Source organism: Mesorhizobium sp. M0998 (assembly GCF_040318885.1).
GTDB lineage: Bacteria > Pseudomonadota > Alphaproteobacteria > Rhizobiales > Rhizobiaceae > Mesorhizobium.
In genome coordinates this window covers 1-49,230 of sequence record NZ_JAMYND010000038.1, presented here as the reverse complement: position 1 = coordinate 49,230, position 49,230 = coordinate 1, and the positions used below count along the sequence as shown (strand labels likewise).

The following is a 49,230-nucleotide window of genomic DNA, read 5'->3' as shown; positions in this document are numbered from 1 at the left end:
GGCCGAACATTCGAATCCTGCTCCGCGGCGATAGCCATTATTGCAACCCGCAGGTCATCGACTGGTGCCGCGCCAACGACGTCGATTTCATCTTTGGCCTCGCGCCCACCACGACCCTGCGCAAGCATGTCGCGGATCTGGAGGCCAGCACGACGGCGCGCTTCGAAGCGTCGGCCAAGACAGGCAAGGTCCGCAGGTTCAAGGAGTTCGTTGACGGCGCCGCTAGTTGGAGCCGCGTCGAGCGCATCATCGCGCGGGTCGAGGTCGGCGCCCAAGGTGGCGATATCGCTTCGTCGTCACCAATCTTGCCGGTGGGAAGGCCAAGGCGCTCTACGAGGATGTCTACTGCCGGCGCGGCGCGGCCGAGAACCACATCAAGTCGTGGAAGACGCATCTTGCCGCCGACCGCACATCCTGCACCAGAGCGACGGCCAACCAGTTCCGGCTATTCCTGCATGCCGGTGCTTACTGGTTGATGTGGGGCTTGCGGGCCGCGATGCCGAGGCGCTCGAGCTTTGCCGTCGCCCAATTCGACACGCTGCGATTGCGCCTCATCAAAATCGCTGCGCGGGTGGTCGAGATGAAATCGCAAATCCGCCTGCACCTGCCGACATCGTGCCCCGACCAGCGCATCCTGCGCATCGTCCTCGATCGCATCCCCCAACTCGCGACATACGATGGGGGCAGACGCCCCGAAACGAACCCGTCGACCGCAACCTGCAAACCCCCGCCTGCCATCACGACGGAGCAATCCCGGCGCCTGACGAGGCGCGTGGAAAAGCACCGCAACGGCGACCACAACGTCGCTTCAGGCCGTCAAAAGCTTATCGCCGTGCATCAAGGCGGCTAGAAGCGCGCCGGCAGCCTGGCGGGGGGCTTGGGGTTAGACTGCCGGCGCACGCCACTCATGAAGAGCGGCCCCTTTTTGCGGTTCCGACACCCATAGTCAACCCGGCAGCGTCTGGATGCCCGCTGTGCTCTTTTCAGAGCGGCTCGCGATGCCGGCCATGTCGGCCGATCCTGCCTAGGATGGGGGGCCACTCTCGTCGGCCGAGTTGATGCTCCAGCCAGTATCGCCTTGCCAACCAGCATGGGTTCGCCGTTAGCAATCCATCCTCGCGAGCCAATGCTATCGTGCACGTGTCGCAGCACTCCGGGCGGCTATATCGCCTAAGACAGCATGACGAAGCGTTCCAACTTCCTGTTCGGCGAGCCCGTGTGCAGTTCCTGACTCGGACAGTGGACGAGAATTCTCTTGGCGGTACTGCGCCAGAAGGCATTCGCGTCCAACGGAATCAAGCGACGACTATCAGCCGCAAACGTCACATCACAAGAGCGGTCTTCCACCCATTGCAGATTATCCGACTGATCAGGCGGCGTCCGATATGTCCGACTCTGCCTCAAGAATTCCCACAGGTATGGACAGCGATCTCGCTATCCGATTCCGATAGCCCTTATTGTACTTTAGACCCCGCTCGATGTTTTGGATTTCCTGAGCGGCAAGCCCGCACGCGACCGCGAGGTCCTCGATTGAATACCCAAGGTGCTCACGATAAGCGCGGATGATGTGGGTCCCCTGCGACATAGCCGTCAAGACTGGCTCGGGAATGCGCGAATCCTTCATAAACATCTCCAAGAAGATGGGAGCGCCTGACAAATCGGGAGATTTCCTCCCCGACCCTGGCGCACACCCAGCAAATCAAAAAAATGGACGTCCATTCGGCCGGACCGGCCTCATCCATGGAATGGGCCACTTGAAATTGGCAGCCGGGTCGGAATATGGCGGCTCACCTGCTTCTGATCAAGTTCTAAGAACCTGCCCGCCATGAGATGGCCTGATCGGCTGTAGCGCATTCGACCTGCGATCTTACACGACTCATTCTCCCCGATGGCTTTCTTGAACAGCAACTCGAACTCTCACTGACGCCTCCAGTGGCTATTCGCGGCACCGTCCACCCAGCCTCGCGGACGCTGATACCTTCGACCAATTTCCACCGCCGATGCAGCGAAGATGGACAAGCATCGCCACCTATAAAGGTTCACAATCATTCGACCGTGACCGATTTTGCGAGATTGCGCGGCTGGTCTACATCTGTGCCCATGAAGAGCGCCGTGTGGTAGGCAAGAAGCTGTATCGGCAGCGAGAAGATCATCGGCGCGATAATCTCGTCGACAGCCGGCAGCACGAGCGTGTGCATGGTGTCGAGTTTCGATGCGGCTGCCCCTTTTTCATCGGTGATGAGGATAATCCGCCCTCCACGGGCAGCCACTTCCTGCATGTTGGAGACGGTCTTGTCGAAAAAGCGATCATGGGGCGCGATGACGATCACTGGCATGTTGTCGTCTATCAATGCGATCGGACCGTGCTTCAATTCACCCGCCGCATAGCCCTCGGCATGGATGTAGGAAATCTCCTTGAGCTTCAGCGCACCTTCCATCGCTAGCGGGAAACTGGTGCCACGGCCGAGATACAGGACGTCACGACACTTTGACAGTTCGCGCGACAGGAACTCGATCTCCGGCTGGATGCTGTTGAGTACCTGGCCCATGACGCGCGGCACTTCGGCGAGGCTCCTGACGAGCGCCTGCAGCTCGTCTTCGGTTACGGTCCCGCGGGCTCTGGCGGCGCCGATGGCGAGTGCGGCTAGAACGGCAAGCTGGCAGGTAAACGCCTTGGTGGAGGCGACGCCGATCTCCGGTCCGGCAAGGATCGGGAAGACCGCATCGGCCTCCCGAGCGATGGTCGATTCGCAGGCATTGACGATAGCGCCAATTTTCAGCCCACGCTCCTTGCAGTACCTCAACGATGCGAGCGTATCAGCGGTTTCGCCGGACTGCGAAATGAAAAGAGCCGCCGACTGCGGCGACAACGGGATCTCGCGGTAACGGAATTCGGACGCAACGTCGATTTCAACTGTCAGGCGCGCATAGCGCTCGAACCAGTATTTTCCGATCAGTCCGGCGAGATAGGCGGTCCCGCAGGCCGAGATCGCCAAGCTCGGGATCCTGGCGAAATCGATGCCAGAAACCGTGTCGGCGCGATTCTCTATGATGTTGCTATAGTGACGGAGAGCATGGGCGATGACTTCGGGCTGCTCGTAGATTTCCTTCTCCATGAAGTGGCGATGAGTGCCCTTGTTGGCCAGATCGGCCGCGGCCGTGGAGGTATGGCGCGGACGCTCGACGGGATGGCCGTCGAAATCGAAGATATGGGCGCCCGAATTGCCGACAACGGCCCAGTCGCCCTCGATGAGATAGGTAATTTCATTGGTGAAGGGAGCGAGCGCGATCGCGTCGGAGCCCAGGAACATCTCGCCGTCGCCGTGACCGATCGCCAGCGGTGGTCCGTTGCGCGCCGCCATGATGGTCGACGGATCATCTTCGAAGAGGACGGCAAGCGCATAGGCGCCCCTGAGGCGTTTCAGCATGGCACGCATCGCCTCTTGCCGCCTCATGCCCTCCCGGCGGTGTCTTGCCAAGAGATGCGCGACGACCTCGGTGTCGGTATCGGTCTGGAACTCGGCGCCAGCCGCCGCCAATTCGTCCTTCAGCTCGGTGAAATTCTCGATGATCCCGTTATGGACGACGGCGACACCGTCGGTAAAGTGCGGGTGCGCATTGCGTTCCGTCGAGGCCCCATGGGTTGCCCAACGCGTGTGGCCGATGCCGATGTTGCCGCTCAGCGGCTCTTCCTTCAGTCTCCTCTCGAGATTGACGAGCTTGCCCTCGGCGCGCCGGCGGTGCAAGGCACCTTCGGTGATCGTCGCAACGCCGGCGGAATCATAGCCGCGATATTCCAAACGCTTCAATGCGTCGACCAACCGATCCGACACCGGCTGTTGCCCAACGATGCCAACAATCCCGCACATGTTCGTCTTCCATTCTTGCCGGCAGCTTCAGCCCACGCGAGACGGATACCCATCCGGTCGCTTTCATTGGGAGATCTTCTAGTAGTATTGGGTAATATTGGTATAATTGATTGTAGGGATAGCTATCATCCACCCCATGGATAAGACGCGTTTGGGGCCCTGATCTAACTTCCTCGTTGCGCCTGACGTCCTCATGACCGAACGCAAGCCCACACCCGCGGCACGAAGGAACAATCGGCCATGCGCGATCATCCCGGCCACGCACCTGACCACGAACCGCCGCCGCTCGTGGTCACGCGGTGATCGGCATGATCACACAGCACTGTAGTTAGGCAGCATCAGCGACGCATGGTCGGCATCATCATCATCGGCAACGTCGGCGCCGTCGGCATGATTCACGTTCGTCACGTTGATCATAATCATCGTCGCCGCCGATCTAGTTTCTGATTGCCTGCCGCTTTGACGCGGCTTTCGCCGGTAGAGCTTAGCCCGCGATGGCCTATCAATACGCTGTTAGTCGGCATGGCCGAAACCGAGAGTCAGGCGGCGCAGGCCACAGAGCACGTTCAGCGACCGTTTCAGTCAGCGCCGGCTTTGTCGGGGTTCGTAACGGTCATCAGGATTCTCGGGGCATGAATGCACTATCACGAAAGCGTTGGTTCTTAGTGCTTCGTCCGTATTACTCAAACCCGATTCCCGCAGCGGAAGAACTAGGCGCGTGTCACGTTTTGTACAAGGCACAATAGCAGTGAGAAATGGAGATTGATGCCTGCCCGTTTTCGGATAAACAATCACCGAGCTGTCACCCGAATTACATCAGGAACTGTCTATAGCCACCGCCCATCAGGTAGCGGCCACGTTGGATGGCGCGACGCACCTGATCGCGAAGATGGCTACCTGGATGAGACCAATCTTCTTCGACACGGCGTCTCCCGAACAGGGCAATGGCGATCTCCTGATGAGATGCTCCCGCAAGCGAGCCATCCAAAGCCTGGAGCACGATACGCAGACGCGCTCCGCGGGGTTCCGGCGGAAAGCAAGCAGCCGCCAGGCGGCCGCAACCATTGATGTCGTTCAGGAACTGAAGGGCAGCGACATGGAACTTCAGGTGCTGCGGCTGCACGATCGCGTCGACATATAGCCGCAACGGGCGGAGAACGGATGCACCGGAAAGGGCGATCTGCAGACTCCGGCAGTCCTCCCTCAGCAGCACGTGCTGCACGCCGGCAGGTGTCAGCAGGATGTCCTTGCAGCATGAGAGCGAAGGGAGATCAAGCGGTTCAAAATCGTGGTCGAGCCCAACCGGCTCCGCGGCCGCTCGTAGAATACGGGCGCAGTCGCGCGGATCCCAAAAGACCCTTGCCGACGTAGCGTCCGACTGTGGCGCGTCCGCGAAAAAGGAGGCTCCATTGTCTTAGGAAAGATGATCCTGTCGTCAACTCGATTATCTTCATGTCGGCCTGGGCTCCGACAATGTAGGCGGACGGTGCCATTTTGGCGTGGTCGCGCTGGAATTGTGGATTGCGCCGAAGAAACTCCCAGGCCCAGGCAGTGCGTGGCAATCGTCTGGCGTAGTGGTAAGCTTCGTGACGACGCCAGTCCGGCCAGCATACAAGACCGACCGTCGCTTCCTTGGGCAGACCAGCATCCTTCACGGCTCAGGTGTCCACAATGCCGCACGGGCCTAGAACCGGTTGCCACAGTACCGGTCCGCTCAGACGTCCCCTGCTGCGGATGCGCAAAAGGCTCGCGCGGGAAATCTCGAGAAACCCGGCCACCGCCTCCGTTTTGCCGACGGACTTGGGTTGTCCGATGCGCGACAATGGCCACGTCGCGAGGCGAAGGATCCGTTCCATGCGCGTGTCCGTAACCGTTACTATCCGGGTCAGATCCTTGGCCAAGCCGAACTCGATCATGCCCGCGAAGAGCTCGTAGGTTGCCTGGGCCAGTCCGCCCGCTGCCTTGGGCGCCGACGGAGGAAGATCGAGCGCGAAACGACTGCTCTCCCATATGTCGGAGGTCGAGGGCACGACGTCAGCACCCAGCAGCACCGGGAACGTGTCGCGCAACATTGTGGGTCCGGTGCTGGGCAAAAGACGCACGCAACCGCGAATTCGCCAGTCGGATCCCTTGAGGAGCAGATAGACAGGCTTCAGACCATCAAACGGGTCTGTTTCCATCTGGTCTTCGGTATCAACTTCCCAATCGAGCCTTTCCTTGAACACCCGAAACCTGAGCCCGTGCATCTCTTTGAGCTCGCTTGCGAACTCGTCGTAAAGGTCTGGTGTTATCAGCTGCATCATGGTCGCCTCCGTGCGGGATGTGTTCCCGCCATCGAAGGGCAAAGCCGGCAGCGATGCAGCCTGTAGAGGTTTACAGCTATCGTGGCCGACGAATCAGGATCTCGCCTGGCCGGAGGCAGCCAGTCGTGCAACGGCCTGGTTGATCGTTCGAACGCCAAGCTTTGCCTTGGCGTTTTCCAGATGAAAGGTCACGGTGCGCTTTGAGACGCCGAGAAGCTGGCTGATAACCCAAGCCGACTTGCCGCGCGCCGCCCATTTCAGGCACTCGAACTCCCGCGGGGTGAGCGTTACACCATCCACCACGCGATCGTCGGCGAGCCTGCGCCGGACATGGATATGAAAGTTGATGGCCACCAGCTGCAATGCTTTTTCGTAACGTGTCAGTGACCGCAACAGAGGCGGGCGGGACTCGTCGGAAGCAAAGGTCAGGGCAGCAAACCGGCCGCAATGATCATGTATGGATATCGTCAGGCCGCCGCGGATGCCAAACTCAGCCGCACTCTCCAGAATTTGTTGCTGCGAATTCGGCAGACAGTGCCGAGCGCGATCCACACCCCAATCAAAGGTATCCCAGCCTTGCAGCCCGCGCAGGATGACCGGATCAAGACTGTGGTACCGCTGTTGCAGATAACGTGATGTCCAGGATGAAGGATAGTTTGAGATCAATTGCGGGGCGTCGCCGGGGGCCGACGGGTAAGTGAAATAGGCGAATAGCGGAAAATCGAAGCCGGCTGCAGCGGATGCCATTGCCTCACGGAGATCGGCAGCATCAACACTTGCAGACAGTTGCTCGACGAAGTTCTCAAACACGCGATGCATTTGCGCTTTGCGTAACCTCCGTGATCGCTCGATGCCAGGCAGAGACCTTGTTTTAAACGATCCCGGACGGATACAGCGCGTGCCGAGAACCCCGTTAATCTGTTGAAACCCGTGATATTCTGACGTTGTCTATGAGCCGTGTGCCGCCGAGCCAGGCCGCGACAAGCAAGCGTGCAGGTCGGTCAAGGCTTGTCATGGGTCGCAAATCTGCCTCGTCGCGAAGTTCCAGGTATTCGACCTCGCGATAGCCCGCAGCCAGAATTGCTGCGCGCGCTTCGGCAAGCGTTGGCAGGACGGGCGAGCCGCGGGCAAGCCGCTCAGCCGTCTCGAGCAAGACCGATGGTAGCTTGGGGGCAACAACACGCTCTACTGGCGAGAGCCGGACATTGCGCGATGATAGTGCAAGACCGTCGGCTTCGCGGACTGTCGGACAAGGAACAATGGTGATTGGAATATCCAGGTCCCGGGCCATACGCCTGACTAGCTGAAGCTGCTGAAAGTCCTTTTCGCCAAAGAAGCCGAAGTCAGCGCTGGTCTGCAGGAAGAGCTTGGCGACGACGGTCGCCACGCCATCGAAATGTCCCGGCCGGAAGGCACCGCACAGGCCCTCGCTGACACCGGACACCGAAACGGTCGTGGCGAAGGCCGCCGGATACATTTCCTCTGCATCCGGCGCATAAAGCAGGTGCGCGCCAAGCGGTGCCAGCTTGGCGGCATCCTCGTCCTCGGTGCTCGGATACGCGGCGAGATCGGCTTGGCTATCGAATTGCTTCGGGTTGACGAAGAGCGTCACGATCACCCGGTCGGCCTTCTCGAGTGCCGCGCGCACCAGGCTGAGATGGCCCTCATGCAGGACGCCCATCGTTGGCACCACGGCAATCCTCACGCCCTCGCGGCGCCATGCGGCGATGATTTGGCGAAGCTGGGGAACGCTCCTCACAATCGGCACGCTCACGCTGCTTCTCCGCTCTTGGTGGCGTCCGCGTCGGCGGGCTTGCGCGCATCGGCAAACACGTGCTCGGCGGCCGGAAACTGGCGCTCCTTCACTTCCCGCGCATAGGCCGCGATCGCAGCCGCAGCGGCCTCCCCCATTTCAGCATAGCGCTTGACGAATTTGGGCCGGAAGTCGCCGAAGAGGCCCAGCATGTCGTCGACGACGAGAATCTGGCCGTCACAGGCTGCCGAGGCACCGATGCCAATGGTCGGGGTCGCCACCTCCCCGGTGATCCGGCGGGCGAGCGCCTCGGGAACCTTCTCCAGCACGACCGCAAAGGCGCCCGCTTCGCTCACCGCAAGCGCGTCGCGCCTGATGCGCTCGGCATCCCCGCCTCTGCCCTGCACACGGTAGCCACCGATGGTGTTGATCGCCTGCGGCGTCAAGCCGACATGGGCCATGACCGGCACGCCGCGCGCGGCGAGGAAGCCGATCGTCTCTGCCATCGTTTCGCCGCCTTCGAGCTTGACGGCCGCGCAGCCGGTCTCGGCCATGACGCGCGCGGCATTGCGGAAAGCCTGCTCGGGGCTTTCCTCGAAGGAACCGAACGGCAGGTCGACGACCATCAGCGCCTGCTCGAGGCCACGGCGCACGGCCTGGCCGTGCGTGATCATCATCTCCAGCGTCACACCGAGCGTCGAGGGCAGGCCGTGGAGAACCATGCCGACGCTGTCGCCGACCAGCACCACATCGCAATGGGGATCGACAAGCCGGGCGACTGGCGTCGTGTAGGCGGTAAGGCAGACGAGCGGCGTCCCACCTTTGCGCGAACGAATATCCGGCGGTGTGATCGCCTTGGTGTCACCAAACGCACTCAATGGACCCTCCTTCCCCAACGTTACCAACCGCGGGTGTCGCGTTTGCCACATTTTTGTGCAAGTGCGAAGAGCTAAAAATGGCCGTGCAGCTGTGCGGTGTTGACGTGCGGACAGGCGCGCTTACACTTAAATCGATTCAGGCGCCCCCGAGCTGGCCAACCACTTTCGCGACATGGACGATCAGGCAAAAGGACCCAGGAAAGACAGAGCCGCCGTCAAGGCCGACGAAGTCAAAGTGGACCTGATCGCCTTTGTCGTCGCCGTAAACGACAGTGAACCCTGTGTCCTCACCATCGGCCAGGCGGACACCCTGCCCTCCGGACCATTTGCGCTTGAGCACCGATCGCTGCAATCCGGTTTGAGGGGGTGGGTCGAGCAGCAGACCGGCCATCCGCTGGGGTATATTGAGCAACTCTACACCTTCGCGGATCGGGATCGCATCGGCGCCGAGCGCCAGCAGCGCGTCATCTCCATCAGCTATCTCGCATTGACCCGCAAGGAACAGGCAGCTGGCTCGCCCAAGTGCGGCTGGCAGAGCTGGTATGAATATTTTCCATGGGAGGACCACCGCTCCGGCACGCCTCCGGTCGTGCTGGACGTTCTGCGACCGCGCCTGATTGAATGGGCAGACGGCGTCAGCGACGCGGCCACGCGACGTGAACGCTGGCAGCGGGCGACGATAGCCTTCGGCTTCGACGACCGCCTTTGGAACGAGGAACTCACGCTTCAACGCTATGAGTTAGTCTACGAAGCAGGCCTGGTCCAAGAGGCCGGAAGCGGACGGGACGCGACGCTGCCTCCGCTGGTGCCCAGCAAGTCTATGGTCGCCGATCATCGCCGCATCGTGGCGACCGGCATTGCGCGGCTGCGCTCCAAGATCAAATACCGGCCGGTCGTCTTTGAGCTGATGCCGCCGGTCTTCACGCTTTTGCAGCTGCAGCGAACCGTGGAGGCGCTTGCCGGCAGGCTCGTGCGTAAGCCGAACTTTCGCCGGCTGATCGAGCAGCAGGAGCTGGTCGAAGAGACCGGAGAGGCAACCGCGGAGACCGGCGGCCGGCCAGCGAAGCTTTACCGGTTCCGCCACGCCGTTCTCGACGAGAGGGTCATCGCCGGGACAAAATTGCCGCTGGCGCGGGGTTGACATCGCTTATACTCACAGCAAGTATATGCTGGTTATTTTCAACTAGAGTATAAGCTGGAGGGGTCGATGAGCGCCATGCTGCCTGCGACCGCGTTTCTCTACGAGCGCGTCCGACGAGTGATCCCGCCGATCGAATGGCCGGCTTTCGTCGAGGATATCGAGGCGATCCTTGCACTGAAGCGCGAGCGCAACGCCATCATCCTGGCGCACAACTATCAGACCCCCGAGATCTTCCATTGCGTGGCCGACATCGTCGGCGACAGCTTGGCACTGGCCCGCACGGCTGCGACGATCGAGGCGCAAGTCATCGTGCTGGCCGGCGTACATTTCATGGCCGAAACGGCCAAGCTGCTCAATCCGCAAAAGACGGTGCTCATTCCCGACCTGCGGGCAGGCTGTTCGTTGGCGGAATCGATCACGGCAGAAGACGTGCGCTTGATGCGCCAGCGTTATCCCGGCGTGCCGATCATCACTTATGTCAACACGTCGGCCGAAGTGAAAGCCGAGTCGGATATCTGCTGTACATCCGGCAACGCCAAGGCGGTCGTCCAATCCCTTGGCGTTCCCCAGGTGATCATGTTGCCGGACGAATATCTGGCCCAGAATATCGCCGCCCAGACCGATGTGCAGATCATCGCCTGGAAAGGGCATTGCGAGGTGCATGAGCGCTTTACACCGGCCGACATCCGCGAGTTGCGCGAAAGCCATCCCGGCGTGATCGTGCTCGCGCATCCCGAATGCCCTCCCGACGTCGTGGCTGAAGCAGATTTTTCCGGCTCGACCGCTGCCATGTCCGACTATGTCGAGAGGCAAAGGCCGGCACGTGTCGTGCTGATGACGGAATGTTCGATGAGCGACAACGTCGCGTTAGCGCACCCAGAGGTCGAGTTCATCCGGCCCTGCAATTTGTGCCCTCACATGAAGCGGATCACGCTTGCCAACATCCGCATGGCGCTCGAGCAGAACCACCATGTCGTAACCATCGAACCCGGGATCGCCGGGCGCGCGCGGCTTGCGGTCGAACGGATGCTGGCAATTTGAGCGCCGATGTCCGCAGCTTCTTCGGGCGGCCCATCATCATCGGCGGCGGCATCGCCGGATTGATGACCGCGCTTCAACTGGCGCCGGAGCCGGTGCTGCTTCTGTCCAGGACGCTGCTGGGAGCTGACAATTCGAGCACCTGGGCACAGGGTGGTCTGGCTGCAAATTTCGGCGAAGACGACGATCCGGCACTGCACCTGGCCGATACGCTTGCCGCCGGGGATGGTCTCTGCGACACAGACGTGGCGAGCCGCATCCTCCAAGCCGCGCCCAAGGCGATAGAGGGGCTTGCGGGCTTTGGGGTTCCCTTCGACCGTACGCCGAAAGGATCACTGTGCCTCGGATTGGAGGCCGCACACAGCCGACGTCGCATCGTTCATGCGCATGGTGACGGCACCGGGCGTGAGATCATGCGTGCCCTGATCGCGGCTGTGCGTTCCACTCCGTCGATTGTTGTCGTGGAGGGGGTGGAAGCGCGCCGGCTGGCGGTGCGAGAGAATGCGATCCGAGGCGTCTGGGCGAGCGGTTCGATAGGACCTGTCTTCTTCGGCTCACGGCGGGTCGTCCTCGCCACCGGTGGGATCGGGGGACTGTTTCTCGACACCACCAATCCTTGGGGCAGTTACGGACAGGGCCTGGCGCTTGCGGCCCGCGCTGGAGCTGTCCTTGCCGACCTCGAGTTCATCCAGTTCCACCCGACCGCGCTTGACGGCCCGGAACGCCCTATGGTGCTGGTCAGCGAGGCCGTCCGCGGCGAAGGTGCTGCCCTGATCGACGAAACCGGCCAGGCTTTTCTCCAGAGCGTGCCAGGGGCGGAACTTGCGCCTCGTGATGTCTTGGCGCGCGCCGTCTGGAACCATCTTGCCAACGGCCACCGTGTTTTTCTCGACGCGCGGCAACGGCCTGGCCCGGAATTTGCTCGACACTTCCCGACAATCGCATCAGCCTGTCGTGGAGCCGGCATCAATCCCGCGCGCGATCTCATCCCCATTCGTCCGGCCCAACACTACCACATGGGTGGCGTTGCCGTGGACGGCTCCGGTAGGACCTCCGTCAAGGGGCTGTGGGCCTGCGGCGAAGTCGCTTCGACAGGACTGCATGGCGCCAACAGGCTCGCCAGCAATTCCTTGACCGAGGCCGTCGTGTGCGCGCGCTGGGTCGCTGAAAGTGTCGCCGGAACGCCTGCTCGCAGAACAAAGCCTGCGTTTGCGGACGTTTACCCATCGCCCGCGCCGACACCCGTGCGTGTTTTCCTGTCGCGCGCACTCGGCATCGTCCGGGATGGTGAAGGTTTGAAAGCAGCCGCACGTGCCTTATTGCCGCTCGCCGAAAGCAAGGACGCGGCCTCGGATGCGGCGGCTGTCGGGCTAATGATCGCGGTTGCCGCCTTGTTGCGCCAAGAAAGCCGCGGCGCTCATTACCGGACAGATTTTCCTCATCATGCGACTGTCGCCCGACGGTCCGAAATCACCCTCGAAGCCGCCCTGGCCGCTGCGCGGGAACTCGGAAACTCGCCAAGCCTCGAAGGGGCAAAGTGATGACGCTCTCACCGCTTCCCACGGTCATGCTTGAGCCGCTTGTAAGGGCAGCTCTTCTTGAAGACCTTGGCAGAGCCGGCGACTTGACCACGGAGGCCATCGTGCCGAAGGCACACCAAGCGGGAACCGTGCTGGCGGCGCGCCAGTCCGGAGTTGTCGCCGGCCTCGATCTGGCGATGCTCGCTTTCCGCTTGATTGATCCTGATGTCGAAATCTCGGTGGAGCGGGCAGACGGCTGCAATGTCATGGATGGAGAGGTCATTGCAACGGTGAGTGGTCCGGCCCGGGCCATTCTCACAGCCGAACGGACGGCGCTCAATTTTCTCTGTCATCTGAGCGGCATCGCTACAGCAACGGCATCGATCGTCGCTGCGGTTCGTGGATATGGCGCGAAGATCGTCTGCACGCGCAAGACGACGCCCGGATTGCGGGCAGTCGAAAAATATGCCGTGCGCGCAGGTGGCGGATCCAATCACCGCTTCGGCCTCGACGACGCAATTCTGATCAAGGACAACCACATCGCCATCGCAGGCGGCGTTCGCCCGGCGCTCGAGCGAGCACGACGACGGGCCGGTCATCTCGTCAAGATCGAAGTCGAGGTCGATACGCTGGCCCAGTTGGAGGAGGTACTTGGCTTCGCTCCCGATGCGGTTCTGCTCGACAACATGTCCCTCGCCGATCTTCGCCGCGCCGTCGCAATCGTTGGCGGCCGTGCTATCACCGAGGCTTCTGGCGGGATCGCATCCGATACAGCGCGAGCGATTGCCGCGACCGGCGTTGATCTGATTTCAGTCGGCCGACTGACCCACAGCGCGCCGATCCTGGATATCGGCCTCGACTATTGGGGCCCATGATTGCCTGAGGGACGAACAGGATCGAATCAACTGTCCTTTCCGATCGTCATCAATCAGACAGCAAAGCAAGGCAGAACCGGAGGAACAGCATGGACATGCAAACAGCCAGTCCAACGCAGACATCGCCACAGGCTCAATCCCCTGACCCTGGAGCGTGGACCCTGGAGAAGGCTCGGGCACTTCACGATGCCCCCTTCAACAATCTCCTCTTCCTCGCGCAAACCGTGCACCGCCAGAATTTCGATCCAAACAAGGTCCAGCTCAGCCGGCTGCTCAGCATCAAGACGGGCGGATGCCCGGAGGATTGCGGCTATTGCAGCCAGTCGGCGCAGCACGAGACCGGCCTGAAGGCGTCGAAGCTGATGGAGGTCCGGCACGTCGTCGCCGAAGCGAAGAAAGCGCGTGACGCCGGCGCCACCCGCTATTGCATGGGCGCGGCCTGGCGAAACCCCAAGGCGCGCGACATGGATGCGGTGGTGGCGATGGTCGAAGGCGTCAAGGCGCTGGGCATGGAGACCTGCATGACGCTCGGCATGCTCGATCTTGAGCAAGCCGCTCGACTGAAGCAGGCTGGTCTCGACTTTTACAACCACAACATCGATACATCGGAACGCTACTATAGCGAGATCATCAGCACGCGCAGCTTTGCCGAGCGGCTCGAGACGCTCGAGCACGTTCGCCAATCCGGCATCAAGGTCTGCTGCGGCGGCATTGTCGGCATGGGCGAGGAGCCGGTGGACCGGATCGGCATGCTGGTGACGCTGGCCAACCTGCCGGAACATCCGCAAAGCGTTCCGATCAACATGCTGATCCCGATCCCCGGCACCCCGCTTGCCGAAGCCAAGCCGATCGAGCCGATCGAATTCGTGCGCGTAATCGCGCTGGCGCGCATCATGATGCCGAAATCGCATATCCGTCTTTCCGCCGGCCGTACCGCCATGACCGACGAGATGCAGGCGCTGTGCTTTTTTGCCGGCGCCAACTCGATCTTCGTCGGCGACACGCTGCTGACGGCGGACAATCCCGGTGAGGACAAGGATACCCTGCTGTTCCGGCGCCTTGGCATCGAGCCGATGGAACTCGAGGCGCAATGAACGGGGCACCGCTTGCCCGCTATGAGGCGACCTTGCAGGGACTGGCGCGCAAGGACCGGCTGCGGACGCTGAAGCCGCGCGCCGGGCGCGACTTCTCGTCGAACGACTATCTCGGGCTTGCCGCCTCCAAAAGACTTGGCGAAGCGGTTGCGGCGGCGATTGCGCGTGGCACGCCGGTTGGCGCCACCGGGTCGCGGCTGTTGCGCGGCAATGCGCCGGAACACGAGCAGCTCGAGGCAGACGCGGCGGCATTCTTTGGAGCCGACCGCGCGCTGTTCTTCGGCAGCGGCTACATCGCCAACTTCGCTCTGCTGACCGCGCTGCCGCAGAAGGGCGACCTTTTGGTCCTCGATGAGCTCGCCCATGCCAGCATGCATGAGGGTGCGCAGGCCGGGCGCGCACAGTTCGTGCTGGCCGCGCACAACGACGCCAACGCTGTCGACGATGCGATCACGCGTTGGCGCGCCGAAGGCGGCATGGGATGCATCTGGATTGCGGTGGAAAGCCTTTACAGCATGGATGGCGACTGCGCGCCTTTGGAGAGCCTGGCCGCGCTTGCCGATCGGCACAACGCATTCATCGTCATTGACGAGGCGCACGCGACCGGCGTCTGGGGACCGGACGGCCGGGGGCTGGCCGCCGCTTTCGAGGGCCGCGACAACATCGTCGCGCTCCACACCTGCGGCAAGGCGCTCGGCGCATCTGGTGGGCTCGTGACCGGGCCGAGGACACTGTGCGAGTATCTGATCAACCGTTGCCGGCCATTCATCTACGCCACCGCGCCCTCGCCGCTCATGGCGGTCGCGGCGCGCGAAGCGCTCGCAATGCTCGCCGACGAGCCTAGGCGGCGTTTTCAGCTGCATGAACGCGTCGCCCTCGCAGGCCGCCAATTGGTCGATCGCTGCGGCGTGATACCAAGTGGCTCTCAGATCCAGCCCTTGGTGATCGGCGATGTCAGGCGCACCATGGCAGTGGCGGCGCGCCTGCAGGCCCGCGGCTTCGACATACGCGGCATTCGTCCGCCGACCGTGCCCGAGGGCACGTCGCGGCTGCGCATTTCGCTGACGCTCAACGTCGACGAAGCCGACATTTCGGCCATGGTCGAGGCGCTCGCCGAAGTGTTGGCCACGGCATGACCAGGCGCATCGTCATCACCGGAACAGACACCGGAATTGGCAAGACGGTGTTTTCGGCCGGGCTTGCCGGCCTGCTTGACGGTTTCTACTGGAAGCCGGTGCAATCGGGCCTCGACGGCGAGACCGACAGCGAGGCGGTTGCGCGACTTGCCGGGCTGCCGTCGGGGCGCGTGCTGCCGGAAGCCTACCGCTTGAAGAGCCCGCTTTCGCCGCATCGTTCGGCCGAAATCGACGACGTTTCGATCGAGGCTGCCGATCTTTCGTTTCCGGTCCTGCCGACACCGCTCGTCATCGAAGGCGCCGGCGGGCTGATGGTGCCGCTGAACCGCCGGACAAGGTTCATCGACATATTCGAGCAATGGCAATTGCCGGTCATTCTGTGCGCCCGCACCGCGCTCGGAACAATCAATCACACCCTGCTGTCGATCGAAGCCCTGCGGGCGCGCGCTATCCCGCTGGCTGGCATCGCCTTCATCGGCGATGAGATGACCGATACGCAACGGACGATCGTGGAATTCGGCGACGTGCCGCAACTCGGCAGGCTGCCGCACCTCGATCCGCTGACGGATAAAACGCTGAGACAAGCGATGATTGCCGGCTTCGACCTCGCTTTGATTGCCGGAGGCGAATGATGACGCAATCCCGTGTGTGGCATCCCTTCACCCAGCACGCGCTCGAGCCGGCGATCCCTGAAATCGTCCTGACTGAAGGCGCCTACCTCCACAAAGCCAATGGCGCGCGCATTCTGGACGCCATTTCCTCCTGGTGGGTCGTCACACATGGCCACCGCCACCCCAGCATTATGAAGGCAATCGAGACGACCGCCTCGAGCCTCGACCAGATCATCTTCGCAGGTTTCACGCACGAGCCTGCCGAATGCTTGGCCAAGGCGCTTGTCGGACTCGCTCCCGCCGGACTCGACTGGGTGTTCTATTCCGACAGCGGCTCGACCAGCGTCGAAGTCGCGCTGAAGATGGCCCTCGGCTATTTCCGCAACATCGGCGCGCCGCGCTCGCGCATCGTCGTGATGGAACATAGCTACCATGGCGACACCATCGGCGCGATGAGCGTCGGCGCCCGCGGCGTGTTCAACGCCCCCTATGAGCCTTTGCTGTTCGAGGTCGACACCATCCCCTTCCCGGCGGCCGGGCGGGAGCAGGAGACGCTGGATCGGTTCGAAGCAGTCTCCCGCGACCGGCGCCCCGCTGCGCTGATCGTCGAGCCGCTGGTGCTTGGCGCCGGCGGCATGCTGATGTATCCGGCCTGGGTTCTCACCGAATTGAAGAAGATCGCCGAAGCCTCCGGCACGCTGCTGATCGCCGACGAGGTGATGACAGGCTGGGGACGAACCGGAACCATGTTCGCCTGCGAGCAGGCGTCGATCTCTCCTGATATCCTTTGCACCTCCAAAGGCTTGACCGGCGGCGTGATCCCGCTGGCGGCCACGCTTGCCACCGATGCGATCTTCCAGGCTCATTATTCAGCGGATCGCAAGAAGACGTTTTTCCACTCGAGTTCCTACACGGCCAATCCGATTGCCTGCGCGGCAGCACTCGCCAATGTCGAGATCTGGCGTGACGAGCCGGTGGCCGAGCGGATCGCGGCCTTGAGCGAGAGACAGGCCGCCGGGTTTCGACGCTTTCGCGACAATGCCAACTTCACCGACAGTCGCGCGATCGGCACGATCCTGGCTCTCGACCTGCGCGCCGGCTCTGCCGGCTATCTGGCCGAGATCGGACCTAAGCTGCGGGCCTTTTTCCTCGAGCTCGGCCTGCTTGTGCGCCCGCTCGGCAATGTCCTTTATCTCCTGCCGCCCTATTGCGTCACCGGCGACGAGCTCTATCGGCTCCATGACGCGATCGAGGAGGCCGGCGAACGCTTCGGCTCAAAGCCATGAGCAGGTTGTCGCGCCTTCTCGGGTTTGGCCATCATGCGCCTGGGCGAAAGGTGGCGAATGCCGAAATCGAGACCAATCTCGGCCTCGAACCGGGCTGGATCGAGCGGCGTACTGGAATCCGGTCGCGCTTCTGGGCAACGGACGAAGACACGCTGTCTGGTCTTGCTGCGCAGGCCGGCGCGATGGCGCTGGCCAGCGCCGGCATTGCGCGCCACGACATCGGTCTGCTGCTGCTTGCCACCTCGACGCCCGATCACCTCCTGCCGCCCAGCGCGCCCCTGGTCGCACATCGGCTGGGGCTCGGCCGCGCCGGCGCGATCGATCTCACCGGCGCCTGCGCCGGCTTCATCTATGCGCTGATGTTTGCGGACGGATTTACCCGCCTGCACGGCAAAGCGAGCCTTATTATCGCCGCCAATATCCTCAGCCGCCGCATCAATCCCTCTGAGCGCGCCAGCGCCGTGCTGTTTGCCGATGCCGCCGGCGCCCTCGTGATCGGTCCCTGCGAGGATACTGATCGGGGGATTCTCGGTGCCTCCGTGGATTCGGACGGCTCGCGATACGGGCTGATCCAGATTCCCGCAGGAGGAAGCAACAAGCCGTTCCACGGTGACCTCGACCTCGCGCAAACCCGAATGACGATGACCGACGGCCGCGAAGTGTTCGCAAAGGCCGTCGAGATGATGACCGATTGCTCGATAAGCGCGCTAGCCGCTGCCGGAGTGCGACCACAGGATGTCGACCGGTTCGTGCCGCATCAGGCCAATGCTCGCATTTTCGATGCGGTCGGGCGAAACCTCGGCGTTGCCGATCACCTGATCGTCAAAACGATCGCCGAATATGGCAACTCTTCCGCCGCGACGATCCCGCTCTCACTGTCGCTCGCCAATCAAGCGGAGCCGTTTCGGCCGGGCGAGAAAATACTCCTGGCGGCGGCAGGTGCGGGACTCAGCGGCGGGGCGCTCGTAGTCGGGATTTAGCCCAGCGAAGCTGCTCAACATCAGGACTGACTTTGTGAGATGAATAGGACAACGGGACCAATGCGAAAATAGTCGCCGGCAAGCTGCACGGCATCCACGTCACCGAGCAAAGCTCAACTACCACGGTTCGATACTGCTCGACCCTGACCACGCCAAGAACCCGGGATCCTGCCAATGGATTCGTGGAGACATGGAGCAAGACTTCCGGCGCACGAATCTCGACCTATGTCATCCTCGGCGAGCGCGGCTCTCGATGCTGCATCCTCAACGGCGCGGCCGCCCGGAACCTGCCAGCCCACTCCATCCATCTGGACGAAGCGCACATTCCTGTCTGAAGCCGCGGATCGTTACGTTCGTCATCAACAATGTCGTCGGCTTCTCGCCGATGGCAATGCGCTGACGCGGACGGCGTTGACGATTACATCGGCAGGGGCGCTTCAGCAGAACTTTCGCCGGTTGATGGAGCAGCAGGAACTGGTGGAGGAGACCGGCGAAATTGCTTTTGATACCGGCGGTCGGCCGGCGAAGCTTTATCGCTTCCGCCACCATGTCCTCGACGAAACGGCTGTCGCCCGGACAAAATTGCCGCTGGCGCGGGCTTGACATCCTTTATACTCAACGTAGAAATATACCCTTATAATCAATTCGATTATAACGAGAAATTCATTCGCAAGTCCGAACCCGCGGTCTCGCTCGGGAAGCCCGTATGAGTGGATCGAAGTGATCTTGGAAATGAAACGCCCGAGGACGGGCTTTCAACCTTTGTCGTGAAGGAGGTGCCGCGCGAGTGGGCCAATGCCTTGCGGCAACGGTGAAGGATGTATACCACCAGTAAACGCGTGCGTCAAAGTCGCTGTCGAATGTACAGTTCGTCTAAATGTGCGATACGTTCGATTTGTGCAAGTAACACTTGGAAAAGTGTTGCATAAAAGAAACGTCTAATTATATAAAGCTGGCAAGCTAAACTTTAAACTTGCACAAATGAGCGTCGCGGATAGCGTCCCACTGTGAAGCGTGCACTGCGATGTGCGTCTGTTTCGATCGTGGGGGCAAGACGGTCGTCCATTGATGTTCTTCCCTTTTTTATTGAGAGGCAAAAGTTGAAGCCGCAAGACGGCTGCTAGGTTGCGCGCATACGAAAACGCAACACATCGCCGTCCCCCAAACTTCATGTCTTCAACGCTCTTTCGGAGGCTTGCTGAGGGAATGCTATTGGGAAAGCCAGATATGTCCGCGTCGAGTGATCTTGGGGATGAAAAGCGCAAGACCGAGCTTTCAAGCTTTGTCATGAGGGAGGTGCAGCGCATTCTTGCCCAATGCGATGAGGCGAAGCAGGGTGACAAGGCTGCCGTTGCGCCTTCGGGTTCTCCTTCCAACGAATTGACCGCCGTGGCCGCCGAATTTCTTGGTAGGCTCGAGGCCGAAGCAGCGCGACGGCTAAACGCCCAGGCGGGTGAGATCGCTTCGCGACCACGGGCAGCCGATCATCCGCTCGGGCATCCGGTTCTGAAAGATTGCCCGAGAGAAGGCGCGCGCATTGCAGAATGGGCCGGTCCAGTTGCGGGGTCGACGCATCTCGAGAGACGTTTTGGAATACCGCGGTCCACTTTGTACTGGTGGCAGCGACACAATGATGTGGTTGCCTTTCGGAGAGGCTCCCGGAAGCATGTATTTCCCCTAGCTCAGTTCATCGACGGCAGGCCTATGCCCGGAATCAGGCAGGTCCTTTCCTCGATCTCCGATCCCAGACTGGCTTGGCTGTGGCTGATCAGCCCCTCGCCTCTTCTCAAGGGTCGCGTCCCTATCGAATTGCTCAGAGAAGGTATGAACACAGAAGTTGTTTCATCCGCCGCCCAGGCTGTTTCTCTGATTGAATCTATCTGACAATTGGCCGGATGCCGATGGCTTTCCGCGCATTATGTAAGTGAGCACAAGCAGATGTACCAATTGTGCGATTTGTTCAAATGTACAGTTGTTCAATTTGTGCAAGTAATACAATGGATTTAGTGACAATAATGCAACGGATACTTCTATATATGGTTGGCAAACGGAATTTGAACTTGCACTAATTCGCCCGGTGAATAGCGTTCGAGCCGGGAAGGATGCATTGCGATGCGCATCTTTTTCGATCGTGGGGACAGGGAGCGGTTCGTCCATCGACGTCCTCGCCCCTTTCAAAATCATTGAATGGAGATCAAGTATGAACATCAAGAGCCTTCTTCTCGGCTCAGCTGCGGCTCTGATCGCAGCTTCCGGTGCTCGCGCCGCCGACGCGGTGACGGTCGCCGAGCCGGAACCGGCAGAATACGTCAAGATCTGCGACGTATATGGCTCGGGCTACTTCTACATCCCCGGCACCGAAACCTGCCTGCGCATCGGCGGCTATGTCCGTTACGACATCAGCGCTGGCGACGTTGGCTCCTACGATGGGGCGCGGACCCACGACGTCCAAGACGGCAGCGACCAGGGCACCTGGCGCAAGAACGCCCGCTTTGACCTAAGGACTTGGACCGGCCAGGAAACCGAACTCGGTACTTTGAAGACATACACCGAGACCAAATTCAATTTCGGTAACCGCAACGCCTATTCGGGTCCCGACAGTCCCCAGAACTATGCCTTCAACAGGGGCATCACACTGAACTTCGCCTGGATCCAACTCGGTGGCCTTCGCGTCGGCAAGGACGAATCGGCCTTCGATACGTTTATCGGCTATGCCGGCAACGTCCTCAACGATACGCTCGTTCCCTACGGTGATTTCGACACCAACGTCGTGCAGTACTACTTCGACGCCGGCAATGGCTTCTCCGCCGTGGTATCGCTCGAAGAGGGGTCTGGCGTCGTCGGCACGATCGACAGCTACGTTCCGCATCTTGTCGGCGGCGTGAAGTACACGCAGGGCTGGGGCGCCATCACCGGCGTCGTGGCTTACGACAGCAACTACGAAGAGGTAGCCGGCAAGGTCCGCTTGGATGTAAACGCCACCAACGAACTGTCGCTGTTCATTGTGGCTGGCTATGGGACCGACGACAACCTAACCGATGGGACCTACGCTATTCCTGCCGGCGGTCGCGGCTTCTACAAGCAGTGGGGTGGCAACTGGGCCGTCTGGGGCGGCGGCACCTACAAGTTCAACGAGAAGACCTCTTTCAACCTTCAGGCGGCGTATGACGAGTGGAAGAACCTCGGCATCGCCGCCAATGTCGCCTACGATATCGTTCCTGGTCTGACGATCACGGCCGAAGTCGACTATCTCCACGCTGGCAAGTTCGGGGATGTGGACTTCTCTAACTGGACCAATGCCGACAAGAAGAACAGCGTCGGCGGTCTCCTCCGCTTCCAGCGCTCGTTCTGAGGATTGAAGAGCCCGTTGCCGCGTTCGAAGCAGTAACTGTGAGCCTAATTTGCGGCTGAACCATTGTGTGAGGCTTGTAGAGGCTTTCGGCGAATTGCTTGATCACGGACCTCCAATCCGAGCATTTCGTCGATGAGAAGGGCGCCCTGTTCCCGGGCGCCCTTTTTTAAGCGTTATCATCAGACTCTCTCCCGGGGAAACTGTGGGTAAGAAACAACGCATCGTCCTGCAGGCAGCTGTTTTGGCGTCTGCCTTTGGCTTTTTTTTGCTGATCCTGATCCTGCAGATGGTCAGTTTTTTGGTTGACTAGGCACGCGCAAGCGGGAGGAATCGCGCAGAGACACACGGAAGTTTTTTTCGCCAGCGAAACCCCGACGACCTGATGGGAGTCGCGCCAGCAGGGTGGGTGCCACGTCCGGTGCCACGGACCATGCGAGATGCCGATTGTTGGCGCGTCTGTCAGTTCGCGCGGCCATATTCATTCTGGTGCCGATCTGTTGCCTTTTCTGCTTTTCCCATGCGTTTTAGACCGAGCCATTTGTGAAGCGGGCGGTCAATGGATCTGCGCCTCGCGATTGCCTGCCGTTGCCTGGTTGATCTGGGCGGCATAATCCGAGAGCGAAGGCTGCAACCGCGGTTCGAATTGCGCGAAGTTGAACCGGACTTCATCCGCCGCAGGAACTGGTGGGTTGCGCCGGGAAAGCCGGCGACCATCACAAGGTCGCCTTCCTTGACGCCTTCACAGGCTATGGGTAGCCAACTCTTCGGCCGGTAAGGCACATTGTCGCGCGCATATGGCCGGGAGGAACCATCAGGAGCGACATAGGCGCGATAAAAGCCGAAGTCGCCTGTGTGGCGCGGCCACATCCAATTGTCCGTTTCGCCGCCGAAGGTTACCGATGCCGAGCGCGGGCGCATAGACAAGGCGCACGTCCTCGATTTCGAGCTTCTGCTGGAGATAGTAGGAGGCGCCGCCATAATAGGCCCCTACGTCGCAGCGGCGATTGGGCTGTCCTTCACATGCGGCGATCAGGGCCTTGCGGTTCGTGGCGAGCCGCTCATAGCGGGCAAACTCATTCAGCTTGTCCGAGACGCCCTTGAGCATTTCGGCGGTCACATCCCGCATGTCCTCGATCACATAGATTCGGCTGCCTGGCGCCGCGGGCAATTCTTCACCCAGGGCTCTTCGCCAGAAACCCGTCTGTGAGATAGTCCGGGCCCTCCTTGCTGTGGTATTGGATGGATTCGAACACGCAGTGATGATTGGTTGCGACCAGCCCTTGTGGACTGACGAACGAGGCGGAGCATCCGCCCAGTGATACGATCGCGTTGAGCGGGTCAGCGTCCAGACGGCCCAGCTGGGCGGGATCGATCTGGAGCCCATCCGCGCGCATGGCCGCGCCCACTTCCGCAGTCTGGCCCGGCATCCACATACCTTCGTCCGCCGACGTAGCCGTGACCGTCCAGAGCAAGGCGATGGCAGTTGCTTTGGCCAAACATTTCAAATTCGAGTTCATGCTGACTGTCGCTCTCATCTTGCCTGCTGTTCTCCGCAGATTGGATTGGTGACTATCGGGATGGCCGGAGTCCTGGCGCCCGCGCGGCGGCCAACACCGTAAACACCGAGTGGACCCGTTAACCGCAAGAGTCCTGATGGCGTTCACCTCTCATATTTGTCGCGCGCAACGTTTGCGGATCATCCGCTGCACCAATCGTGCCAAATGAATAAAGCCTTCAGTTACAAATGGTGAGCCGCCCCATCCATGTCCGATCTCCGACGTCTTTCACGTAAAGGGCTCGGTGCTTCCACGCTCGTTTGCTCTTCGCCCGTCCCTCTTCCGTCTTGACTAGCAGGAGCCTACGGCCTATCTCACTGCCGCGTTAGCACTCGCTTCTGGTGAGTGCTAACCACGCTCCGGCAACGGAGAACCGTTCAACATCCGCACCAGGGAAATCCAAAAATGGCAAAGTCGAATTTCCGGCCGCTGCATGACCGCGTGGTCGTTCGCCGCGTCGAGTCCGAAGCGAAGACCGCCGGCGGGATCATCATCCCCGACACGGCGAAGGAAAAGCCGCAGGAAGGCGAGATCATCGCCGTCGGTTCCGGCGCCCGTGACGAGGTCGGCAAGCTCGTCCCGCTGGACGTCAAGGCCGGCGACCGCATCCTGTTCGGCAAGTGGTCGGGCACCGAAGTCAAGCTCAACGGCGAAGACCTTCTGATCATGAAGGAAGCGGACATCATGGGCGTCATCGGCTGACACGCCGCCGCCTTTCATCCGCACCATCCAATCTGAATTTCGGGCGAAATGCCCAGGAGTAACAAATGGCTGCCAAAGACGTAAAATTCTCCCGTGACGCTCGTGAGCGCATGCTGCGCGGCGTCAACATCCTCGCCGACGCGGTGAAGGTCACGCTCGGCCCCAAAGGCCGCAACGTCGTCATCGACAAGTCGTTCGGCGCACCGCGCATCACCAAGGACGGCGTCACCGTCGCCAAGGAAATCGAGCTTGAGGACAAGTTCGAAAACATGGGCGCGCAGATGGTCCGCGAAGTTGCTTCGAAGACCAACGACATCGCCGGCGACGGCACTACGACCGCGACCGTTCTGGCACAGTCGATCGTCCAGGAAGGCCACAAGTCGGTTGCCGCCGGCATGAACCCGATGGACCTCAAGCGCGGCATCGACCTCGCCGTCGCCGACGTCGTCGCGACGCTGATCAAGAACGCCAAGAAGATCAAGACCTCGGAAGAGGTTGCCCAGGTCGGCACCATCGCCGGCAATGGCGACGTTTCGGTCGGCTCGATGATCGCGGAAGCGATGCAGAAGGTCGGCAATGAGGGCGTCATCACCGTCGAGGAAGCAAAGACCGCCGAGACCGAGCTTGAAGTCGTTGAAGGCATGCAGTTCGACCGCGGCTATCTCTCGCCCTACTTCGTCACCAACGCCGAGAAGATGGTTGCGGATCTGGAAGACGCCTACATTCTTCTCCACGAGAAGAAGCTCTCCAACCTGCAGGCCATGCTGCCGATCCTCGAGGCCGTCGTGCAGACCTCGAAGCCGCTGGTCATCATCTCGGAAGATGTCGAAGGCGAGGCCCTGGCCACGCTGGTCGTCAACAAGCTGCGCGGTGGCCTGAAAATCGCCGCCGTCAAGGCGCCGGGCTTTGGTGATCGCCGTAAGGCCATGCTGGAAGACATCGCCATCCTCACCGGTGGCCAGGTCATTTCCGAAGACCTCGGCATCAAGCTCGAGAATGTCGGCCTCAACATGCTCGGCCGCGCCAAGAAGGTGTCGATCTCCAAGGAGAACACCACCATCGTTGACGGCGCCGGCAAGAAGGAAGAGATCCAGGGCCGCGTCGCCCAGATCAAGCAGCAGATCGAAGAGACCACCTCGGACTACGACAAGGAGAAGCTGCAGGAACGTCTCGCCAAGCTGGCGGGCGGCGTTGCCGTCATCCGCGTCGGCGGTGCGACCGAAGTGGAAGTCAAGGAAAAGAAGGACCGCGTCGATGACGCCCTCAACGCGACCCGCGCGGCCGTCGAAGAAGGCATCGTTCCCGGCGGCGGCGTCGCCCTGCTGCGCGCTTCGCTGGCCATCACCGTCACTGGCGCCAACTCCGACCAGACCGCCGGCATCGCCATCGTGCGTCGCGCGCTGCAGGCTCCGGCCCGTCAGATCGCGGCCAACGCCGGTGCGGAAGCATCGATCGTCGCCGGCAAGATCCTTGAGAACAAGGGGGCGACCTTCGGTTACAACGCCCAGACCGGCGAATATGGCGACATGATCGCCATGGGTATCGTCGATCCGGTCAAGGTTGTGCGCACGGCTCTGCAGGACGCGGCCTCGGTCGCCGGCCTGCTGGTCACCACCGAAGCCATGATCGCGGAGGCTCCGAAGAAGGAGTCGGTTGGCGGCGGCATGCCGGCTGGTATGCCCGGCGGTGGCATGGGCGGCATGGGCGGTATGGATTTCTAATCCAGCCCTCTATCAACCTACAGCGGAAAGGGCGGCAGCAATGCCGCCCTTTTTTGTGTGCCGAGCATGATCGACAGCTTTAGACGTGCAAGTCCTCTACCCAGCCTGATGGCAGCGAAGCGCAACGGCGTCGTCGTGAGACGGGGTCTGGCCGTGTCCTTTCGTTCAGCCGCTGGTCGAAACTCGTGCTGCCTTCCGCCGTGCCGTCGATCTTTACAGGGCTGCGAGAAGGCCTTGCCAACGGCTGGCAGACCCTGCTTGCGGTAGAACTCATCGCATCGTTCGAAAGGCTCCGATACCTGATCGCCTATGGTCGTCAGCTCTTTCAATTGGAACTCGTTCTTTCGGCCATGATCGTGGTCGGCCTGACCGGATTGGGACCCACGGCCTGCTCACGCTTGCCTAAAACCATCTGCAACGCTGGCGTCCGGAGACCCAGATGAGCCTGATCACGATTACAGGTCTGGATAGGCTGTCGCACGGCGCTTCCATCGCACCGCCGCCCTTCCGCTTCATCGGCCGACATCTGCGGCCGCTTGCGGAGCCGATGGCGCTGCTCGCGATTTTGGGAGTTGCTCGCCCATGCCGGCGCTGCTGACCCACGTTTCTACCGCGGCTGGAAGAGGTGGCGGCCGCGGCATGGCAGAGTTCAGCCGAGGTGGCCTTGGCTCCAATCTTCTGGCGAGCCTGGAACCCTGATCGGTTTCGTGTGTGGCAGTGTGGCGGAAACGCGTTTGGTCTGGTGATCGGATTTTCTCGCCTCATCGAACGCCTGAGAGGCTCGTGGTCGCGGTTGTATTACCGCTATTACGTGACCTGATCACGTTGACGATGCCAGCACCTTCATTGGCCACTTTCTGGACCATGTACGTCACATCAGGCTCCCCCGCCCGATCGACACGAGCCGGCTCTGTAACCAAGCCGCCGTCATATGGCGGTTCCACGACGGCACTGGCGGCAGTCGTCTTCTCAGCGGCTACAGGTGGACGTTTCAGCAGCCAACGAATCCGATGGTGGCAAGGACAGGCAGACCAAGCACCGCGTAGAAGCCGTACTCCGCTGGAGTTCGCCTCGGAAGTGGAGCGACAAGGGCCTGATTTGTCTTGCCATGCCGACATTGTCAGCACGCTTTTCGAAGCCTCTGAATTCCTTAGTGTCCATCCCAGCTCGACCTCCGACCATCCCCATTTCCGGCTGCCCGCGGCACGACAGCCCTTGGCCTCTAGCTGCGCTCGAGCGGATCAGCGTGCCGTCCGCCTCCTCTGGCTGATCAAAATGTCTGCACCCATTTGGCAATGGCCGCTTCGCGCAAAAGTATTCCCCCGTGAGCCGGCTTTCCGAATTGGCTTAACTTCCAAATCTGTGGCTTTGCCTGCATTGCGGAGCGCGGAGTTCCGACCACTCGCCCAAGGGTATGCCATGGCGTTTCGTCTCTTTGTTCCGATCCTTGCCGGTGCAACGCTGCGCGAGCGGCTGCTCGCCTGCATCGGGGCCATGATCGGCATCGCATTGACTGGCGTGATCAGTGCGCTGGCGAACGGGTCTGGCCCACATGTCGCACTGCTGGTTGCTCCAATGGGAGCATCGGCCGTGCTGCTCTTTGCCGTGCCTTCAAGCCCGCTGGCGCAACCTTGGTCGATTATCGGTGGCAATACGATTTCGGCGCTGGTCGGGGTGATCGTGGCGCATTTCGTGCATGAACCCGTCCTTGCTACCGGCATTGCGGTGGCGCTGGCCATCGCCGCCATGTCGTTCACGCGCTGCCTGCATCCGCCGGGTGGCGCCGCCGCCTTAACCGCGGTGTTCGGCGGACCGGCCGTCTTCAGCTCGGGCTTGCTGTTTCCCTTCGTTCCGGTAGCGCTGAACTCGATCGTGTTGGTCGCACTCGGCTACGGCATCCATAAACTGTCGCGGCGCAACTATCCGCATGTGGCGGCCCCCGCCCTTAAAAGCGCGCATGGAACCATCGATCCGCCGGCGCGGGAGCGGGTCGGCTTCCAGCCCGAGGATGTCGATGCCGCGCTCGGCGCGCTGGAGGAAACCTTCGATATCGACCGCAACGATCTTGAGCGGCTGCTGCGGCAGGTCGAGTTGCAGGCGATGGTGCGCTCCCACCGCACCCTGCTGTGCGAGGACATCATGTCGCGCGATGTGATTTCGGTCGATGAACATGCGCCTGCCGACCAGGCGCGTCATTTGCTGCTCGATCACAACATCCGGACGCTGCCGGTGACCGACGCCGACGGCGGGCTGGTCGGTGTAGTTGGCCTGCGCGAGCTGACGAAGGCGACCGACGCGGTGAGGGCTGTGATGTCGAAGGCTGGCACCGCCTCTCCCGATACGCCGGCGATGAGCCTGCTGCCGGTGCTCACCGACGGCCGCAGCCATGCCGTGGTCATCGTCGATGCCGAGCGACGCATTATTGGGCTGATCACCCAGACCGACCTGCTGGCAGCGGCAACGCGCGTGCACATGGCGGACACAACGCTGGCAGCGGCATAAAATAGTGATCCGGACTTGCTCAATCCGGGAACCCGATGGGGCGCCAATAGGATAGTGGTGTTAAGTGCGGCCTTCCGCCTAAGACAATTCCTTTTTACGAGTAGATCAACCCTGAAACGCGACCGCGTGCTCAGGCATCTGGTTCACGTAGGCCAAGTACGACTGCAACAACGGAACACTCTTCAACCTTGCCGGTGGCCAGAGCCAGTCCGCTATGTCGACCAAAGGCGCGGATTACAAATGGAACCATCTGGTGGACGGCTCCTCTGCAACGATGGTAGCGCGGTTCGCATGTCCAAGGCTGGCTTGAAGCTCTACGTCGCGGGTTGAATGATCCTTGGCAAGGGTCGCGGCTCAGACGCCGAGGACGCGGTTCGCAATTCCATGCAGGTGGTCCTTTCCTTTGGTTCCTGCATTTCGCCTATGGTGAGGCGCCGCCGACTCCCGTCATGCATCACGCCGACGACCGCCGCTTCCTCGCCGCGCCAAGGGTTTGACTAGGCCGACGATAGACCCTGAGATAAGCAATTCCGAAACGATGTGGCTTCCTTGCGCGAAGTCGGCTCTGTCGAACAGCGATGTCAACATGATCCTGAGTTCCCAGGGTTCGCCGCGCATCAATCCTATAACCTTGATGACGTTCCTGACTAGGAGGATGAGGCTGCTCCAACACGTCCACGGTGTTAGGAATTGCCATTGCACGAGTTGATCTCGGACTTCTTCGTCGCGCGTCGCCAATTTCCAGCCCAATACCGCGCCTACGCTTGGTACCCGAACCACGCGGCCTATCGCCCTCATGCCCACTTCGAGGACCCTCCAGGATCGGGCCTGTTCGGATAGGTGTGGGAGGCCGAGGCATCAGAGGGAACCGCCAGACGCTACCATGCGGATGCGCCATCTGCCGAAGAGCCGTACCATTACCTTCGTCACTGTGCGGAACGCGGGGCGAACCGTCGCGTCAGCCATCCGGCTTTGGGTGTCATTTCTCCCCTGGCGGAGTCCACCGCCCCCGACAAAAGCCTGACCTTTGCCAGTCTTCTACGGGCAAGCGTTCGCGCCAAAAGTTCAAAGCCGCGTCCATAACATTCAACGATGAAAGCCAGCCTCATCAGATCGAGCAGAAAGTCGTCGATGGCATGTGTGAGCGCGTCAGACTTTTGTTCAAGCTGAAGCAGCAAGGCGCGCGCCTCTTCGATCGCGGCCCGGCAACCGTCTGCGTATATCAGCAATCAATCCTGTCTAAGATCTGCAAGCCCTCACCTCGCCCCAAGCCAGACTCAGCGCATCAACGCCGTTGGAGAGAGTTTCCGACGAAAGAACACCGTCGCGTTTCGCGAAAAGGCATCGCTCGGCAAAGTGCCCGTTGATGAAGCATGCTGTGTCAAACGACAAGCAAGAATCCGGGCTCCACCCCGTGATGTCTTCGAAGGCGGGGTGAGCCGGCTCGGGCATGCGTCTCGGCCGCAACCCTTAATCACGAGGAACTGTGCCGCAAGGCAAACAGTTTCTCTCTATTCTTCTAGCCGCCACGGTTCAGCCTAGATTACATGGGAAACGGCAATAACGCAAAGCAAAGGTTGGCAAAATGAGTAGGGTGGCTGGATCAAATGATGATTTGGCTGCACCAACGACCTTTGGGCCACTTCTGCAGCCCACCTTTCGTTCGATCTGGCTCGCCACGCAAGTCTCGAGCCTCGGCTGGTTGATGCAGACTGTTGCCATCAGTTGGCTGATGGCTACCATCTCGACTTCCGATCTGATGGTTGCGCTGGTGCAGGCTTCATCGAACCTGCCCGCTTTCATTTTGTCCGTGTTCGCCGGGGTTCTCGCTGACAATTTCAGCCGTCGCAGGGTTATGTTCGCGGGCCGCTGCCTTATGGTGATAGCATCTGCGATGCTGACCGCTGTTGTAGCGCTGGGCTTTCTCGACCCATGGATGATTCTCGGCTTCAGCTTTTTAATCGCATGCGGCGGCGCTCTCAACGATCCCGCCTGGCAGGCGTCGGTTGGCGATATGGTGGACCGGCGCGATGTTCCCGCTGCCGTTACCCTGCTTTCCGTTGGCTTCAACACCGTACGGACCGTGGGCCCGGCGCTCGGCGGCATCGTGGTTGCCTCCTTCGGGCTTTTGGCCGCTTTTACCGTGACCACCCTCACCTATTTGGTACCCTTGGCCACCATATGGCGCTGCAAGTGGAAGGTCCGCTCGTCGCCTCTTCCGCGCGAGTCGATGAGGAGGGCCATCTATGACGGGCTGCGCTTCACGGCGATGTCATCGGAAATCAAAGCGGCGATCGCACGCGGAACCCTCTTTGGCCTGGCGAGCATCGCCATACTCGCGCTGCTGCCGCTGATTGTCCGCGACCAGTTGGGAGGAGGCCCGCTCGCCTATGGCACGCTCATGGCAGGTTTCGGAACAGGCGCGGTCTTCGCCGGCCTCTCCAACAGCCTGTTCAGACGGAGCTTGTCGCAAGAAAAGCTGATGAGGCTCTCCTGCGTCGCCTGCGCGGCGTGCTCCCTCTCCCTGGCGCTTACCTCTTCGATCGGCGTGGCGGCAATTGCACTTGCTTTGGGCGGCGCAGGCTGGGTCACTGCCTGGTCGGGGGTTGGCGTGAGCGTGCAGCTGGCAAGCCCGCGCTGGGTCGTGGGGCGCACGATCTCCATCTACTATGCATTGATAGACGGCGGCATAGCGGCCGGCAGCTGGGTGTGGGGCACCGTTTCCCAGAACCATTCGCTGACCTGGGCGCTCGAGGGTTCCGCTGCGGCCCTGCTGCTCGTTGCTGCAGCCGGCGTTCTGTTTCCTCTTCGCGAGCGCCGCGAGTCCGAGCCCGATCCTTTGGAGGAATTCGACGCCCCAGCTGTCGCTCTCAGTTTGAAGCCGAGAAGCGGCCCGATCGTGGTCAAGATCGAATATCTGATAGCCGAGAGAAATGTCGAAGCCTTCCTCGACCTCATGCGGCAGCGGCGTCATGTACACAGCCGCGTCGGTGCTCGGAACTGGACGCTCCAGCGCAACCTTCAGAAGCCTATGCAGTGGACAGAAACGTTCCGAACGCCGACCTGGACCGACTACCTTCGCCTCAATCATCGTCTCACGGAAGTAGACAAGGAACTGGACGAGCGTGTCTTCCAGTTACACGCGGGAGAGAAAGCGCCTCAAATGACGCTTTCGATTGAGCGGCCGACAAGCTCGGCCCGGAAACCCGACCAGTCAATCCTTCACCTTCCCCGTCATTGAAGCCTGACCTTCCCATATCTGGGCATCAGCGATCGTTAAAGATCCGGGTGATGGATGAGAATCTCGGCGGCATCCGTGTCGTGCGTGCCTTCGCCGCGCAGCCGCACGAGCTGGAAAAGTTCGACCGCGCCAAGCAGGACGCGCCTTGATCTCGCCAATGAGCGCGTTGACATCCGTGTCGGCAACACCAGCGCCATGAATTTCTCGTTCCTGACCGCCATGGGCCTGGTGCTCTGGTTCGGTGGCCAGAAAGTGATCGCAGGTCAAATCAGCGTCGGCACGCTGGCCCTGTTGCTCACCTTCATGACCATTCTGCAGATGCCGGTGCGCCAGCTCGGACTGCTGGTCAACTCGTTCGCGCGCGCCTCGACCTGCGGCACGCGGCTGTTCGAGTTGCTCGACGCCGAACTTGACACCGAGGACGCGCCGGGCGCCAGGGATCTCGTCGTCACCGACGGCGTGCTGCGCTTCGACAATGTCGGTTTCTGCTACGCGGGCTCGGGCGGCCGCCCGACGCTCTCCGGCATCTCCTTCGAGGCGAGCAATGCATCGCCGTCTAGGCAAGGCGAATGCTCCGGACTTCCCAGCCTTTCTTGCCTTGCCCGCATTCGACAAACACCTTCTGTCCCGCCACCAGCACGCTGAGCCCTGAGCGCGTCAGGGCGCTGGCATGAACGAAGACGTCCTTCTCACCGTTGTCAGGAGCAATGAAGCCGAAGCCCTTTTCGGGTTTGTACCACTTGACCGTGCCCCCGCTCTCCAGCTGCGCACCGGTTTCAACGAAGGTCCCTCCAGCGACGCGCGTATGTGACGGAGTTTTCGCGCGGTGATCGCCGATCTCCAGCACCTGCGCGACTTGATGACCTTTTGGACTTTTTTCGACCGTGATCTTGAGAGGCGTTCCCGCGGCAACATCCCGGCTTCCGGCCGCCTCTAACACTCGCACGTGCAGATAGGCCTCCGTGCCGTCCGACAGTTTGACGAAGCCAAAACCCTTGCTGACTGTGAACCACAATACCTCCGCATCGACAGGATCTGCCGTCACGGTCGGCGGGCGCTGAAAATAGCTTGGCTCGGAAGTCCGTTCCGAAAAGGAAACGGGGTCATCGTCATAGCGATGCCGGCGTGGCTCGCGATGGTCTCGATATTTGCCCATGATCATCTCGACTGGCATGGATGGCGCACTGCGCTACCGTCAAGATAATCTCAATCGGGCGACGCGTTTATGTCAAAAAGGCCGTGAAGACCGCAGCTGTGCCCTGCCTATCGGCCGAACCCTTTGAAACTAGATTCATTTCCCCTGAAACAATAGTGCCGCCGAGTCGATTTACTGACTCGCATAGGTTGTGTTGGAGTGAGAGTGCGATGATGCTGGCGCGGGCGCACTGGAAGGGCTTTATCAGGCATTCCGGAAAGCCTGCTCCGGGTTTCTTCAAAAGGAACCGAACGGCGGGTCGACGACCATTTGCGCCGGCTCCAGGCTACGGCGCAGGTCTGACCGTGCATGATCATCATCTCCAGCGTCACGCCCAGCGTCGACGCCAAGCCGTGGAGAACTATGCCGCGCTGTCGCCGACGAGAACAACGTCGCAATGTCGATCGACGAGCTTTGAATCGGCGCACTCAATGGGCCTCCTTCCCCAAGCACGGATGTCGCGTTGGCACTTTTTATGCAGCTGCGAAGAGCTAAAATCGCCACGACGGGTGGTGTTGACGCGCCGACAATTATCAGACAAAAACGGAATTCAATCGGTTCAGCGGCCTACGCGGCAGGGCTCTGCTCAACAACCTCGGGGACCATGGACGAACGCGCAAAAGGGATTAGGAAAGGCGGAGCTGGAGGCAAGGCCAACGACGTCAATGCGGACTTAATCGCCGTTGTGGTCGCCATGGACAGCAGCGCCCCCTGCGTTCTGACCATCCCGCAGGCAAACGCCCTGCCCTCGGGCCCGTTCGAGCTTGCTCACCGTTCGCTGCAGTCGGGCCTCAGGGGATGGGTGGAACAACAGACCGGCCAGCCGCTCGGCTATATCGAACAGCTCTACACCTTCGCCGATCGCGACAGGGTTGGCGCTGACGACCGCGTGGTCTCTATCAGCTATCTGGCGCTCACCCACCAAGACGAAGCTGGCGACCCGGCCGGGCGACACTGGGGAAGCTGGTACGACTATTTCCCGTGGGAGGATCACCGCTCCGGCACACCGGCGGTCGTGTTGGACGAATTGCGGCCGCGCCTGATGGAATGGGCGGATGGCACTGACGACAGTACGACACGCCTCGACCGACGACGGCGGGCGGCGATCGCCTTCGGCTTTGACGACCGCCATTGGAACGAGGAACTCGCGCTTCAACGTTATGAGCTGCTCTACGAAGCCGCCCTGGTGGAGGAAGCAATACGCGCCGGACATTCCGCTGCGCCCACCTGGGTCTCGGGCAGATCGATGATCGCCGATCATCGTCGCATCCTGGCGACCGGCATTGCGCGGCTGCGCTCCAAGATCAAATACCGGCCGGTCGTATTCGAACTGATGCCGCCGGTCTTCACGCTTTTGCAGCTGCAGCGCACCGTCGAGGCGCTTGCCGGCAGGCTCGTGCGTAAGCCGAACTTTCGCCGGCTGATCGAGCAGCAGGAGCTGGTCGAGGAGACCGGTGAGACAACCGCGGAAACCGGCGGCCGGCCGGCGCAACTTTATCGCTTCCGTCACGCCGTTCTCGACGAGAGGGTGATAGCCGGAACAAAATTGCCGCTCTCGCGGGCTTGACCCCCCTTGCGCCAGCAGCCCTGACGATGTCGCGGACGGCTTGGCCCTTGTGAGAACCGGGATTGTCGAGAATGACGATGTCGCCCGGCTTCAGTGTTTTGTTGAGTTCGGTTTCGACATAGACGCGAAAGGCCTCCGTATTGATGGGTCCGTCAATGACCCAAGGCGCCTCCACCCGATCATGCCGCAGCGCGGTGATGAAGGTCATCGTCTTCCAATGGCCATATGGTGCGTGGGCCATCAGCCGCTTGCCGCGCACACCCCAGCCGCGCAACGGCGCCATGTTGGTCTTGAGCCATGTTTCATCCAGGGAGACCAGGCGCGTAGGGTCAATGCGGGTCTGATAGCGCATCCATTGCGCACGCCCGCGCATCAGCTTTGGCTTGAGCTGCTCGGCCGGCAGAACGGTTTTTTTGAAGCTCTTGCCCTCGCGGTGCAGGAAGCGACCGACGCTCGCAGGAGACCACGTTCAGCCAGTGCCGCCGTCAATTGATGAAGCGTCATGTTGGCATCTCGCTCAACTTCGCCCAGGACGAAAGCACGGTGCTCCCCGTCGATCAGATAGGGCCGATGACCACCCATCTTGCCGGGTGCCGCACTGCCACGGCGACGCTTGCGGCCTCGGGCGTTTCCTGGGCGAAGGCGGTGGCGATGAAAGCCGAGACGACGCCACAGACTGGGCTGGCGGATAGTAGTTCGCGAGTCAGCCACGGTAGCGGTCGCTACGAAGCGCGCAGCACTTTGTCATCGGTACATTCCGTCCCATGCCTGAAATGAGCAGTGCAGCCATGTCGCCTCCTCCGCAGTCACCGTGGCGAAAGCAATCCTTCCGCTGCCACACGGACCTGATGTCACCTGGCACTAGCTTGCTTCAGCAAACCACTTAGCGCAATTCTCAGGAGCTACCGTGCCCGCATCGCAGGCGAGGTCCGGGGAGGCTTGCTCACTCAGTTTGCCATTCTGGAAAGTCGCGTTCTTGCCAACGCGCATATTCGAGATATTCTCTCGCAATCGCCTCTACAAGATCTTGTTGGAGCTCTTTGCGAAGGCACGGCATTTCGCTGATTGCCAAGCTGTGCTCTCTCGCAAAACGAATGGCGCAACGATATCCGTCAACGTCTTCCAAAGTGGGACGGACTGCATCTTCCTTCCACTGATCCGCAAGTTCCTGCAGCAATGAAGGTTGTCCTTCTCTTGTGACAAACATGTCTGTGACCCGACGCTTGGCTCTCTCCAGAAAGGCGTCCGAGTTGCCGAGCCGCAACCGCCTTACATGCCACCGAAAAGCGCCATCCCAATGCTGACTTCGCGCCATTAAATTGAGAAGGGAGATCGAACCGCCTTCGAGGATGAGCCCCGGCTGGGAACTACGCTCATCCACTTGCATTATCAGCTTACGATGGGCGGTCTCGGCGTCGATGATGCCCGCGGTTAGCGGGCGCGAATCCAAGTAGATCCGCTGGGTAGATTGCAGCTCGGAATCCGAGGGACGCCCGCTGCCGGTGGCGATTTGAGGACAGCATTGTACACGATCCAGCGCAATGACCGGCCATCCGGTCTCTCGTGCAATTTGGATTGCCGCGTCTGTTTTGCCGCTGCAGGTCGGCCCGTAAATCAAATAGATTAGCATGTGTATGCCGCTTAGTTTATCGGAACTAACCGCCCCCCAAGCACAAGATACTCGGTAGGCTTTCACCGGACTTGTCGCAAACATTTTGACAAGCGGCGATTATGCCCTGAAACGACGCCATTTTCGAACTTTGTGAAGTCCGAAAGGGCGCAAGCAGCCCGTTCTGGTCGTTCAGTCCAGTCACCAACGCCTCTGTTTGACGTTTGACGACGGTCCACTTTGCACATCTCATGCCGACTGTGACGCAACGCGGCACCGCAGGATGGTGACCTCGTTGTCTCCAGCAAAAGATCCTTGCGCGTCTTGGGTTAATCGAGGCGGCGGCGCACGGGCGCCTTATTGTCTCGGAACATGGCCAGGAAGGCGGCTGATCAACAAAAGTGGAAGACGGTGTCCCGACGACCTCACCGATTTGTGAGGCGACCGAGGATCTGCCCGACATCGTCGATCTCGTCCTCGAGGTGGGCCGTGTGCCGGCCGCGCCGCCAAAGCCTCCTCCCCTGGCGGTCCGGCTGGAAGCCTCGTCGAAACGGCACAGGAGTACACCAAAGCCGCCAGCGCGCAAACACACAGACCGCCGGCGCCAAGGATTTTGCGCTTTTTGCGTGGCGTCCGCTCCGATCTTCCGGAAGGGGAGCTGGCTGCTGTTTTCTGGGCACTCGCTGCGCATCGCCGCTGCGCAACGCCGAACTGGACATCGAGCGGCTACGCGATGAACCGCATGGTCTGCCATTGTGAGGCTCTTGCTCGACACTAATGGCCTCTCCGAGGTGACGAGGCCGAGCCCTGACGCGCGCGTGCTGGAATGGATGACGGGCTCGATGAAGACCGCTCATTTATCAGGTTGTGTCGATCGCCGAGATCCGGCGCGGCGCTGCCCTCATAGACAAAGGTCGGAAACGTGACGCACTGGCCGGATGGCTCGCCCGGGACCTGCCGCAGCGCTTCGAGCCGAGAGTCCTGCCCGTGGACGAACTGGTTGCCCTGGCCTGGGGCGACCTGACGGGCCTCGCGAAGCGGCGTGGCCGCGGTCTGTCATCGATGGACGGGCTGATTGCAGCCACCGCGATTTCCTGACCCGTCACATGGCGGGGATATTCATGCGCTGACGGCGAAACACCCAGATGCCCCGCACCTACCACGATCAATATGGAAACGCCTCGGTGGCAGCCACGAGGTCGATGTCATTGAAGATGAGATGAAATAGGCGGATCAGCTCTGCTTTTCGCATCCTTGACGCGCGCTTCATGACAGGCCTCGGCCAAGGGCGTCGGGTTTAGCTTCCGGTTGGATGCTTGCCCTCACCTGTGGCTATGCTTACGGCCATCCCGATCGAGAAAAGCATCGAACGCGGCAGCGACAGCGCGAATTACAAACCGATGCTCCCGCCGTACGCGGACAAAACCGTTTTCGAAGTCCACTATCCCGTCCTCGGCCAGCATCGCCAAGCGTTCAGCTGAATCGAGAAGACGGATCGGATCAGATCCGTGGGCGGCACAGATTGCCTGCACATCGGCCTCGAGATCGCACATTAGTCGCTCGATAATTGCGGCTCGCACGCGGTCATCGTCGGTGAGGCGATAGCCCTTTGACGTCGCCAGACGGCCAGCTGCGATGTGCTGGATGTAGGAATCCCGTGTAACTTCGTTTTGGACGTACCCCTCGCCGACGCGGCCGATAGCCGACGCGCCGAAACCGATCAGGGTTCTGCAGGTGGTGGCCGAGTAGCCCAGCGAGTTACGCCGCAGGCGACCCGTTTTCTGTGCCAGCGCGAGCTCGTCGTCCGGCAAGGCGAAATGGTCGAGTCCGATCTCGCGGTAGCCGGCGGCAATCAGCGTCGCGGCCACGGCCGCATACTGTTCGGCGCGGGCAGCGCTGCCCGGAAGAACTGCCTCCTGGATGAGGCGCTGATTCTTTATAAGCGACGGGATGTGCGCATAGCCGAACACCGCAAGCCGGTCGGGGCGCATTGCGACCGCCGCCCTCGCGGTGTCGACGCAGGACTGCACCGTTTGATGCGGGAGACCGAAGATGAGGTCGAAGTTGATGCGGCTTACTCCATGCCGGCGCAGCATTTCCACGGCAGCCGACGTCTGCGCCTCACTCTGAACCCGGTTGATTGCTTTTTGAACAATGGGATCGAAGCTCTGCACGCCGAGACTCACACGGTTCACGCCGGCTGCTCCTAAGGCCTCGGCCATCTCGGCCGTGAACGTGCGCGGATCAATCTCGACGGCAACCGTAGCTGTTTTCGTGAGAGCGAAGCGGCGTCGCAGGAACTCCATCAGAGCCAGGAACTCGGCTGGTCCTATGAGAGACGGCGTTCCGCCGCCGAAATGCATGTCGCTCACGGGCAGCTTCAGCGGCGCTCGCTCCGAGACCAAACGGATCTCGTCACGCAGGGCCGCCAGATAGTTGAGGATCGGCGCATCATGCCGGGTGATGGTGGTGGGGAAGCCACAATACCAGCAAGCTGATCGGCAGAACGGAACGTGGAAATAGAGCGACACCGGATCGTCAGCCGGCAGGTTCCTGAGCCATTCCTCATAAGCCTCGGCGCCGACCGCCCCAGAGAACTCCGACACCGTCGGATAGATAGTGTACCAAGGCAGGCCGGCCTCGCGATATTTTGTGGTCTGCAACAGTTACCGTCCCATGCTGATAACCGCCAACCTTACCGCTGCGCTCGCCTGTGTCTTTGCGCTATGTCAGTCCGTTCCGCTTTGGGCTCGAGACTTGTATTTCTCAGCAATAGCGGCCGTTCAGTCTTGGCTGGACGGTCAGCGACTGGCCATGGCTGTTCCCGCCGCGACCCTCACGCGCACCGTTTGGTTCCACCATCCCTTCCCTTCAGCCTGCGCCTGGTCGAGTAGATTCTGCTGAGCGCGGCTGCCGCATCCAACGAGATAACACGGCGTTGGGACCAGACTTTGCTCGCCAGCTAGCGCAGCCCATAGTGATCTCTGGCATCTCGATGAGCTCGTTGTGTGAATTGCTGGCAAGAAGCATTAGCTGTGGCGCGCCGTCTATCAGGACGAGAGGCTGCTCGACGCGACCGTCAGGTCGGCCGCAATGCCAGGCCGGCGCGCCTACTGACTCCGTGGTGGAGGCAAGGCTGCGCGTTCAGCGCGTGATTACCGATCATCGCGCTCGCCAAAATGACGGCGTCGTACCGAGCGGTGCCGCCGCATGGTGTCTCAACGTCGGGGCTCACAGCAAACAAAGCTGTCGCCATTGAACGAAACTGTCGCGAAGCGAACAGACGAACCGTAGCCGAAACGTTTGCCGTTCGTGCTTGGGTTGATCCGCAAGGCAAAAAGGAAGGAAGAGCGAACCAAGGTCCGCCGGCACACTTGAGCTTCAAGCCGCAGCTGCGTCGTCAGGATGGCACGTCATTTGCAGTAGAAGCCTTTGTGACGGCCCGCCCACAACTAGCGGAGATGACGGGGATGATTTGTACAGAAATGTTGGATGGCGTCGTTTCGGCGATTATTATATTTGCAATAACAATCGCATATTTGTAACAATAACACCCAATCGTATTCTCAATTCCTGATGAATATCTGGCGTGACGAGCGCATCAAACTGCTCAAATTCAACTCAATGCGCATCGTTATCGACTGTTTCCTTAGCAAGAGTTCATCACTGACGTCCATTCCTTTTACTCTTTGAACAGAGATCAACAATGAACATTAGGAGCCTCCTCCTCGGCTCAATTGCGGCACTGATTGCCGTTTCCGACGCTCGCGCCGTGACCGCCGTTGCCGAGCCTGACCCGACTGAGTACGTTAAAGTCTGCGACGTCTACGGCTCGGGCTACGTCTACATTTCAGGCACTGAGACCTGCGTGCGCATCGGCGGCTATGTCCGTTACGACGTCGGCTTGGGCCATGTCGGATTGGTTCACGCAAGAACCTCGGATGTGAGGACTGGTGAGCATCAGGGCACATGGCAAAACAACACGCGCTTCACATTGAAAACTTGGACCGGCCAGGAGACCGAACTCGGCACGTTGAAGACCTACACCGAAACCCGCATGAACTTCGGCAACCGCCACACTTCGGTTTCGGACAGTTCTCGGTCCTATGCCTTCAACGGAGACAGCACCTTGACTTTCGCCTGGATTCAGCTTGGTGGCCTCCGAGTTGGTAAGGACTGGTCGGCCTTCGACATGTTTATTGGCGGCGCGGGTGACGTACTCAACCAGACGCCGGTTCCGTACGGCGCTTTCGATACCAATGTGGTTCAGTACTACTTCGACGCCGGGAACGGCTTTTCGGCCGTGGTTTCGCTCGAAGAAGGCTCGGGCGTGGTCGGCACAATCGACAGCTACGCACCGCACGTAGTCGGCGGCTTGAAATACACACATGGCTGGGGCGCGATCACCGGCGTTGCCGCTTATGATAGCAACTACGAATCGGTGGCCGCCAAGGTCCGTGTCGACATCAATGTCACCAACGAACTGTTGCTGTTCGGAATGCTCGGCTACGGTTCCAACGGCAAGCTCAACGACGACTCCACGAACGCCATCGACGCTCATGGTCGCGGCTTCTATAAGAGTTGGGGCGGGAACTGGGCTTTCTGGGCTGGCGCCACTTACAAGCTCAACGAGACAACTTCGTTCAACCTGCAGCTCTCCGGTGATCAGCTCAAGAACCATGGTGTCGCTGCAAACGTCGCCTATGCGTTTCTTCCAGATTTCACAGTTACGGCGGAACTCGACTATGGCCGATACGGTAACTTCGCCGTCGGCAAGGTGGACGGCGCTTCCAACATGAATTGGACCAACGCCAACAAGAAGAGCAGTGTCGGCGGAATCCTGCGTTTCGAACGCTCATTCTAACGGATGAAAGGGCGCTGAGGCAGGCATCGCATGTACTTGTCGTCGGCGGATCGGACTCCAGTGGGGGTGCCGTAATCGCGCGCGATATCGAGACGCTCTCCTCCATGGGCGTGCGCAGCTGCCTTGCCGTCACTGCGGTGACGGTGCAAACACACGACAGCGTCACGGACATCCTTCATCTGCAACCCGGTCTGGTGGCCGATCAGATGCGTGCAGCGATCTCGCGGGCGTCGCGGCGTAGTGAGCGCGGGCGCGGCCGTGATGATCGTGGCGGGAGGGAGAGGTAAGGAGCGTCTTTCCTTTGAGAATTCGCGTTTACGGGTACCACGATGCACAACGGGCGAGTTTTTCAAAGAGGCGCGTCCTCCTTCGAAGCGCTTCGGAGGGCCAGGCTCTAGGCTCGCCCCGAGCCCCTGCGTAGCCTGCGGGGGAGCTGGGTCTCGGCCCATCCGGGTAACGATCCTTCGCGCGGCTATGGAAACGATCGCATTTGCCGATTATCGCATAAAAAACTTGTTATCGCACGACTAAAAACACTTGCAACTCCACAGCATCATTGACTTGTCGCCTATCAGCACTATATACTTGTAATCGCACAGCTCTAAAAACTTGCAAAGGCACGGCCATGGCCAAGCCCCATGAAAAACTCGCTGTATCACTGGCCGTCCTCAAAGAGCTGCAGGAGGGTGGGCGGCGCATATTCAAATCAGATGAGCTGACCCGCGTCCACCGGGAGCGGCTGCTGCAGAACGGGTTCCTGCGCGATGTTATCAAAGGCTGGCTCATGTCGACCGGCCCGCAGGCACGGCAGCAAGACACCACCCCTTGGTACGCGAGCTTCTGGGAATTCTGCTCCCTTTACTGCAATGACCGGTTCGGCAAGGACTGGTTCCTCTCACCGGAGCAGTCGCTGCTTCTGCTCGCGGAAGCGCCCACTATTCCGCCTCAGGTGGTGGTGAACACCCCCAAAGGCACGAATAACAAAATCGACCTGCTGTTCGGCACTTCGCTCTATGACCTCAAGGTCAAGGAGATGCCGGCCGAACTGACAGAGAAAAACGGCCAGCGCGTGTTCACTGTCGAGGCCGCCCTTACCCGGGTGCCGGAAGCGTTCTTCCAGCGCGCCCCTATCGAGATGCAGATCGCCATGGCGTCGGTGCGCGACGTATCAACCGTTCTGGCCCTGCTGCTTGATGGCGGCCATTCCGCCGTGGCGGGACGGCTTGCGGGGGCCTTCCGTCGCGTAGGACGCGACTCCTTTGCCAATGAAATCGTGGCCGCCTTCAAAGCCGCCGGCTATGACGTGCGCGAATCCGATCCGTTCGCGGGACAAATTGGAGTGACAACTATTGCGGCGGGCGTACCGCCGTTGGTCGCCCGCCTGCGCGCGATCTGGCAATCGCAGCGCGAAGCCATCATCGAGATATTCCCGAAGGCACCCGGACTGCCGTCCGACAAAGACGCCTATATGAAGTTCGTCGAGGATATCTACGAAAGCGACGCCTACCATTCGCTGTCGATAGAAGGGTACAGCGTCACCCCGGAACTCATCGACCGGGTGCGCGAGGGGAGCTGGAATCCGGAGATTGATGAAGAGGACCGCAAGAACCGAGATGCGCTTGCCGCGCGTGGCTACTACCTCGCATTCCAGAAGGTCAAAGACTCTGTTGCCGCGATCATCAACGGCAAGCCAGCCGGCGCGTTGACGCGGGACACTCACCGGGAGTGGTACCGGGAGCTGTTCGCGCCGTCAGTGACCGCCGGCATCCTCAAAGCCAGCGCGCTTGCGGGATATCGCAATCACCCTGTGTACCTGCGCGGCTCGCAGCACGTGCCGCCGCGTACCGAAGCGGTGGCCGATGGTATGAATGAGCTGTTCGACCTGCTGGAGGCGGAGAAGGAGGCCTCCGTGCGTGCCGTGCTGGGGCATTGGCTTGTGGGCTATGTGCACCCCTATCCGGACGGCAACGGACGAATGGCGCGGTTCCTCATGAACGCGATGCTGGCTTCAGGCGGTTACCCCTGGACAGTCGTCAGAGTCGATGACCGGAAGGCCTACCTCGCAGGGCTGGAGGAGGCGAGCGGCAATATGAATGTGAAAACGTTCGCCGCCTTTCTCGGCGAACGGGTGAAGTGGTCTATGGAGAAGGCGGCGTGAGGTCGGTGGTGTGCCATGTTTAACTTGCTTGTCTCCGGCCACGGCGAGTGGTGGGAAACGCCGCCGTTCACGTCAACCATTGACCGGTTCAAGGAATCTAGCGGCGCCGAGGCCGAGGCTATCGACCTCGCGCCCTGAAACATTGCGCCGGCTGGAGGAAATCCCGGCGCTTTTGATGTACGAAGTCGGGGCGGGAGGCCCGCACGCGCGCGTGGTCCGGCACAGCCGCATACGCAATATCGTTCGGCGCGGACACGAACTGGCCTTCACCTTCGAGCCCGATCCGAAACATGCCTTTCTCGACCGGTCAGCGGTGTTGAGAATTGCGGACCGGCTGGGCATTCAACAGTTCGAACAGCACCGTACGCACTGGGCGATCAAGGATGGTGACATTCCGGCCGAGCTGATTGCCACCAGCACCGCTGAACGGGCGCAGCGCACCATTGCCGTGGTTGCGGCAGAATATGTAGAAGCGCGCCGCGAGGGACGAAGGAGAGAAGCTGCCGAACTGGCCGAAGAACTGGAGGATTTTCCTCCCTCGCTGGAGAAAGCACTGTCGCTCGTGCCGGCGCGTATCCTTCAGCAGCCGACACCCGAATTATACCCGATCCTTGGGATAGAGCCCCGCACGCCCGAAGGCCGCAACGCCGTCGTGGCCGTCGTCGCAAGGGATCACAATGGGCAGGACTTGCCTGCCGACTGGTCTTATTCGCTGGCGTGGTTCCTGGACCTTTACGGCAGCGCGACGGAAGCGGGGCGCCTTGACGGCGCGCTGGCCGAATGCGCAACGCATGTGATCGCGCTCGGCACTGGCGAGGGAGAAGCCGCCGCCCCGGTTGAAGATATCGGCTACGCACTCTGGCTCTGTTCGCGAAGCCCGAAACTTATCGGCGATCTGGCCGGGAATCGCTGAGATAGCGCAGGAGGTTTTGTCGCTGACCAAAATCAACTGGAACTCGACCCAGATCAACCAGAAGCTTCCCATTCCCATTCTAGCAGCCAGAAGAGTGGGTGAGCTCTTTCAATATCTATCCGAAGAATCGATAAGCTCAGACTATCTCGCAAGTATACATAGTTTTTTTTGTTACAGAGTCTGCTCGGCTGCAGGCAAAGAGCCAGGATAAACTTCAGCACGAAAGCAGAATTGAATGAAGGTGGGTTACATGGAGTTCTCATTTGGGTATGCCTTCACCGAAAACCTTATCCGGTCATCGTCAGCCGCACCTGTAGGCGCGCCGGTCTTTCCAAACCTCATACAGGAGGGGCATTCTGGCTTTGACATCCGCATCAATTTCCCAGGGGTTCCGCTGTTTTTCCAGTACAAGCTTCCGGAGCTGATGAAGCGAGGAACTGCCTTTGAGGTTGCGAGCGGACATTGTCCCGGTTTGTCGATACCATTTTTTCGGATTGCGATGATGCGCAGGGATGTGTCGCGTCAGCATGAACTGCTTCTTCGGTTTGAGGCGCGCTATCCGTCAAACGTCTTCTATGCGGCTCCTTGTATCGCAAACATCAGCGATTTCGACCGCTCTTATTTGGAGCAACCGTAGCACGGCAGTCCATTTTCCTCTCACCAGGGGATATTGGGCCCTTGCCAGACGACAAAGCGTACAGCCTTGCCTATAAACCTGGACTGGCAACTGGATATTTTGCTCGAAACCCAAGCCCACCAAAGTTCAAACATTTGATGATCTCGCTGCGCTCTTTAAGGAGCAGTTCGCCGAGAAGCGTTTTGCGGAAGTCGGCGAGGCGGCGCGTGAGATGCGCGAAAACGTACTTGAGCTTGCTTCGCCGTCAATGCGGCAAGCCGAACAGCTCATTGCTGAACGGGTCGGCGCGAGACGCATTCAGATTCTAGACGGCGCAGCCAGACCGCCGAGGAAGAGCGCGCAGTCACTGACATTCTCGGAGCGCGGGAAATTGCGCGTGTCGATCTTGGCGTCGACCTGCTGGTGGCCCAACCACGCTAACGACATCATACCTCGCTGATTAGCCCAGCTTTTGTCTAGGCCACAGTTATGAGACTACGAACTACTTGGCCAGGAAGAAGATCGGATTGAAAGCGAACCTTCCTTGTCATCTTTGCATCACGGTCAGTCTGCACGAGATTGACCGCTGCAAGCCGGGAGCAAGACCGGGCTGCGCAAACGTTGCAACAGATCCTTCAAGGAAATTCATAGACTCTTAGCAACTCCGGTTCGCTGTGAATGGTAGGCTTATTGCAACGTTTGAGTCAGTGGGGTCCGAACCGTGGCTTATTCTCCGACCCGCCGAACTGCGTGCAATTTCGGCTAAAGGCAATGGCAAGAAGAGCGCCCATCTTGTTTGTTCGACACAGCCATATCGGCTCAAAACAGTATCTTCACGGCCACCGAGATTGTCCGGTCGGTGGACAAGCAACCATATTATTTGGTTCGAAAGCTGCAACATCTGTGGAGAACGCGAAATGACAAATTCAGTAGGACGAGTGCCCAGGCTTTCCAAGTGGCTTGGTCCTGACCAATGCTGACACTGGTCAGTCGCCTACGGACGGCAGCGCATTTAGATCGCCTTCGAATTCTAGGCCTTTGCGCGCACGCGGACCTAACTGTCTGCCAGCTAGCGGAGATTCTGGGTCTGCGTCGTGAGCACGTTGTACGACACGTCCGGCTGCTGGCCAGAGCCGACTTTCTTTACTGCAACGAACAACGTCCGTGGTGCTCGTACAATCTCAAAACAGGAGGTAAGGACGGCGGGCTGGTTCAATTGTTGGTTGATCTCCTGCCCCACGGCGATGGCTATCACAAACGAGACCTTCAACGGCTCGAAGCGGTACGAGACACGCGGCCGAAGGGGACCGCATGCTTGACCGTGAAATAGATCAATCCAATTGGAGCGCGAAGCTACCATGGACAACTCCGCCGACAGCGCCATCGCGCAGCCCGACACTTATGGACGGTCTCGCTTGGCGACGGTTGATTGCCGCGTTCACGAACTGCTTCTAAGACAGGAGCGGCAGGAGCGGACGACGCTCAAACTGATCGCATCTGAGAACTTTGCCTCCTCGGCCGTGCTGGAAGCAACCGGTTCGATTTTCATGAACAAGTACGCCGAGAGGTACCCCGCTGCGCGCTACTACGCGGGAAACGAGATCGTCGATGAGCTTGAGAACCTCGCCATTGAGCGCTTGAACACGTTATTCGGCAGCGAACACGCCAACGTCCAGCCTTATTCCGGCTCGCCGGCCAATCAGGCTGTCTATCGAGCGCTTTTAAGCCCCGGTGACAAGGTGATGGGTTTGCCAATTCCGGAAGGGGGCCACCTCACTCATGGTTGGGCCATCAATTTTTCCGGAACAGACTATAGGCGCGTCCCCTATGGGCTGCACGAAAAGACGCAGCAAATTGACTATGACCGTTTGCGCGAAACAGCAAAACGCGAACGGCCTCGGCTCATTTGGGCTGGCGGTACTGCTTATCCCCGTATCGTCGACTACGCGGCAATGGCAGAAATCGCTCTGGAGGCGAACTCCTACCTCGTGGCCGACATCGCGCACATCAGTGGCCTGATTGTCGCTGGAGTGCATCCGAATCCCGTACCCCATTGCGACGTCGTCAGCAGCACGTCTCACAAGTCGATCCGCGGTCCCCGCGGTGGCTTCATTTTGTCAAGGAATGAAGATCGCTATCAAGCGCTGTATCATTCGAAGGGCAAATACAATCTCGCCAGACGAATAGATCGCGCTGTCTTCCCTCAACTGCAAGGCGGCCCTCATATGAATGTTATCGCGGCGCTAGCTGTCGCTTTGCGGGAAGCCGCGGACCCGTCCTTCCGCAGTTGCGGCCAACAGATTGTCAAAAATGCCAAGGCTCTGGCCCAGGCGCTTCTGGACCGAGGTTATGACCTGGTCACCGGGGGCACTGACAATCACATGCTGATCCTTGATCTTCGCGATCGACCACTATCAGGCAAGGCCTATGCCAAGCGGTTAGCGAAGGCAGGCATCGTTACGAGCTTTAATATGGTGCCGGGCGACCCGCGCCATCCTGCGGTCACAAGCGGAATTCGCCTGGGGGCCCCAGCAGTGACGTCAATGGGCTTGCGCGATGTGGAAACCGTGCAAATTGCTGGCTTCATGGACTCCGTCCTCCGGCGAGCCAGAAGACGAAGATCTCCATGCCTGCGCGCGAAGAGACGTTGCCGATTTGTGCGCTGCGTTCGAGGTCCCGGGCCTCACCGACAGGTAAGGTGGGCTAAGCAAAATGCCCATACAACTCCAACACCCGAAGCGAGGCATTTCATGGCTAGGCAGTTCGTGTTCTCTTCCGAATCGGTTGGCGCGGGACACCCGGATAAGTTGGCCGACAACATCTCGGATGCCATCCTCGATGCCATCCTCCGCACCGATCCCAAGGCGCGCGTCGCCTGTGAAGCGTTGGTAAAATCAGGGATGGTCGTTCTGGCTGGCGAGATTACCAGCGATGCGCAGGTGGATTATAGCCAAGTTGCGCGCGATACGATTCTCGATATTGGATACGACAACGAGGCCGTCGGCTTTGACGGCCGGCGTTGCTCCGTCGTTCATGCACTCACCGAGCAGTCGCCCGACATCAGCCAGGGCGTTGACGAGGGACGAGGGCAGGACCTCCAACAGGGAGCGGGAGATCAGGGCCTCATGTTCGGCTACGCATGCCGCGAAACCGATACTCTGATGCCTTTGCCGATCCAGCTCGCTCATCGCTTGACGAAACAACAGGCAGATGTCCGGAAAGCACGACAGCTTGGCTGGTTGCGTCCTGACATGAAATCCCAAGTCTCAGTGCGCTATGAGGGGTTGCGCCCGGTCGCCCTGGATACCATCGTCGTATCGACCCAACATGACGAGCAGGTCTCGCAAGAGACGGTCCGCGAGGGCGTCATTGAGGAAATCATAAAGCCTGTCCTGCCGACCCACCTGGAGACGGAAGGCATCAGAATTCTGGTCAACCCGACGGGGAGGTTCGTAGTCGGCGGGCCGCGCGGCGACTGCGGTCTCACTGGACGCAAGATCATCGTCGATTCCTATGGTGGGATGGGTCGTCACGGCGGCGGCGCCTTTTCGGGCAAGGACCCGTCCAAGGTTGACCGCTCAGCTGCCTATGCGGCCCGGTATGTCGCAAAGAATATCGTCGCTAGCGGACTTGCGGACGTCTGCGAGGTGCAGCTTGCTTACGCAATCGGCGTGGCCAGTCCGGTTTCTGTCACGGTCAACACGTTCGGAACAGCGAGGGTTGAGGAAAGAAGGATCGAGCGCCTCATTCTTGAGTTGTTCGATCTCAGACCGAAGGGCATTATCAAGATGCTTGATCTCTTACGCCCTATATACCGCAAGACCGCGACCTATGGCCATTTCGGCCGTGAAGAGCCTGATTTCACCTGGGAGAAGACAGACAGGGCCGACGAATTGCGTCGCGAGGCAGGACTTGCCGCCCCGTGAGGGCTGGCGCCGAACGGATTGGCAAGCGCAAAGCCCATTCCCACTGGCCAGACCCGCCCGCGCCCGGCGTGGCAGAAAGCCGGTGGGTTTTTGGCGGAGACATGAATTGATGCCGGACTATGACGTGCTTTGTATCGGAAATGCCATCGTCGACATCATCGCCCAGTGTGACGAGGCGTTCCTGGAGACCAACGGCATCATCAAGGGCGCGATGAATTTGATTGACACGAGGCGCGCCGAACTGCTCTACAGCCGCATGGGCCCGGCCATCGAAGCCTCGGGCGGCAGCGCCGGCAACACGGCGGCGGGCGTGGCCAGCTTCGGCGGCCGCGCCGCCTTCTTCGGCAAGGTCTCGAACGACGCGCTCGGCGAAATCTACGCGCATGACATCCATGCCCAGGGCGTCGCCTTCGACACCAGGCCGCTCAACGGCGAACCGCCGACGGCGCGCTCGATGATCTTCGTCACGCCGGACGGCGAGCGCTCGATGAACACCTATCTCGGCGCTTGCGTCGAGCTCGGCCCGGAGGACGTCGAGGCCGACAAGGCGTCGGGCGCGGCCGTCACCTATTTCGAGGGCTATCTGTGGGACCCGCCGCGCGCCAAGGAGGCGATCCGGCAGACGGCGAAGCTCGCCCACGCCGCCGGGCGCGAAGTGTCGATGACGCTGTCGGATTCGTTCTGCGTCGACCGCTACCGCGACGAATTCGTCGATCTGATGCGCTCCGGCACCGTCGACATCGTCTTTGCCAACAGCCACGAGATCAAGTCGCTCTACCAGACCGCTTCATTCGACGAGGCGCTGGCGCGGATCCGCAAGGACT

The 49,230-nt window shown here is 60.5% G+C and carries 42 protein-coding genes and 8 pseudogenes; 33 read left to right on the top strand and 17 right to left on the bottom strand.

What is annotated here, in order from left to right; translation table 11 throughout:
* Nucleotides 1-667 (top strand): annotated as a pseudogene (locus NKH59_RS27020) (IS1380 family transposase); the annotation flags it as partial.
* 702 nt (nucleotides 668-1,369) lie between these two features.
* Here the strand turns inward: NKH59_RS27020 and NKH59_RS27015 are convergent.
* From NKH59_RS27015 to panB, 8 genes are all read right to left on the bottom strand, one after another.
* Entirely contained in the window at nucleotides 1,370-1,585 is a 216-nt protein-coding gene (locus tag NKH59_RS27015) for a helix-turn-helix domain-containing protein (RefSeq protein WP_352453550.1), read from the bottom strand.
* Nucleotides 1,586-2,045: 460 nt separating this feature from the next.
* A complete protein-coding gene (glmS, locus tag NKH59_RS27010) occupies nucleotides 2,046-3,869 on the bottom strand; it encodes a glutamine--fructose-6-phosphate transaminase (isomerizing) (RefSeq protein ID WP_353023571.1) in 1,824 nt (607 codons plus the stop codon).
* A gap of 811 nt (nucleotides 3,870-4,680) precedes the next feature.
* The gene (locus NKH59_RS27005) at nucleotides 4,681-5,091 is read right to left on the bottom strand and encodes a DNA -binding domain-containing protein (protein WP_084643024.1); all 411 of its coding nucleotides are present in this window, start codon (nucleotides 5,089-5,091) and stop codon (nucleotides 4,681-4,683) included.
* Between the two features lie 58 nt (nucleotides 5,092-5,149).
* Complete coding sequence (locus NKH59_RS27000; RefSeq protein ID WP_352496584.1) at nucleotides 5,150-5,524, bottom strand: transcriptional regulator domain-containing protein; 375 nt, start codon at nucleotides 5,522-5,524, stop codon at nucleotides 5,150-5,152.
* Nucleotides 5,525-5,527: 3 nt separating this feature from the next.
* Complete coding sequence (locus tag NKH59_RS26995) at nucleotides 5,528-6,172, bottom strand: acyl-homoserine-lactone synthase (RefSeq protein ID WP_353023569.1); 645 nt, start codon at nucleotides 6,170-6,172, stop codon at nucleotides 5,528-5,530.
* A 93-nt stretch (nucleotides 6,173-6,265) separates the two neighbouring features.
* A complete protein-coding gene (locus NKH59_RS26990; RefSeq protein WP_353023567.1) occupies nucleotides 6,266-6,991 on the bottom strand; it encodes a LuxR family transcriptional regulator in 726 nt (241 codons plus the stop codon).
* A gap of 94 nt (nucleotides 6,992-7,085) precedes the next feature.
* Complete coding sequence (gene panC, locus NKH59_RS26985; RefSeq protein ID WP_353023565.1) at nucleotides 7,086-7,946, bottom strand: pantoate--beta-alanine ligase; 861 nt, start codon at nucleotides 7,944-7,946, stop codon at nucleotides 7,086-7,088.
* The gene (gene panB, locus NKH59_RS26980) at nucleotides 7,943-8,803 is read right to left on the bottom strand and encodes a 3-methyl-2-oxobutanoate hydroxymethyltransferase (protein ID WP_352496588.1); all 861 of its coding nucleotides are present in this window, start codon (nucleotides 8,801-8,803) and stop codon (nucleotides 7,943-7,945) included. The genes panC and panB overlap by 4 nt, the downstream gene beginning before the upstream one ends.
* Nucleotides 8,804-8,975: 172 nt before the next feature.
* Between panB and NKH59_RS26975 the strand changes: the two genes are divergently transcribed.
* The 13 genes and pseudogenes from NKH59_RS26975 (at nucleotide 8,976) to NKH59_RS26915 (ending at nucleotide 21,836) form a co-directional block, all read left to right on the top strand.
* Nucleotides 8,976-9,944 carry an NUDIX hydrolase gene (locus NKH59_RS26975; RefSeq protein WP_023722073.1) on the top strand — a complete coding sequence of 323 codons (969 nt, stop codon included), beginning with the start codon at nucleotides 8,976-8,978 and terminating at the stop codon, nucleotides 9,942-9,944.
* 66 nt (nucleotides 9,945-10,010) lie between these two features.
* Nucleotides 10,011-10,985 carry a quinolinate synthase NadA gene (gene nadA, locus NKH59_RS26970; protein WP_352938769.1) on the top strand — a complete coding sequence of 325 codons (975 nt, stop codon included), beginning with the start codon at nucleotides 10,011-10,013 and terminating at the stop codon, nucleotides 10,983-10,985.
* On the top strand, nucleotides 10,982-12,523 hold the full coding sequence (locus NKH59_RS26965; RefSeq protein WP_353023563.1) for an L-aspartate oxidase: 1,542 nt from the start codon (nucleotides 10,982-10,984) through the stop codon (nucleotides 12,521-12,523). The genes nadA and NKH59_RS26965 overlap by 4 nt, the downstream gene beginning before the upstream one ends.
* A complete protein-coding gene (nadC, locus tag NKH59_RS26960) occupies nucleotides 12,523-13,377 on the top strand; it encodes a carboxylating nicotinate-nucleotide diphosphorylase (protein ID WP_352484146.1) in 855 nt (284 codons plus the stop codon). The genes NKH59_RS26965 and nadC overlap by 1 nt, the downstream gene beginning before the upstream one ends.
* 95 nt (nucleotides 13,378-13,472) lie before the next feature.
* Nucleotides 13,473-14,471 (top strand): biotin synthase BioB, encoded by a 999-nt coding sequence (gene bioB / locus NKH59_RS26955; protein WP_352484180.1) that lies wholly within the window; start codon nucleotides 13,473-13,475, stop codon nucleotides 14,469-14,471.
* Nucleotides 14,468-15,607: an 8-amino-7-oxononanoate synthase gene (locus NKH59_RS26950; protein WP_353023561.1), complete on the top strand. Its 1,140-nt coding sequence runs from the start codon at nucleotides 14,468-14,470 to the stop codon at nucleotides 15,605-15,607. Before bioB ends, NKH59_RS26950 begins: the two co-directional genes overlap by 4 nt.
* On the top strand, nucleotides 15,604-16,239 hold the full coding sequence (gene bioD, locus NKH59_RS26945; RefSeq protein ID WP_352474693.1) for a dethiobiotin synthase: 636 nt from the start codon (nucleotides 15,604-15,606) through the stop codon (nucleotides 16,237-16,239). The genes NKH59_RS26950 and bioD overlap by 4 nt, the downstream gene beginning before the upstream one ends.
* Entirely contained in the window at nucleotides 16,239-17,504 is a 1,266-nt protein-coding gene (locus tag NKH59_RS26940; RefSeq protein ID WP_352474692.1) for an adenosylmethionine--8-amino-7-oxononanoate transaminase, read from the top strand. The genes bioD and NKH59_RS26940 overlap by 1 nt, the downstream gene beginning before the upstream one ends.
* The gene (gene bioZ, locus NKH59_RS26935) at nucleotides 17,501-18,484 is read left to right on the top strand and encodes a 3-oxopimeloyl-[acyl-carrier-protein] synthase BioZ (protein ID WP_352474690.1); all 984 of its coding nucleotides are present in this window, start codon (nucleotides 17,501-17,503) and stop codon (nucleotides 18,482-18,484) included. Before NKH59_RS26940 ends, bioZ begins: the two co-directional genes overlap by 4 nt.
* A gap of 68 nt (nucleotides 18,485-18,552) precedes the next feature.
* Entirely contained in the window at nucleotides 18,553-18,819 is a 267-nt protein-coding gene (locus NKH59_RS26930; protein WP_352474706.1) for an aspartate 1-decarboxylase, read from the top strand.
* A gap of 103 nt (nucleotides 18,820-18,922) precedes the next feature.
* Nucleotides 18,923-19,087 (top strand): annotated as a pseudogene (locus tag NKH59_RS33575) (NrtR DNA-binding winged helix domain-containing protein); the annotation flags it as partial.
* A 624-nt stretch (nucleotides 19,088-19,711) separates the two neighbouring features.
* Nucleotides 19,712-20,368, top strand: coding sequence for an antitoxin Xre/MbcA/ParS-like domain-containing protein (locus NKH59_RS26920; protein WP_352474688.1), 657 nt, complete (start codon nucleotides 19,712-19,714; stop codon nucleotides 20,366-20,368).
* Between the two features lie 316 nt (nucleotides 20,369-20,684).
* Nucleotides 20,685-21,836 (top strand): porin, encoded by a 1,152-nt coding sequence (locus tag NKH59_RS26915; RefSeq protein ID WP_353023559.1) that lies wholly within the window; start codon nucleotides 20,685-20,687, stop codon nucleotides 21,834-21,836.
* A gap of 459 nt (nucleotides 21,837-22,295) precedes the next feature.
* Here the strand turns inward: NKH59_RS26915 and NKH59_RS26910 are convergent, their stop codons facing one another.
* From NKH59_RS26910 to NKH59_RS26900, 3 genes are read right to left on the bottom strand one after another with little or no spacing between them, the layout of a single operon-like run.
* Nucleotides 22,296-22,703 (bottom strand): S46 family peptidase, encoded by a 408-nt coding sequence (locus NKH59_RS26910; RefSeq protein ID WP_352492856.1) that lies wholly within the window; start codon nucleotides 22,701-22,703, stop codon nucleotides 22,296-22,298.
* Nucleotides 22,648-23,004: a S46 family peptidase gene (locus tag NKH59_RS26905; protein ID WP_352492855.1), complete on the bottom strand. Its 357-nt coding sequence runs from the start codon at nucleotides 23,002-23,004 to the stop codon at nucleotides 22,648-22,650. Before NKH59_RS26905 ends, NKH59_RS26910 begins: the two co-directional genes overlap by 56 nt.
* A gap of 4 nt (nucleotides 23,005-23,008) precedes the next feature.
* Nucleotides 23,009-23,353, bottom strand: a complete 345-nt coding sequence (locus tag NKH59_RS26900; RefSeq protein WP_353023556.1) for a S46 family peptidase — start codon at nucleotides 23,351-23,353, stop codon at nucleotides 23,009-23,011.
* 444 nt (nucleotides 23,354-23,797) lie between these two features.
* On the opposite strand from NKH59_RS26900, the gene groES reads away from it, so the two are divergent.
* The 5 genes from groES to NKH59_RS26875 all read left to right on the top strand — a co-directional run bounded on the left by groES (nucleotide 23,798) and on the right by NKH59_RS26875 (nucleotide 28,317).
* The gene (gene groES, locus NKH59_RS26895; protein ID WP_352458515.1) at nucleotides 23,798-24,094 is read left to right on the top strand and encodes a co-chaperone GroES; all 297 of its coding nucleotides are present in this window, start codon (nucleotides 23,798-23,800) and stop codon (nucleotides 24,092-24,094) included.
* A 65-nt stretch (nucleotides 24,095-24,159) separates the two neighbouring features.
* Entirely contained in the window at nucleotides 24,160-25,815 is a 1,656-nt protein-coding gene (groL, locus tag NKH59_RS26890) for a chaperonin GroEL (RefSeq protein WP_353023554.1), read from the top strand.
* 185 nt (nucleotides 25,816-26,000) lie between these two features.
* Nucleotides 26,001-26,258 carry an ABC transporter permease family protein gene (locus NKH59_RS26885; protein ID WP_353023552.1) on the top strand — a complete coding sequence of 86 codons (258 nt, stop codon included), beginning with the start codon at nucleotides 26,001-26,003 and terminating at the stop codon, nucleotides 26,256-26,258.
* Nucleotides 26,255-26,413 carry a hypothetical protein gene (locus tag NKH59_RS26880; protein ID WP_352492851.1) on the top strand — a complete coding sequence of 53 codons (159 nt, stop codon included), beginning with the start codon at nucleotides 26,255-26,257 and terminating at the stop codon, nucleotides 26,411-26,413. Before NKH59_RS26885 ends, NKH59_RS26880 begins: the two co-directional genes overlap by 4 nt.
* An 821-nt stretch (nucleotides 26,414-27,234) precedes the next feature.
* Nucleotides 27,235-28,317 (top strand): HPP family protein, encoded by a 1,083-nt coding sequence (locus NKH59_RS26875; RefSeq protein WP_353023550.1) that lies wholly within the window; start codon nucleotides 27,235-27,237, stop codon nucleotides 28,315-28,317.
* A 926-nt stretch (nucleotides 28,318-29,243) separates the two neighbouring features.
* Here the strand turns inward: NKH59_RS26875 and NKH59_RS26870 are convergent.
* Nucleotides 29,244-29,495: a hypothetical protein gene (locus tag NKH59_RS26870; protein WP_353023548.1), complete on the bottom strand. Its 252-nt coding sequence runs from the start codon at nucleotides 29,493-29,495 to the stop codon at nucleotides 29,244-29,246.
* Between the two features lie 407 nt (nucleotides 29,496-29,902).
* On the opposite strand from NKH59_RS26870, the gene NKH59_RS26865 reads away from it, so the two are divergent.
* Together NKH59_RS26865 and NKH59_RS26860 are read left to right on the top strand one after the other, a co-directional pair.
* Nucleotides 29,903-31,558, top strand: coding sequence for an MFS transporter (locus tag NKH59_RS26865; RefSeq protein WP_353023546.1), 1,656 nt, complete (start codon nucleotides 29,903-29,905; stop codon nucleotides 31,556-31,558).
* A gap of 32 nt (nucleotides 31,559-31,590) precedes the next feature.
* A pseudogene (locus tag NKH59_RS26860) lies at nucleotides 31,591-32,140 on the top strand (ABC transporter transmembrane domain-containing protein); the annotation flags it as partial.
* On the opposite strand, the gene NKH59_RS26855 reads toward NKH59_RS26860, so the two are convergent.
* Nucleotides 32,115-32,714: a cold-shock protein gene (locus NKH59_RS26855; RefSeq protein WP_352492847.1), complete on the bottom strand. Its 600-nt coding sequence runs from the start codon at nucleotides 32,712-32,714 to the stop codon at nucleotides 32,115-32,117. The pseudogene NKH59_RS26860 and the gene NKH59_RS26855 overlap by 26 nt on opposite strands.
* Nucleotides 32,715-32,993: 279 nt before the next feature.
* Nucleotides 32,994-33,210, bottom strand: a pseudogene (locus tag NKH59_RS26850) (3-methyl-2-oxobutanoate hydroxymethyltransferase); the annotation flags it as partial.
* 147 nt (nucleotides 33,211-33,357) lie between these two features.
* Between NKH59_RS26850 and NKH59_RS26845 the strand changes: the two are divergent.
* Nucleotides 33,358-34,320, top strand: a complete 963-nt coding sequence (locus NKH59_RS26845) for an NUDIX hydrolase (RefSeq protein WP_352452634.1) — start codon at nucleotides 33,358-33,360, stop codon at nucleotides 34,318-34,320.
* 7 nt (nucleotides 34,321-34,327) lie between these two features.
* On the opposite strand, the pseudogene NKH59_RS26840 reads toward NKH59_RS26845, so the two are convergent.
* Nucleotides 34,328-34,672, bottom strand: a pseudogene (locus tag NKH59_RS26840) (transposase); the annotation flags it as partial.
* A gap of 140 nt (nucleotides 34,673-34,812) precedes the next feature.
* Here NKH59_RS26840 and NKH59_RS26835 point away from each other — a divergent pair.
* The gene (locus NKH59_RS26835) at nucleotides 34,813-35,097 is read left to right on the top strand and encodes a hypothetical protein (protein WP_353023543.1); all 285 of its coding nucleotides are present in this window, start codon (nucleotides 34,813-34,815) and stop codon (nucleotides 35,095-35,097) included.
* 166 nt (nucleotides 35,098-35,263) lie between these two features.
* On the opposite strand, the gene NKH59_RS26830 is transcribed toward NKH59_RS26835, so the two are convergent.
* Nucleotides 35,264-35,950, bottom strand: coding sequence for an isopentenyl transferase family protein (locus tag NKH59_RS26830; RefSeq protein ID WP_352515927.1), 687 nt, complete (start codon nucleotides 35,948-35,950; stop codon nucleotides 35,264-35,266).
* A 734-nt stretch (nucleotides 35,951-36,684) separates the two neighbouring features.
* On the opposite strand from NKH59_RS26830, the pseudogene NKH59_RS26825 reads away from it, so the two are divergent.
* Nucleotides 36,685-37,024 (top strand): annotated as a pseudogene (locus NKH59_RS26825) (PIN domain-containing protein); the annotation flags it as partial.
* Between the two features lie 227 nt (nucleotides 37,025-37,251).
* Here the strand turns inward: NKH59_RS26825 and hemN are convergent.
* Complete coding sequence (hemN, locus tag NKH59_RS26820; protein WP_353023541.1) at nucleotides 37,252-38,592, bottom strand: oxygen-independent coproporphyrinogen III oxidase; 1,341 nt, start codon at nucleotides 38,590-38,592, stop codon at nucleotides 37,252-37,254.
* A 1,043-nt stretch (nucleotides 38,593-39,635) separates the two neighbouring features.
* Here hemN and NKH59_RS26815 point away from each other — a divergent pair.
* From NKH59_RS26815 to NKH59_RS26775, 9 genes and pseudogenes are all read left to right on the top strand, one after another.
* Entirely contained in the window at nucleotides 39,636-40,793 is a 1,158-nt protein-coding gene (locus NKH59_RS26815) for a porin (RefSeq protein ID WP_353023539.1), read from the top strand.
* A 14-nt stretch (nucleotides 40,794-40,807) separates the two neighbouring features.
* Nucleotides 40,808-41,017 (top strand): annotated as a pseudogene (locus NKH59_RS26810) (bifunctional hydroxymethylpyrimidine kinase/phosphomethylpyrimidine kinase); the annotation flags it as partial.
* Nucleotides 41,018-41,418: 401 nt separating this feature from the next.
* Nucleotides 41,419-42,951 (top strand): Fic family protein, encoded by a 1,533-nt coding sequence (locus tag NKH59_RS26805; RefSeq protein ID WP_353023538.1) that lies wholly within the window; start codon nucleotides 41,419-41,421, stop codon nucleotides 42,949-42,951.
* 15 nt (nucleotides 42,952-42,966) lie between these two features.
* On the top strand, nucleotides 42,967-43,089 hold the full coding sequence (locus tag NKH59_RS26800; RefSeq protein WP_023679689.1) for a hypothetical protein: 123 nt from the start codon (nucleotides 42,967-42,969) through the stop codon (nucleotides 43,087-43,089).
* A 37-nt stretch (nucleotides 43,090-43,126) separates the two neighbouring features.
* Nucleotides 43,127-43,864 (top strand): hypothetical protein, encoded by a 738-nt coding sequence (locus NKH59_RS26795; RefSeq protein WP_352566737.1) that lies wholly within the window; start codon nucleotides 43,127-43,129, stop codon nucleotides 43,862-43,864.
* A 235-nt stretch (nucleotides 43,865-44,099) separates the two neighbouring features.
* The gene (locus NKH59_RS26790; RefSeq protein WP_352669529.1) at nucleotides 44,100-44,501 is read left to right on the top strand and encodes a hypothetical protein; all 402 of its coding nucleotides are present in this window, start codon (nucleotides 44,100-44,102) and stop codon (nucleotides 44,499-44,501) included.
* A 1,337-nt stretch (nucleotides 44,502-45,838) separates the two neighbouring features.
* A pseudogene (gene glyA, locus NKH59_RS26785) lies at nucleotides 45,839-47,177 on the top strand (serine hydroxymethyltransferase).
* A 53-nt stretch (nucleotides 47,178-47,230) separates the two neighbouring features.
* Nucleotides 47,231-48,406 (top strand): methionine adenosyltransferase, encoded by a 1,176-nt coding sequence (gene metK, locus NKH59_RS26780; protein ID WP_353023536.1) that lies wholly within the window; start codon nucleotides 47,231-47,233, stop codon nucleotides 48,404-48,406.
* A 109-nt stretch (nucleotides 48,407-48,515) separates the two neighbouring features.
* On the top strand, nucleotides 48,516-49,230 hold a 715-nt coding region (locus NKH59_RS26775; protein WP_353023534.1), incomplete at its 3' end, for an adenosine kinase.

What these genes read in the sequence shown, in the direction of transcription:
- NKH59_RS26915 (WP_353023559.1), top strand. Translation starts at nt 20,685, where the DNA reads ATGAACATCAAGAGCCTTCTTCTCGGCTCAGCTGCGGCTCTGATCGCA.
- groES (WP_352458515.1), top strand. Translation starts at nt 23,798, where the DNA reads ATGGCAAAGTCGAATTTCCGGCCGCTGCATGACCGCGTGGTCGTTCGC.
- NKH59_RS26995 (WP_353023569.1), bottom strand. Translation starts at nt 6,172, where the DNA reads ATGATGCAGCTGATAACACCAGACCTTTACGACGAGTTCGCAAGCGAG.
- metK (WP_353023536.1), top strand. Translation starts at nt 47,231, where the DNA reads ATGGCTAGGCAGTTCGTGTTCTCTTCCGAATCGGTTGGCGCGGGACAC.
- NKH59_RS26940 (WP_352474692.1), top strand. Translation starts at nt 16,239, where the DNA reads ATGACGCAATCCCGTGTGTGGCATCCCTTCACCCAGCACGCGCTCGAG.
- bioD (WP_352474693.1), top strand. Translation starts at nt 15,604, where the DNA reads ATGACCAGGCGCATCGTCATCACCGGAACAGACACCGGAATTGGCAAG.
- NKH59_RS26875 (WP_353023550.1), top strand. Translation starts at nt 27,235, where the DNA reads ATGGCGTTTCGTCTCTTTGTTCCGATCCTTGCCGGTGCAACGCTGCGC.
- nadA (WP_352938769.1), top strand. Translation starts at nt 10,011, where the DNA reads ATGAGCGCCATGCTGCCTGCGACCGCGTTTCTCTACGAGCGCGTCCGA.
- NKH59_RS26920 (WP_352474688.1), top strand. Translation starts at nt 19,712, where the DNA reads ATGTCCGCGTCGAGTGATCTTGGGGATGAAAAGCGCAAGACCGAGCTT.
- bioB (WP_352484180.1), top strand. Translation starts at nt 13,473, where the DNA reads ATGCAAACAGCCAGTCCAACGCAGACATCGCCACAGGCTCAATCCCCT.
- NKH59_RS26880 (WP_352492851.1), top strand. Translation starts at nt 26,255, where the DNA reads ATGAGCCTGATCACGATTACAGGTCTGGATAGGCTGTCGCACGGCGCT.
- glmS (WP_353023571.1), bottom strand. Translation starts at nt 3,869, where the DNA reads ATGTGCGGGATTGTTGGCATCGTTGGGCAACAGCCGGTGTCGGATCGG.
- NKH59_RS26830 (WP_352515927.1), bottom strand. Translation starts at nt 35,950, where the DNA reads ATGCTAATCTATTTGATTTACGGGCCGACCTGCAGCGGCAAAACAGAC.
- NKH59_RS26805 (WP_353023538.1), top strand. Translation starts at nt 41,419, where the DNA reads ATGGCCAAGCCCCATGAAAAACTCGCTGTATCACTGGCCGTCCTCAAA.
- NKH59_RS26950 (WP_353023561.1), top strand. Translation starts at nt 14,468, where the DNA reads ATGAACGGGGCACCGCTTGCCCGCTATGAGGCGACCTTGCAGGGACTG.
- NKH59_RS26855 (WP_352492847.1), bottom strand. Translation starts at nt 32,714, where the DNA reads ATGGGCAAATATCGAGACCATCGCGAGCCACGCCGGCATCGCTATGAC.
- NKH59_RS26865 (WP_353023546.1), top strand. Translation starts at nt 29,903, where the DNA reads ATGAGTAGGGTGGCTGGATCAAATGATGATTTGGCTGCACCAACGACC.
- NKH59_RS26975 (WP_023722073.1), top strand. Translation starts at nt 8,976, where the DNA reads ATGGACGATCAGGCAAAAGGACCCAGGAAAGACAGAGCCGCCGTCAAG.
- NKH59_RS26900 (WP_353023556.1), bottom strand. Translation starts at nt 23,353, where the DNA reads ATGAACTCGAATTTGAAATGTTTGGCCAAAGCAACTGCCATCGCCTTG.
- NKH59_RS26790 (WP_352669529.1), top strand. Translation starts at nt 44,100, where the DNA reads ATGAAGGTGGGTTACATGGAGTTCTCATTTGGGTATGCCTTCACCGAA.
- NKH59_RS26910 (WP_352492856.1), bottom strand. Translation starts at nt 22,703, where the DNA reads ATGTGGCCGCGCCACACAGGCGACTTCGGCTTTTATCGCGCCTATGTC.
- groL (WP_353023554.1), top strand. Translation starts at nt 24,160, where the DNA reads ATGGCTGCCAAAGACGTAAAATTCTCCCGTGACGCTCGTGAGCGCATG.
- bioZ (WP_352474690.1), top strand. Translation starts at nt 17,501, where the DNA reads ATGAGCAGGTTGTCGCGCCTTCTCGGGTTTGGCCATCATGCGCCTGGG.
- NKH59_RS26845 (WP_352452634.1), top strand. Translation starts at nt 33,358, where the DNA reads ATGGACGAACGCGCAAAAGGGATTAGGAAAGGCGGAGCTGGAGGCAAG.
- NKH59_RS26815 (WP_353023539.1), top strand. Translation starts at nt 39,636, where the DNA reads ATGAACATTAGGAGCCTCCTCCTCGGCTCAATTGCGGCACTGATTGCC.
- nadC (WP_352484146.1), top strand. Translation starts at nt 12,523, where the DNA reads ATGACGCTCTCACCGCTTCCCACGGTCATGCTTGAGCCGCTTGTAAGG.
- NKH59_RS26800 (WP_023679689.1), top strand. Translation starts at nt 42,967, where the DNA reads ATGTTTAACTTGCTTGTCTCCGGCCACGGCGAGTGGTGGGAAACGCCG.
- NKH59_RS26990 (WP_353023567.1), bottom strand. Translation starts at nt 6,991, where the DNA reads ATGCATCGCGTGTTTGAGAACTTCGTCGAGCAACTGTCTGCAAGTGTT.
- NKH59_RS26835 (WP_353023543.1), top strand. Translation starts at nt 34,813, where the DNA reads ATGAAGCGTCATGTTGGCATCTCGCTCAACTTCGCCCAGGACGAAAGC.
- NKH59_RS27015 (WP_352453550.1), bottom strand. Translation starts at nt 1,585, where the DNA reads ATGTCGCAGGGGACCCACATCATCCGCGCTTATCGTGAGCACCTTGGG.
- NKH59_RS26795 (WP_352566737.1), top strand. Translation starts at nt 43,127, where the DNA reads ATGTACGAAGTCGGGGCGGGAGGCCCGCACGCGCGCGTGGTCCGGCAC.